The sequence below is a fragment of the Chryseobacterium sp. 22543 genome, assembly GCF_052044565.1.
GTDB lineage: Bacteria > Bacteroidota > Bacteroidia > Flavobacteriales > Weeksellaceae > Chryseobacterium.
On sequence record NZ_JBQENH010000002.1, the window covers coordinates 1 to 57,671 of the forward strand.

The following is a 57,671-nucleotide window of genomic DNA, read 5'->3' on the forward strand; positions in this document are numbered from 1 at the left end:
AGAATGCCGCCCTGTCACGGCGGAGGTCGCGGGTTCGAGTCCCGTCCGGATCGCAAATACAATATAAAATTTGTATAGAATACTGTAAAATATATGTTTTACAGTATTTTTTTTGTTTTATGTGTATTTTAAAAAAATGAGAACGGATCAGGTACAAAAGCTGGATGGAAATAATATCCGTATATCTCGGTGGGTTTATGGGGCTTTTTAATAATCTGTTTTTGGAATTTTGTTTCAAAATGTTAATTTATAATTTAAATAAAAATTAGCATGTAGTACTAAAAATATTAATAATAATTGTTACCTTCGCCCAATAATAAAAGCCACTGAGTGTTGAATTAATGAAAATGATATTTTAGGTTTATTTGTATATGGGGGATATTTTTAAAATCAGGGAGTTAAGGTATATACCCAGATGGTCGGTTTTTTTTATCGACATTTCAGTTATTTTCTTTTCTGTTTTAGTTTCATATTTGTTCTTAAAAAGTCTGGAGGTAAAACTGAACTTTATTGAGTACCAAAATGAAAAAATATTTTCAGTAATTATTGTTAATATTCTGTTTATACTCCTGTTCAAAACATATGCAGGAATCATAAGACATTCTACTTTTTTAGATTTTTGTAAAATTTTGTGGTCTTCGGGTAGTGCTCTTATTGCATTACTGGGACTGAATTTTATATCGGGACTGGCATTGGGTAAACCTCTTTTTTTATATCCGGTTCTGTTTTTATTTTTCTTTATTTCTATTTTTCTGATGTTCTTTTTCAGAATGATAACCAAACAGTTTTTTTCTATATTTATGGATGTTAAGGATATTTCATCTAAGGAAAGGGTTGCTGTTGTAGGAATAAGTGATGCTTCTGTTTCATTAGCGAATGCTATTATTCATCATCCTGATCATCCCTATCAGCTGGCAGGATTTCTTAGTGCCAGATCAGATTCTAAGAAAGCAATGCTGCTAGGTCATAAGATTTATAATAAAAAACAGTTTCTTAAAAGCAATAATCTGAGAGAACAGTTTGATGCTGTTTTAATCAAAGATATGATGACAAAGCGGGAAATGGAAGAATGGACTGCTCTTGCATTGGATAATGGATTGAAAGTATTAAAAGCACCCGTAGCCAGTATAATAAAAGAAGATGATGTTGTAAAAGGCATCCGTCCGCTTAAGATTGAAGATTTGCTTAATCGTCCGGCCATTAAAATAGAAGGGGACGAGGTAAAGAGTTTTCATGTTAATAAAACTATTTTAGTAACCGGAGGCGCCGGGTCTATAGGAAGCGAAATTGTAAGGCAGGTTGCTCAATTGAATTCATCACTTATTGTGGTGGTTGATCAGGCGGAATCTCCTTTATACGAACTGCAGCTTGAATTATTAGAGAGATTCCCGAACCAAAGATTCAAATTTGTATTGGCAGATATTTCAAACTATCCAAGGATGGAAAAACTGTTTGAAGATTATCAGTTTTCAATTGTCTATCATGCGGCTGCGTACAAACATGTTCCCTTAATAGAAGATAATCCGCATGAAGCTATTTTTGTCAATATCGGAGGAACTAAAAATTTAGCTCTTTTATCGAAAAAATATAGTGTAAATCGTTTTGTGATGGTATCTACAGATAAAGCTGTAAACCCAACTAACGTAATGGGAGCTTCTAAAAGAGCCGCTGAACTTTTTGTACAATCTTTACAAAATTCTTCTGAGAATACAACAAAATTTATTACAACACGTTTTGGAAATGTACTAGGTTCCAACGGTTCTGTAATACCGCATTTCAAAAAACAAATTGAAAAAGGAGGTCCGGTTACAATTACTCATCCTGATATTATTCGTTATTTTATGACTATCCCGGAAGCCTGCGAATTGGTACTTCAGGCAGGAACAATGGGAGAAGGGGGTGAGATTTATGTTTTTGATATGGGTAAACCTGTCAAAATCTTGGATTTAGCAGAAAGAATGATTAAATTATCAGGATATACGCCAGGTATTGATATTAAAATTGATTTTATAGGCTTACGACCAGGCGAAAAGTTATATGAAGAACTTTTAACAGATCATTCTACGACTATTCCTACGCATCATGAGAAAATTATGATATCCAGAGATCCGGTGATGGAGTTTGAAGATATAGAAGCTTTGTGTCAACGGATTATTATGTTGGCAGTGAATAAGGATAGTTTACAAATTGTGAAAACATTAAAAGTCATTGTACCAGAATTTATAAGCAATAATTCGGAATTTGAAGTTTTAGATAAAATATCTGAACATTAAGTATATGAGTGAATTATATGAATGAAATTAATAAAAAAAATAGTGGAAAATAATAATTTTCGTTATTTTGTTTTCAAACGGAATGAAAATTGCTAGAAAAAGAAATAATCTAAATATAGGGATTAAAATACGCCTCACATAAGTAAAAACTTCTTATAACATAGTATCTTAAATAAAATTGAAGTTAACTCAAGTAGACTAGAACAAAAAAACATATGAATAAAACTATTATTGCGTATATAATACTGTTATCGGTTACTTTATTATCATGTAGACCGAAGCAAAATATGGTATATATATCAAAACATAATATGGAAGAGGAAGTTGCAAAAGCAAAGTTCCAGGGCTTACATATTCAGGAAGGAGATGTACTTTTAATTCTTGTTTCTGCACTGGATGAAGTTGCAGTAAAACCATTTAATCTTAACACTACAAATAAGGTAGGAAGCACTTCAAATGCCGGAATAAATCAATATGCACAACCAAGTGAGTATTTGGTAAATGAGGAAGGAAACATCTATTTTCCTGTAATAGGGAATGTATATGCTAAAGGAATGTCGCAGATACAACTGAAGAATGACCTTGAGGCTCGTCTTAAGAGATATCTTACAGATCCTATGGTGAGTATTACTCTCAAAAATTTCAATGTGAGTATCTTAGGTGAAGTAAAAAATCCGGGACAGAAAGAAAGTGTTTCTCAAAAGATTAACATTTTTCAGGCATTAGGCCTTGCCGGTGATATGACAGATTTTGGAGACCGTACCAATGTAAAGCTTATCCGTACTGGAGAAGATGGGACTGATCAGATTGCTAATGTTGATCTTACCAGATCTGATATTGTAAGTTCTCCATACTATTATATGAAACAAAATGACATATTATATGTACAGCCGGACAAAAACAAACAGGTTCAGGCCAACTCGAACCCGAACAGAGCGCTTACATTCCAGATTATTGGTGCATTATTAACAGCGGGCACGCTTATTATTGCCTTAACACGAAGATAAAATATGCAGAAGATAGAATTTCAGGAAAAGGAAGATAGTTTGAATCTAAGAAAAGTTATCTCTCAATACCTATATAAATGGCCGTGGTTTATTGCTTCCATTTTACTTTTTGTAATAGGAGCTTACATTTATCTTAGATATAGTGTACCTCAATATCAATCAACAACGGTCCTTAAATTTGATAAAAAACAAAATAATCTTTCCTCGGCATTATCAGATCTGGAGAATCTTGGTATGGGCTTAGGGAATGCTGATGAGCTGAAAAGTGAGGGAGCTGTTGTAACCTCACGACCTATCCTCATGGAGGTTGTGAAAAATCTTAATCTTAATGTTGAATATTTCAATACAGGAGAAATTAAAGATTCACAGCTATTTAACAAAATTCCCGTTGTTGCAAAAGTATTATCATATAATAATAATGAAAATTTTAAATTTTCTGAATATACAATGATGGACTTGAAGGGGGATGAGTTTACGCTTCAGAATGAAAAAAAAGCAACCTTTAAAGGTAAGTTTAATATTCCTCTGAATTTAGATTTTGGAATTGTAATGTTTCAGAGAAATTCTGCTGTTCCTTTTAAATCAAAATATAAAGTAATTTTTTGGAATCCCATTGAGAAAGTAAAAAAATTAGAAAAAACGGTTGAGATTAATTTACCAGATGAAAAAGCCATGCTAATGGAAATAAACCTGATAGGATCTCTTCCTGAAAAATCGGAGGCTATTCTTAATGAGGTGACTAAGCAATATAATCTGGATGGTCAGAAAGATAAAAATTTACAAGCTCAGAATACTCAGGAATTCATCGATAAAAGACTGGAAGTGATTACCAAAGACCTTTCAGGGGTAGAAAACCAAAAAGAAGATTTTGAGAACCGTAATCGCATTGTAGATATTCAGGCACAGGCGGAACTTGCATTACAGAATACAAGTGATAACACCAAAGTTCTCCTTCAGCAGCAGGCTCAGCTAGACCTTCTGAATTCACTTTCAGGAGAGGCTTCAAAAGGCAATAACCAGCTTATGCCATCCAACCTTGGGTTGAATCCTTCATTGGAACAATCTATATCTCAGTATAACTCATTGATTATCAGTAGAAATAAAACCCTTAAACAAGCAACCAATGAAAACCCGGCTGTTATAGAAATGAACAGGGAAATTGCTTCTTTAAAGGAAGTAATCCGTGATAATATCCATGAGCAGAAGCAAACGGTACAGACAGGTATTTCTCAGCTGCAGAACCAGATCAATACTAACAACAGTATGATTCAAAAAGTTCCCGGACAGTCTAAAGTCTATAGGGGAATTGAGCGTCAGCAAAATCTTAAAGAACAGTTGTTTTTATTTCTCCTTCAAAAAAGAGAAGAAAATGCAATCAATCTATCGGTAAATGTACCGAAAGCTAAAATTGTAAACCCTGCATTTACAGAAGATATACCTGTATCCCCTAAAAAAGATATTATCCTTTTAGGAGCAGTGTTACTTGGTATATTATTTCCTTTTGCTGTTTTATACTTCCTTTTCATGCTGGATGATAAGATTTATACCAGAGATGATATTAAAGAACGCTCAGAATTGGGTGTATTGGTAGACATACCTTCACTTAAGGATAATGAAAATCATTTGATACAGAAAAACGACTTTTCCGAGTTGGCTGAAGCTTTCAGAGTTCTTGTTTCAAACCTTAAATTCGTTTTGCCTGTAAAGGAGACTGCTAAAGTAGTTATGGTAACTTCTTCAGTAAAAGGAGAAGGGAAAACCCTGGTATCCGTGAATCTTGCACTTACCATTGCCAATAAGAATTCAAGAGCGCTTCTGATAGGTTCGGATATTCGTAACCCTCAGATTCAGCGATATGACAGTGAGCCAACCAAAAGAAAAGGTCTTACAGAATATTTATATGATAATTCTGTAAACGTGGAAGAACTTATCCATACATCCACTACCAATCCTTCATGTGATGTCATTTATGCCGGAGCAATTCCTCCTAACCCTCAGGAACTGCTTTCTAACGGAAGGTATCAAAAACTTATTGCGGAGATGTCTTCTCAATATGCATATATCATTATAGACTCTGCACCACTTATGCTGGTTTCAGATACTCTTAGCATCGTTGATACAGCAGATGCAACATTATATGTTGTAAGATCAGGAGTATCAAGAAATATTTTGATAGATTTTGCTAATGATCTGGTGAAAGACTCTAAGTTGAAGAATGTGTCTTTTGTCATTAATGATGTTTCAAAACGTGCAGGAGGTTACGGATATAACTATAGCTATGGATATGGCTACAGTCAAACAAATGATAAAAAAAGTTGGTGGAGTAAAATTTTCAAATCATAAAAATGAATAAAATTTTAATTACAGGTGGAGCGGGTTTTATCGGTTCTAACTTAACAGAGTATTTTTTAAATAAAGGCTATTATGTAGTGTGCTTAGACAATTTTGCAACAGGACATCGTCATAATGTTGAACCTTTCCTTGGAAATCCAAACTATCAGCTTATCGAAGGAGATATCCGTGATTTGGAAGTTTGTCAGAAAGCGGTGGAAAATGTAGATTATATTCTGCATCAGGCTGCTCTTGGTTCAGTTCCCAGATCAATTAAGGATCCTATTACAAGTAACGATGTGAATGTTTCAGGATTTTTAAATATGCTGATTGCTGCACGAGATGCCAAAGTAAAGCGTTTTGTTTATGCAGCTTCCTCATCCACATATGGTGATTCTGCATCATTACCTAAAGTAGAAGATGTTATCGGAAGACCATTATCACCATACGCCATTACCAAATATGTAAATGAATTGTATGCAGATGTATTCGGAAAAACTTACGGATTGGAATGCATTGGTTTGAGATATTTTAATGTGTTTGGAAGGAGACAGGATCCCAACGGAGCTTATGCTGCTGTGATTCCATTATTTATAAAACAGTTGATCAATCATGAGTCACCGAAAATTAATGGTACAGGTGATTATTCCCGTGATTTTACATACATTGACAACGTAATTCAGATGAATGAGCTGGCCATGCTTACTGAAAGCCCGGATGCAGTGAATACAGTTTATAATACAGCAGTGGGTGATCGTACAACATTGAATGATCTGATTGGATATCTTAAAAAATATCTTAGCGAATTTGATGGAGAGATTGCCAATATTGATGCTGTTCATGGTCCGAACCGTGTAGGAGATATTCCACACTCACTGGCATCAGTTGAAAAAGCAGAAAAATTATTAGGATATAAACCTAGCCACAATATAGATAAAGGTTTAAAAGAAGCTATTAACTGGTATTGGACAAATTTAAAGTAAACATTTTTTAATTGAATCTTTATGAAGAAAGAACATAAAATTGCCATTATAGGACTAGGATATGTCGGTTTGCCTTTAGCCAGGTTGTTTGCCACACAATATTCGGTTGTAGGTTTTGATATTAATAAGAAAAGGATTGCAGAACTGAACACTGGGGTAGACAGTACTCTGGAAGTGGAAAATGAAGTATTGGAATCTGTATTAATTCAGAATAACCCTTTTAACCAGGGAGCTGCAAAAGGATTATATTGTTCAGCTGATATCAAGGATATTCAGGATGCTGACATTTACGTTATTACTGTTCCTACTCCGGTGGATCAGCATAACCGTCCTGACCTTACTCCGCTGTATAAAGCCTCAGAAACTGTAGGAAAAGTATTGTCCAAAGGTGATATTGTGATTTACGAATCTACAGTATATCCCGGAGCTACTGAAGAAGAATGTATCCCTGTTCTTGAAAAAGTTTCAGGAATGGTATTTAACCAGGACTTCTTTGCAGGATATTCTCCTGAACGTATTAATCCCGGTGACAAAGAGCATACTGTTGAAAAGATCTTAAAAGTTACCTCGGGCTCAACACCTGAAATCGGGGAAATAGTAAATAATTTATATCAGTCCGTAATCATTGCAGGAACTCATTTGGCTCCAACAATCAAGGTTGCAGAAGCTGCCAAGGTAATTGAAAATTCACAAAGGGATATTAATATTGCTTTTGTAAACGAATTGGCAAAAATATTCAATCTTTTAGATATTGATACTCATGCAGTTTTGGAAGCAGCAGGAACCAAATGGAACTTTTTACCCTTCAAACCAGGGTTAGTAGGAGGACACTGTATTGGTGTAGATCCATATTATCTGGCTCAGAAAGCTCAGGAAAAAGGGTATCATCCGGAAATTATATTAGCAGGACGCCGTCTTAATGATTCCATGGGACAGTATGTAGCTTCTCAGCTATTGAAAACCATGATTAAAAACAAGGTAACCATCAATGGTGCCACAGTTTTGAATTTAGGAATAACGTTTAAAGAAAACTGCCCTGATGTACGTAATACAAAAGCGGTAGATGTGATTCATGGGCTTGAAGACTATGCTTTACAGGTTACAACTTTTGATCCATGGGCTAATCCTGATGAAGTAAGACACGAATATGGACTAGAGGTCGTGAATGAAATTCCACAGGAAAAATATGATGCTATTATCCTTACCGTTGCACATAAACAATTCAATGATCTGGATTTAAAAAATCATTTAAAAGAAAATGGAATAATTTATGACGTAAAAGGAATCTTAGAAGAAAGTCATTCAAGGTTATAAATAAATATGAACTAAATAATATTTATTACTATAATAATGAATAGCAATACTTTACTAAAAAGTACATTAATATATACAATTGGTAATTTTGGATCTAAGATTTTATCTTTTCTATTAATTCCTATTTATTCCTACTACCTTTCCAGAAAAGAATTAGGAGAATATGACTTAGTGCTGACAAGTGTCAATTTATTGGTTCCTTTTGTCTCCTTGCAGATGAATGAGGCCATTTATCGCTGGTTTCTGGACAAAGAAAACGAAAAAGAAAATTATATTGATAATATTTTTAAGCAATGTAGTATTCTGTTACTGGTTTCCTTTATCAGCTTTGAACTGTTGCTTTACCTGGCTGGGCTTTTTTATCATATTCCTTACCAGAAAGAATTGTCACTGCTGATTATAAGCTCTTGTTTATTGCCTTTCTTTCAGCAAATATTAAGAGGGTTGGGGTTAACGAGATACTATTCATTTATAGGAATTATAAATAGTTTTTTTATATTTTCTTTTAGTTTACTTTTCCTGCTGACAGATATATTTCAGGATAAGGTACAGGGGATCTTTTATGCACTTTTTATCAGTAATTTTATTGCAATTTTACTGATGCTGTTCAAAGTAAGTTTTCTGTTTAAGAAATATGTTAGTATAAAAATTAACTACTCATTACAAAGGCAGATTCTATTTTACTCCCTTCCATTAATATTAAATTCTATAAGCTGGTGGGTTATTAACGCATCAGACAGATATATTATTTTAAAGTTTTTAACAATAGAAGACAATGGTATCTATGCTGTTTCTGCAAGGCTTCCCGCTATTCTGACGATCTTTAATACCGTCTTTATGCTGGCCTGGCAGGATATGGCAATCTCCGGAAACGATCCCAATAACCCCTTTTTCTCAAAGCTTTTTAATAAATATATCGCTGTAAATATTGGCTTATCAACCATTTTAATAGCAGCTACTCCGTTGATTACGGAAGTTCTGTTTGATTCAAAATTTTATGAATCCTGGAAATATGCCACCCTTCTGTACATAGGATCTTGTTTTTCGTCGATTTCCGGCTTTTTAGGTGCTATTTATTTAAAAACCAAATCAACAAAGGGGATTTTTATTACAAGTATGATAGGGGCATTGGTGAATGTATTTATTTCAGTGGCTTTTATTAAGTATATTGGTCTTTATGCACCTGCTTTAGGTACATTTGTCAGCTTCTTTGTTATGTTTATTATAAGATACAGACAGACAGCTGAGATTTTAAAATTAGATATAGATATTAAATCTTTCATCATACAGCTGCTGGTGGTTTTTAGTATAATTATACTGTTATACATAAATAGTAGTCATTTAATTTCAATATCTTTAACGGTATTGTCGTTATTCCTTTTCGGTTATTTTAATAAAGATATTTTAAAAAAAGTCTTTAATAAATTAAATTCTCTAAAAAAATAAATATGAATTCCAATAAAGAAAATATAAGACAATTAAAAAATATAATATCAACTCAGCTTACTCCACTCATTGATAATGATTTTATTCTGTTAGATATACCTAATCATAGAAATATTGGAGATTCTTTAATTTGGAAAGGGGAATTAGAATTTTTTAAAACATTAGCCCATAAGTGTATTGGGCAGTACAACAGATATACTTTCAAAAAAAGTGATATAAAATCTGAGAAGACAGTTATTCTGCTGCACGGAGGAGGAAACTTTGGTGATATATATGAATCAAGTCAAAGTTTTAAAAGATACATCATTGAAAACTTTCCCAATAACAAGATTATTGTTCTGCCTCAAACGGTACATTACAATAGCGAAGCAAATCTAAAAAGAGATTTTGCTATTTTCAACAATCATCGTGATCTTCACGTATTAGTAAGAGATTTACCTTCATATGATACTTTAAAAGCTACTTTTAATGAAGAAAAATTAAAATTAGCACCGGATATGGCTTTCTTTTTAGATTTTGATGCTGATATTAAGACCAATTCTCCTGAAACGAGAAAGAATTTATATCTGAACAGAACTGATGCAGAAGCAAGTAAAGATTCTTTTCAGAATGTCATTGAAGGGGAATATGATATAAAAGATTGGCCAACTTACAATTCTTCCTCAAAGAGAATGAATACCATCACCAATTATGTAGAAGCTCTGGACGGTAAGCTTTCAAAAATCATTAAGTTTTTGCCTGCCTCTTCTTTAATAATTGATAACGCCTATGGATTCAAAAAGAGAAATGGAATGGATCTGCATATCAACCGCGGAAAGGAGTTTATCAATCAATATCATAAAGTATATACAACCCGTTTGCATGGTTTAATCCTGAGTATCTTATTGGATAAAGAGGTTGTTATCTTAGATAACGTTTATGGGAAAAGTAAAAATTTTTACGATGCATGGCTGAAGAATTTTAATAATGTTAAACTTTATGTAAAGAATGAGTCCTAAAATTTCGGTAATTTTACCTGCATATAATGCTGAACAGTATCTTAGAACAGCGGTAGACAGTATACTTGCACAAAGTTTTAAAGACTTTGAATTGTTGATTATTAATGACGGTTCCATAGATTTCACAAAAGAAATCATATTAAGCTATAAGGATGAAAGGATAAGGTACATTGAAAATGAAAAGAATTTAGGATTAATAGAAACTTTGAATAAAGGGATCTTACTAGCAAAAGGTGAATATATTGCCAGAATGGATGCTGATGATATATGCCATTCATCCCGTTTTCAAATGCAGATAGATTTCATGGAGAAGAATCCGGAATATATTATCTGCAGCTCATCCAGAAAGGAATTTGCCCATTCTATTTCTCATTTTCACCTTAGTGTACTTCCGGTTGATGATACATCAATTAGGATACATTCAATTTTCAGTACACCTTTTACCCATCCGGCAGTGATGTTCAGGGCTGGTATTATTAAAGAGAATAATCTTTTTTTTGAAAAGGATTATAAGTATGCCGAGGATTATCAGTTGTGGATCAAAATTCTGCAATATGGTAAAGGGTACAATTTTAGAATGCCTTTGTTGTATTATAGAGATACACCCAATAGCCAAACCAATGTTGGAGCTGGCCAGATAGAACAGAGAAAGAGAACAATATCTAATATTCAGCAGCTGGCTTTACAGCAGCAGAATATTGTTTTAGATCAAAAAGAATTAGATTTTATTTATATTCTGTCTTTATCGGATAAAATTAGAAATATCAGTTTTGAAGACTTTTCAGTGGATTTTATTCTTTCCTTTTTTAAGAAACTTTCTTTAGAACTAAAATCAAATTATCCGAATAATAAATTCAATGTTAATTGTGTTTTAGGTAAAAGATATCTTAAAATTTTATTATTTAACTTAAAAAGGTTGCCATTTACTCAGTTAATGAAGTTAGGGTTTAGTAAATTAACTTTTTTTGGAATATATGAATTGATAAATGAAAAGATTGGAAATAAATAATACGATAGATAAATTCACGAAATCTGATTACCTTATAGGTACATCAATATGTTTTGTGATTTCAATATTATATATGTTTAATTTAAACCAGATAGTAGTAGGCGGTTTATCTATTCTATTATTTTTGTTTTACTTTAATCGTATACGTAAAAGGGCTACCCTTAATGAAGCATTTACTATTTGTTTAATATTAACTTTACCTTTCAGCTTCAGCCCTTTGGTGGGAAGTAGTTTTTTCAGCCTTTTTATTATTATTCAGTTTTTATTTATCTGTGTATTATTTGCCAGTAACTTTTCTTCAAAAAAGAACCTGCTCATTCAAATTCTGGGGCTGGGGTTATTGTTATTTTGTTTGGGTGTTTATTTTTTTAATCAGTCTAATTATCCGAAAATATTGGTCGAAACATTGATAAAAACACTGTTATTTTTATTAATAATTATAATAGCGTTAATTAAGTTGAAAATGTCCGACTTAACTGTTTCTTCGATGATGAAGTTCTATGTTTTCGCAGCATCCGTGGCAGGTTTAATGGTATTAATCCAATACCTGTCTTTGAAAATCTTGGGAATAAATTATCTGGGTGTTCAGAATCAATTTGGTAAATCCAGAACTGGATTTGCTGGTCTTTTTTATGATTATAGTATTTCATCTATCTATTTATCAAGTGCCTCTTTGATTTTATGTTATGGATTACTGACTAAGAAATATATCATTAATTATAAATGGAGTATCATTTTCTTGCTTTTTACTATAGGAACCAGTGTATTAACTTCCGGAAGATCCGGTATAGCGGCTCTTTTTATAGCCCTTTTCTTTCTGCTTATATATTTGAGGAATATAAAAATAATTGTGATCTCATTAATTGTAGGCTTTCCCCTGGTTAAGACCATATTATATATATATTCTTTAAATAGAACAACTAATTTATCCAATGACTCCGGACGTCTAGATAACTATTTGAACGCCCTGAACTATTTTTATAAAAACTTCTGGTTTGGTTCCAGGTTTTTGGGCTTTAGTGAGACATCAAAATCCATGTTACCCCATAATTTTATTTTAGATTTTCTTGTGCAGTATGGTGTTGTTTTTACTTTACTGCTATTATTATTTCTAATTGTTGTGTGGTTTAAAGGTTTAAAAAAGCAGCCAATTTTGTTTTTTCTTTTTTTATTAATGCTTGTTGGAGGAAACTTTCATGCATCATTTATAAATACACATTATATAGTTATCCCACTTATTCTAATTATCGGAACACTCAATAATAATGAAAGTATATCATATCATAAATAGTTTAAGGTTTGGCGGTGCAGAAAGGTTAGTAGTTGACCTTTGTACTGAATTGTCTGAGGGAAGTTCAGACGAAATACATTTGTTATTATTAGACGATATTGATACCTCTTTAAAAAAAGAAGTAGAAAGTAATGGAAAAATAAAAATTGACGTAATTCCTTCAAAAAGCCTATATGATATTCGGATTCCCTTTTTTATAAATAGAAGAGTCACAGATGCGGATGTTATTCATTTGCATTTATTTCCTACACTATATTGGGGGGTATTGTACAAACTTTTATTTTCCCGAAAACAAAAAGTAGTATTTACTGAACATAGTACCGAAAATAACAGAAGATCTAAGTGGTATTTAAAAAGAATAGAAAAATTTATTTATGCCCAATTAAACTCTATTATCTGTATTTCAGAATCCACAGAAAAAAATCTTATTCAACATTTAGGATCTGAATTTAAAGCAAAGATGAAGGTCATAAATAATGGAGTCAACCTCAATAAGTTTTATAATTCAAAAGCTTATTCCCGTACTGCGTATAATGTGTCAGACAAAGATTTTTTATTAATTCAGGTAGCAAGTTTCAGAGCTGCAAAAGACCAGCCTACCCTGATCAGAGCACTTACATTGTTACCTCCTCATGTAAAAGCGATATTCGTAGGAGAGGGGCCGGAATTAGAAAACTGCAAAGAACTTGTTAAAAATAATGGGTTGGAAAACAGAGCTTTTTTCTTAGGTAATCAGGCCAATATTGCTGAACTCATCAAAATGAGCGATGTAGTAGTTGTATCATCCCATTATGAAGGGTTTGGTATTGTAGCAGTAGAAGGGATGGCTTGTAATAAACCTGTGGTTGCCTCAAATGTGCCGGGTCTTTCAGAAGTCGTTTCAGAGTATGGAATATTATTTGATAGAGGTAAAGCTGAGGATTTAGCTGAAATAATTAAAAATTTACACTCAAATTCATCTTTTTATAACACAACTGCCGAAAAATGTTTTTCTAGATCAAAAAATTTCTCTATTGAAGAAATTGCAAAATATTATCGTGAAATATATTATACATTATGAGAAGCTTATTAATTTTTTTACTTATAGTTAATCTATCATGTGCGCAGGGGAAATTTAGTTATAAAGATGTTCCTGATACTTATATTAAAAAAGCTGAGGTCACTTCAGCCTTCAATAATTTAAAAGCAAAATCTTTTGAAGTTGTAAAACTTCTTCCCAATAATTACAAAAAGGACGGATCAGAAGATTATACGGCATATGTTCAGAAAGCAATTAATGAAAATGCAACGGTTTTACTACCCAATTTTCCCATTTTAATCAATGATAAAGGGCTTCAGCTAAAGGATAATTCTACCTTATTATTTGATGATAAATCCCAATTGAAATTGAAGGCATCCAATAATCAGGGATATGCCATGATTGATATTACAGGAAAGAAAAATGTAAGTGTATATAACCCTGATATTATAGGAGACAGATCTGTTCATCTGGGGAAAACAGGAGAATGGGGTATGGGAATAAATATTAAAGATGCCGTAAATATAAAAATCTATAATCCTGTGATCAAAGACTGTTGGGGAGATGGTATCTATATAGGGGGAAATGGTTTCTCCAATAATATTTCTGTGATAGGAGGTCTTATTGATAATAACCGAAGAAACGGAATTTCTGTTATAAGCGGTGACAATATTTTACTGCAGAATTTAGTAGTTTCAAATACCAATGGAGCTAATCCTAAGACGGGAATAGATATAGAACCTAATACTCCTGATAACAAAAAAGTAAATATTTCATTAAAATCAATCGTAACATATAATAATGAGGTGAGCGGGCTTGCCTTTTATTTAGCTAGGCTAAGAGGAGATAGTGACGCAAATAACGTTAATGTAGTTATTGAAAATTATAAAGATTTTTATTCCAAAAGTGGAATTTCCTATTCTAATCAGAAAAATGATGCTAAAAAGAAATTGATGGGGAATATTGTTTTTTCAGGTATTGACTTAAAATACAACAAAGTACCTTTTAATTTCTTGTATAAGAATTCATCCTTGGATAATATTAATTTGAAGGTAAATGACTTTAAATCAGATCATAAAGATAATAAAGGAATAGTAACTGATTTACAGAAATTTTCACAACAAAAGATAAAATACAATCAATAATTACTTTTACTTTTAAATAAAGAAAGGTAATGTGTAAAATATACATATTCTATAAATATTAATTTTTCCAAAAAAAGTGATAATGGAAAGATTTTTGCTTATGATATTATGCTTAAAAAAGACTTAAAATAAAAATTAAAGTTTTTAATGTTGTTAGAAATGTTAAAAATATAATGAAATTGTTTACGAAACTTGAAAACTGAAAATAATTAAGAATTTTATTTTCTTTAATGATCTTAAGGAGAATAGTAAATTAAAATGTTAATGAAATCAATCATCTAATCAAATTTATGTCATATAGAATATAAATGACATCAAGGTATTCAACTACCAATATATAGCTGGCGAAGATGTGAAGATGATGCACATTTATCTCTGCCACAACGCTATCAAATCTCAAAAAACACGTATGCAAATAGGAGGATTAATGATTTTCCTAGATTGAAATGATGCTATGTCAACCCAAAACTAAGTTCGGTTTGTAACAAATTTTGGATTAACAGGGGTTCATAATAATTTATATTGTTTTTTAAAAAAATCACAAACAAGTGAAATTTAAATAAATGAGTAAAAATAACAACACACAAAAGATTTATGAAAAATTTATTAATTAGTTCTAGGGTTTATAGAAATAATAATAAAAAAATGAAAGAAGTTGAAAACTAAATTAGTACGGATTACAACAGTGCCGCTTTCTTTAAAAATTCTACTGAAAGGGCAGCATCGGTTTATGTCAGAACATTTTGATGTAATAGGTGTTTCATCCCCAGGTAAGGAGCTGGATGAAGTGAAAAAAGATGAAGAAATAGACGTAATAGCGATTGATATGTCTCGTAAGATTACTCCCATTAAAGACATTAAATCTTTATGGAGTACTTATCGATTTTTAAGAAAAGAGAAACCACAAATTGTTCATACTCATACCCCTAAAGCTGGTATTGTAGGGATGTTGGCTGCAAGAATGGCAGGGGTTCCTCATAGACTGCATACAGTGGCAGGCTTACCATTGATGGAGGTAACGGGTATGAAACGTCAGGTTTTAGATCTTGTTGAGAAATTAACTTATGCTTCTGCAACACAGGTGTACCCAAATTCAAAAGGGCTGTCTGATTATATTATCGAGCACAAATATGCAGACAAATACAAGCTTAAGGTAATTGGAAACGGTTCATCAAACGGAATTGATACTTCATTCTTTTCACCCGAACACGTTTCAGAAGATCAGAAAACTTTTCTAAAAAATGAATTAAAAATAGAAAACACAGATTTTGTTTTCGTGTTTGTAGGACGTTTGGTTGGAGACAAAGGAATTAATGAACTGATAAAAGCATTTTCTGCTTTAAATAAACAAGAAAATCAACAGCGTTCAAAATTATTATTGGTAGGTCCTCTGGAACAAGAGCTGGATCCGTTATATCCCGATACATTAAATGAAATAGAAAATAACCCGGATATTGTCTCTGTAGGTTTTCAGAAAGATGTTCGTCCTTATTTTGCGATTTCTGATGTACTGGTTTTTCCTAGCTATCGGGAGGGTTTCCCTAATGTGGTGATGCAGGCCGGAGCAATGGAACTGCCAAGTATAGTTTCTGATATCAATGGATGCAATGAAATCATTGTGGAAAATGAGAATGGAGTAATTGTGCCTGTAAAAGATAGTGAAAGTCTTAGTGAAGAAATGGAGAAAATGATCTCAGACAAAGATTATTATCAGACATTAAAAAAGAATGCACGGCCGATGATTGAAGATCGATTCGAGCAGTCTGTGATCTGGAATGCTATATTAAGTGAATATAAAAAATTGATTAAAGAAAGAGAATTTCGTGCTTAAGATTTAATAAAATACGTAATATTTTAGAGCTATATTTAAAAATGCCTGAATAGTACGGTGAATCTATCATCTTAAGATTTAGATATTGAAATAGTAAGAATGTTGATTTTGTGTGTGTTTTTATAGTCGACTTTCTTAAATGCTCTAAGTATAACCTGTTAAAAAGGTGTTTACAGTAGTTAATATCTGAATTTTTTATATTTGAGAATGTGTATTTTACAAATAGCTTTAAAAGAAAAGGAACAGGTTTCTTGGGAAAAACTAAAAAAAGCTATATATTTGCACCAGTTAAAAACAAATGCTCTTAGATTGTTTACGAAAGTGATTTATATGATCATTTACTAAATAGGAGAGTATCTTAAAGCAGATGGATAGGACTTTCTGATAATCAGAAGTTCGGTCCGGATTGTAAAAGTTTTGTCAATTTACCTTAAAAAAATTGATCCGGTAGTTCAGCTGGTTAGAATGCCGCCCTGTCACGGCGGAGGTCGCGGGTTCGAGTCCCGTCCGGATCGCAAAAAGTCTTCTAGAAATAGAAGACTTTTTTTTGTTTATTACTTTGATAAAAATTGCTATCATCGAAAATGATAAAGCTTTATCTACTCTTATATATTTAGACATAAATAAAAATGGCCGGAAGAAATTCCAGCCATCATTGCTTTAAAGTATTGTTTATAATTTACTTTTTAATAATTTTTACAATAGTTTCAGAATTGTTGATTCTTACCAGATAAGCTCCGGTTAATAGTGAAGTAACATCTGTTTGTTTATTGATAAATTTACCTTCTTTCATCAACTGTCCGGACATATTATAAATCTGATAATAATAGTCCTTATTGTCTTTAGCTTCAACATACAGGATATCTTTTACAGGATTAGGATATAGAACAAGCTTATCGTCTTTTACTTTTTCCTCGATAACCGTTTTACTGAAAGCAGTTCTGGCCTGAAAACCGGTGTTTGGTGTTACAGGAATACCTGGCAGCGGTCCTCTTGGAATATTGATATCTTCCTGCTTCACACATCTGCAGCTCATAGCTGCATAAGGATCAATATCAGCATTTTTCACCATAATTCTGGAAAAATTATCGAAAGACATATAAGTAGCTCTGCCTGTCAGTTCTCCATTTAAATTAGCATACCAGATTCCACCTGATAAAGTACCAATACTATAATAAGGGAATGTAATTGCCGCATCAGGATACATTACACTTCTGCCGCCTTTTGTAAGACTTTTCGGATAATTTCCTACATTATATAAACTGTTATTAAATACAAATCCTACTGTTTTACCATAAGGACTGGCGAGATTGCTATAAATAGGTGATCCATAATAACCAGTCTCTGTATTACCTACAATCTGACCAGATTTTATTGCACCATTAGTATCTTTATACGATGGCGTTTCAAAGTTTTCTTTAAAGCTCCACGGGGTAGTTTTTATGGTAGAAGACCCACTGATCGGATGTTTATATGTAGGACCTGTACCAGTCTCCGGTATTCTCCATCCATTCGGGCAAGGATCAAAAACAGATTTTTTATCACCTAATCCCCATCGTTCAGCATATAACCCATGATAGTTAGTGTCAAACAACCAATCTGAAGCAAGATTATAATTAGCATAATTAGCTCCACGTGACGGATACTTAACTGTTGGTACCATAAACTTTAAAGGGTTTGCTGTAGAATACCCCAGAATTTTTTCTATTCTTACATCTATTTTATCATTGGCACTAATACTGCTTTTATAAGTGTCATAATTTACTATATTACTTGAATTATAGTTCGCCTCAGTAAAATTTGAATAGGTTACAACTCCATTATTAGTAGTACCCAGTGATATATTATACTTAGAACCGCTTATATTAGTAAATATAGGAAGAGGATCTTTTCTACCCCATTGATAGTGTAATCCTTGCGAACGATTAAGTTGATTAACATCATTTGCTACCCCTGGATTATAAGGGCTCGGCATAATGTCAATAGCTCCTAAATTCCTATCCATGATGGATGTTTTCATGATCATTCCTTTCTGAGTATAGTTGATGTAATTATCAGTCGTGATTGGAGTATCATTTACATGGGTAAAAGAATTTACGGATGTATTGGTTACCCAGATGTGCCAGCTCCAGTAAACAGGATTACTCACTGAACCATTGTGTAAAGTAACTACTGCATTTCCAGACTGATTGGCGTTTACCTTCACATTGATATTGGAATCTTTGGAAGATGGATTGTCCAGAGTCAATTGGGTTACCATAGCAGGATTATCTGTCCAAAGGATATTCGCTTTTAAATTATTAAAACTTGCAGCATCCAGAATCTGAGTATTGCCTAAATAATTACTTTGTACAGAAAAAGCTTTACTCACCGGGATTGAAATTACCTGATCTGCTGTAGATTTTGTAATCATATAACTATTAGGGTTATCTAATCCTACTTTGTATGTTTCAGATTCACTAAAGAAAGTGGTTTTGAAGTCGTAGTTATTTTTTACAAATAGCGGATCCTTAATACATCGGCATGCATGTGCATTGTTAGTTGGATAATCATCAGATGGTTTATAGCTGTAAACACCATAAACATCCGGATAATTAGTTTCATCTGGTCTGAAACCATTCACTATCTGATCCGAAGATGGAATTAACCTTAATGCACTGGCTACTGAGGAATACCCAGAAACTGTAGTCATTGTTGAAGTCCACAAATAGGTTTCAAGCTGGTCTGTGAAGGCTGCTTTAGTATGATATCTGGTATCTCCGCCTATTCCTCTTCCTATCCAGCCGGTTCCTGGGAATATACCAATATTGTTACCTTCTACATTCGTCATATCAAAACCATACTGAGGATATATTTTGATACCGGCAAGATATGTTTTCAGATTAGACAATCCCGGGAAAATATTTGATCTGCCAAGATTTAAAGCGGAAAGCGGGCTGTTTACTTTAGGCCCGAAAGGCGTAAAATCCATTCTTACATTTTTTGTTGATGATGCAACCAACACTGAAGGTAACCTCCATCCGTTAGGACATGGGTCAAAAGAAGACTTATTTCTGTAAGGTTGTGAAACAGTATAATCTACTGCCTGTACTCCCAGTGAATTATCAGACCATAAGTTCACTTTACTGAGTTCATCAGTTTGTAACCCTGGTACCTGCCCAAACCAGTTGTAATAGTAAGGCACCGTATTTACAGTACCATAGGTGGAAAGAGGAGAGTTATTAGCACCATTATCATTTACATAGATCAGGCTCAGAGGATTTTTTACTGATACTCTGATATTATCTGTTATGTTGGCTGTAGATTTATTGACAAACTTTATTAATTCATTAAAATTTTTATAATCATTAAAAGGACTGTCGGTAAATCTTACTCTTGATATAGCATCGTCATATACAATTTTTCCTAAGCTTCCGGTTATTTGATAGAAACTGGCATCATTATTTGTCAACGATGGAAAAGGATCTTTTCTTCCCCATTGGTATAATAATCCGCCGCTTCTGTTCCATCCTGCTCCAGTAAGAGAATTCCCCATTGCACCAAGGTTCCTGTCCATCCAGCCCCATTCAGAATTTGGAATAGTCTCTACGGTTCCGTCGCTTAATTGTCTTTTTACATCATCATAGCTTTTATAGGTAGAGCCATTTGTTGGGTCATCTGTTACCCAAACGTGCCATGACCAGAAAACTTCTCCATTTACCTTAAAAGAAATCAATGCATTTCCTTTTTTTACTTTATTGACAGGTACTTTAATTTTTGCATTTTCACCTGAATCTATAATATCCAAAGTATAATTTTCTTTAGATTTTATCAATCCCATATTGTCTTCCCATAAAACATCCGCTGTTACCGGTCCGGAAGGCACATCAATACCTTTCATATAATTCCCGCTTCGCCACATTTCATAGGCTTTTTTTACAGGAATATACAATCCGTCTACCGTATTGCCATCCTGATCTTTACCTGTGAAAATATAGCTGTTGGGGGCTTTGGTCCAGTCTGCTACTGTATAGTCAGCCTGTGCTCCGGCGTTGATTGCAAAGCAGTTGTTCGAGCAGTCTGCTGAATCATATGCCGTGGAATTTCCAAAAATACCTACGTACTTTATGAATTTTTTGATTTCAGCTTCTACTTCCGAAAGTGGTCTCATCGGTCCGTTCCAGTCAGCACGTACTTTTCTGTTTCTGATGGCTCCGATACCATATAATGATGCTTGAGGAGTATTGCTTAAGAAAAAGTTTTCAGATCCGGGTCCTCTCTGTTTGTCATATAAAGGAGGGTAACCGAAATCATTCACTGTATTATAATTGCTTAATGCATTCACAGTAATATACTGTCCGGTAGATTTGTATACCCTGAAACCTGTTATTTTACTTACAACAATAACTACAGGCTCTTGATCTGCAATAATGTCAGTCAGTTTCTCGTTGATGTAATTGTAAAGGTTGTAATACCTGTTAACTAGAGCATTAGGGTTTGTAAAATCCAAATACCCTCTGCCCCAGGGTTCTCCGCCCTCTTCAGGAGGTAAAAACCAGTTACTGAAGTTAATAAAGAAACCCGAACTTGAAAATTTACCGGCAAATACATAAACAGGGTCATGATATGAAAACTCAAAAGGGCTTGTATCACTGCCCTGGTAGATATATTTCTGTGAGCTGACAATCGTACCGAGATTATTAGGATTTTCAATGTTGATGACAGGTGCATTGGTATTCGTGTTATCTAATGTACCGTTTGCATTGACTGATAAAACAATATCATCCAGTTTCTTTGTTAGATGCTGTGATTTTACCCGGTCTTTTACACCGGAAACAGTTCCGTTAGGATTAAATAATACTGTACCGCTTTTTTTCGGGGTGAAAAGTATGGTGTATTCATTTTCATCCAGTTCACAAGCTGTCGCAGTATAATCTCCGAATTTGTAATGGCTCACAGCCTTATTCCATGTGATGTCAGAGAAGTTGTTAGTCTCTGAGCCTAGCTCAACTTTTAAATTGTATGTACTGTTTACAGAAGCGGGCAATTCAAATGTTGCATTAAGATTTTCATCATACTGGTTGCTTGCATACAATGTTTTACACCACATGCTGATCCATTCTCCCTGAGCATTCTGATATTTGACGGAAATTAGAATATCACTCGTGGTGACAGGTTTGTGAAGCTGACCGCTCATGACAACGGCTCCTTTTTCATTCACGTTTTGTGAAATTACGATCAGCGGATCCAGATCAAAATTGTAGGTAGTTACAGGAATATAGCTTCCCAAAATAATGGGGGCATTACGAAAATGCCAGTCCGTATCACCTCGTGGAGAGGCGTAAACGGATGCTGCTGAGCATAATACAGCCCAGATTGATAAGAAAGTTTTTTTTCTCATACACATGTTTTTTTAGATTAATATTTGATCCTATGAATAACTTGTATTCAAATTCTATGGTAATTGCAGATTCCTAATTGTAGAGATAGAAGAATAATAATAAAGCAGATCTACTTTAAAACAATAGTTACTGAAAATCAAATAGTACTGTTTATTACAGTCTTTTAGAACCGATAATTCATTAGAACCGCTTCTTTTCATTACAAAATCAGAATAAGAGAAACCGGATTATATTGGTAAGTCCTTAAACAATCCAGTTTTCTGATATAAATGATTATTACCGGTCTTCAGTGTGTGGTCTTGTAGTGGAGTATAGGCTGGTGTAATAGGATATATTGCAGCCGGGATTGGGGATAAAGATTTTTTTTTCATGTTTGTGTTTTTAGTTTTTTATAAAAATAATGAATAATCAATTATACAATTAGGCAAGTTTACAATCAGGGCAATCAGAAGAAAATATCATAAAATAGATATTATATTAATGAGAATTTTCTATTGATTTTTTTGCGCTTTTTATAATGTTTTAAATAAATATGAGCGTAAAACTGCATTAATTTGTTAATAACCATTATTTTTGCAAATATACGATATTAAAAAAAACACACAATGAGTCAAAAAAATCTGACTAATAAGACCTCAGCTGAGGGTAGAGAAATATGCCCCGTTCAAAGGTTTTTAAAATCCATTTCAGGGAAATTGAAACCGGAAATACTGAGTCTGGCAATCAAGTCAACGTTACGTTTTAGCAGTTTGCTTCGTGAAATCGAAGGATCTAATAAACAATCATTATCTGTCGCATTGAGAGAACTGGAAGAAATGAATTTATTGGAGAGGGTGGTCATCAGGCAGAAACCTTTACACGTAGAATATAATCTTACTAAAAAAGGAAAAGCATTAATCCCCATTTTTCAACAGTTGGAAGGTTTGGTATAAAAACGAAAAATTATTTGCCCTCAGGTAGAGCTGATCGTAAATCAAAAAGCCGGCTCTGAGTGAACCGGCTTACTATTTATTTACATGAAGAATTCAAAGGGTTGTTAAGATAATCTTTCCCTTGTGGCGGCTGTACAAAATAAGGTGTTCCATACGTATTTCCCGGGCGGAAAAAGTCGGTGGAAATTACCTGGGCACCGCTGCTGGATGCTGCCTTAGATCGTGTAAAATCATTAGTTTTTGCTTCGTAGGTTTCAATATCTGATCTGGTTCTGACCATAAAACCCTGCTTTACCAGATTCTGTATCTCTTTCTGTCTTACAATAGCATTATCCCGTAGGATAAATCCTGCGAAAGAATCATCAGGCTCACTGTTTAGGAACATGACTCTTTCTTTTAATGAACCGTCTATGAGGTAAGGGTTATTTTTTGAAGATAAAGTTCCCACACTTCCGGGAAGCAGCATAAAAATGAATTTTCCCTTACTGTCATTCAGCTTAGGCCAGTTATTGTGGGTTACAGCTTCCCTGAGTGTAGAGTATTTACCCTGAACTTCTTTTGGAGTGATGATCTTGTCCTTTCCAAGGTATTTTACAATTTCTCCATCCAGATCATCGTAGGCTTTTTTATCAAAAGGAAGGACTTTTGTACTGTTTTCAAGAATCGGGAAACCTGAATCTTTGGCTTCGATCATCATAAAAACCGGAGTATGATCAGGATGTTGATCAGACCATGTTTTAAGAGCGGTAAGCGCATCTTTCAAAGTCGGATAATGAGTTCTGAAATCAATATCTGCCATATGCAATACTTTAAAACCAGGCTGATCCATCCCTGCTGTATTAAAAGAAGCCAGATCTGTTACTCCTTTTGCCTTTAATGTTTCATACGTGGCAGGATGGCTGAATCTGCCACCTTCCGGATCATAATAGACATCTATTTCCAGGCCTCTAAGATTGGCGTTGAGCTGTTCCGTGAAGTCAGGATGATTATAATTCAGTCCTTCTTTCAAGTCCATTCCATAGGGGTGATACTCTTTAAATTTAGCTTTTTGCTCTTCAGACATCATACTGCTGTATTTCTGCATCATTCCGTTGATGATAGGAGTTACCAGATCCAGCACTTTAGGATCTGCCGGCTGGGCGTATGAATTATGAGTTCCTACAATCTGCAGTTGATTGATTCTTATATTCTGGCATTTATCCTGTGCCTGCAGCAGTGCTGTCATACAAAATGCAGCTCCATACATATACTTTTTCATATGAATTAAAAAAAACTTTTGATTAAAAATTAAAATTGAATCCCAGCTGCCCTCGTATTCCTGAGTAAGAAATATTTTCTACACGGTCTTTTGTACCCATATAATAGCGGTTGGGTTCATTGAAAATATTGTTCAGTTCAATAAACAGGCGGACCTTCTTTGTAAGACTGTAAGAAGTGGAAAGGTCTACCGTAAAGTTTTTATCAAAATACTGATAATGATCTGCACCTGCAGCTGCTCTGATTTCACTTACATAATTTCCTTTATAATTTCCAGCCAGACGGATCATCAGTTTACTGGTTTCATAGAACAGAATGGTATTGAAAATATGCTTGGCCTGATTTGGGATTGTGGTAGACATTGTTCCGGTCTGTTTGCCGTTTTCGTACACTGGCATATTCATTTTGGAAGAGATGTAGGTGTAATTCCCTTCAAAACCAATATTTTTCAAAAATCCGGGTAGGTTTTCAAAACGTTTGGATATTCCGAATTCAAAACCAAACAGTTTGGCTCCTTCCAGGTTTTTGGGAGCTGTAAAAGTATAAGTTCTTCCTGCGAGATCTACCACAGACTGGTCTTTGTAAATAAGATTGGTAATATCTTTATAGAATACTCCGGCTGTTATTAGATCCAGTTTTCCGAAGTAGTTCTCAAACATAAGATCAAAGTTATTTGAAAATGTAGGATCCAGTTTGGTGTTTCCCTGAGTGATGGTGTTGGTAATATCATTGACAATGGTTCCTGGGTTCAGGTCATTAAAATCCGGTCTTGCAAAAGAACGGGTGTAGGCCAGTCTCAGAATCCTGTCGCTGCTGATATTCCACTTCATATTCACCATAGGAAGTACTACATTATAGGTTTTATTGTCTTTAATGTCTTCCGTTTTATTGTCTTTATCAGAGATTACTTTTTTGCCCCAGAAGGTAACGTCATTATATTCATTCCTGAAACCTCCCAATACCTGAAGCTGGTCTGAAATCTTCCAGGTTCCCATCAGATATGCGGCCCATACATTTTCGGTACCTCTGTAGGAACTTGTAATATTCGAATTGCTGTCTTTACCGCTCACCTGCATCAGTCCCAGGCTGTTTTGTGTGGCAGGATTGTACATCTGGTCGATCTGCGCATTGGTAATCTGATCAATGATTACTGCATTATAAGGATTACCCAATGGATTCATAAAACCTCCTTTGTATGGGAAACCTTCACGCTCAAGCTGGCTTAAATAGGTTACCGGAGATCCCGGAATTCCCAATGATGATTTGGGCATCCAAACCAATACGGAGCTGTCAACTATTTTATTCTTGTTGTTGTATTTTGTTCCGAATTTAATCTCAAAATTATCTGCTGCTTTATATTTGATATCAACCTGTCCTCTAAGATCCGTTTCACTGTTATGATTCTGGCTTAGGATAATCTGATTCAATTTAAGTTTATCTGCAGCTATTGCCTGCTGATTATAAGGAAGGGTATATCTTCCTGTATCACCAATACCGTCCGGAGCATCCATCGCCATATATTTTCTTCCGTCAGCAGACAGATTTCCATAGGTCATAGCTTGTGTGAAATTGATAATAGGGTAGCCTCTTTGATCTTTTTCAAGATTATCCGGCGAATCGAACTTAAACTCAGAACGCGCTTTGGATAAAGACCAATCCACCTGCATACGCTGTCCCACTTGATGATTACCTCCAAGCTGAATAGAATAAAGATCCGTAAGATAATCTGCATGACGAGCCTGAAGAAGGACATTTTTACTGTCAAAATTAAAATAGGTTTCCCTTACGGACTGACCATCTTTGTACTGGCTGTATAATGCTTTTGCATATAATTTATTCCTGCTGTCTATCTCATAATCCAAGCCTAAATTGAATCCCAGCGTTCTCCGGTTCGCCAGATAATCACGAAGCTGAAGCTGATTGATGGAATAAGAGGCTGTTTTATCTTTCAGTCCATAGTTGTAAATATTCCTCATCTGATCAATAGCTGTAGAGCGCTCCCAGATCACTGCTGAGGTAATGAATTTCAGCTTATCAGTAATTTTATTTCCATAGACAATAGACGTGTTGTAACTGGGGGATTTTGACATGTTGACATATCCGGAAGCCATACTTACAGCCAAAGTTTCCTTATTGGGTGAGGTTTTCGTGATAAAATCCACATTTCCTCCAATGGCATCCCCGTCAAGATCCGGAGTCAGGGCTTTGGACAAACGGACATTCTGAATAAGTTCCGATGGGAAGATATCCATCTGAATTCCACGGTTGGCATTGTCACCACTGGCACTCGGCATTCTGTTGCCATTCAGAGTGGAAGCAGTCCATTGTATAGGCGTTCCTCGTACCGCTACAAAACGTCCTTCACCCATATCCCTTTCAATAGATACTCCCTGCATACGCTGTACGGCATCTGCAGCATTACGATCCGGTAGTTTCCCGATGGCATCGGCAGACAGTACTTCCGTAATTGTGTTGGAGTTTTTCTTCATGGTAATTGCTCTGGCCTGTGATGCTTTATACACACTGGTAACCACAACTTCCTGAAGGTTGTTTTCTTTAAACCTAGCTCCGAATTTAATCAAGCCAAGGTCTACTTCCTTTTTATCTGTAATGGTGAAAGGAATATAAACATTATCATATCCTTTATATTCCACAACAAGCTTATAACTGCCGTCATAAACATTATTAAGAACAAAAGAACCGTCGGTATCAGAAGTTATCTTCTGTCCGCTGTTTTCAATATAAACCAAAGCATTGGGAAGGTTTCCCTGACCGTCTACTACGGTTCCGTGAACAGTGGTTTGTGCAAAGGCCAAAGGCCCAAGAAGAAAAAATGCTGCTTTTGTTAAAAAAAGTCTTTCTCGTGACATCCTTATAAAGTTTGGTGCAAAGATGTCAGCTCCCTCAAAAGTTTTGGTTCATTTAAATTTCATGCAACTCCTTCTGTTGAGTTCGAGGTGAACTGTGTTGTAAATCAATAAGTTGCTAATATTAAATAATTGTAACTAATGAACAAGCTGAGAAGGAAGACAATCGAATTCCTTTTTAAAATATTTATAAAAAGTAGATTTGGATTTAAAACCACATTGAAATGCGAGATCCGTAACACTGGCTGAAGGATCTTCTGATAGAATCTGTTTAAAATGCTGTATACGGCTTCTGTTGGTATATTCGTGAAAATTGGAATGCAGATGTTTATTAAAAGTGATGCTTAAATCTGCCTTGTTTATTTTCAGTTGACCCGAGAGTTGGTCTAAGGTAAATTCCTCATCCAAATATACATGACTCTCCTGATAGAAAGAAATAATAGCACTTTGCACAGAGTCAAAATCTATTTTTGACAGATCTTTATACTGATAGGTTTCTTTGGGAGCAGAGGAATGTGATATATTTTGCTGTTCCTGCAGTTTGTGCTGGTACGTTAAAATATAAACGTACAAAATCCACCCGAATTGAAAGAGAAACAGAAGGCTGTAGATCTTCTGATAGATCAAAGTATCCCATCCCAGTTGGTAGACCGTCCAGAACATCAATACTCCCAACAATACGTAACCAACCAGATAACGGAAATTGCCGGCTACAGGATGGGTAATATTTTTGCGGTATCTTGTCAGTAAATAAATACATAAAACAAGGCAGGCGATCCAATAATAACTGTAATATACAAAGTAGGATTTATAAGATGTGATGGCCAGATCTGCCCAGGAAAGGTCAAGCATCTTTGCAGAAAGTGCAATGGCATGATGAATAACAACCAATGTTAGCGGAACAATCAGGTATTTAAGCTTGTCTCTCCATTTTGCATGAATTAAATGGGTAGTAATATAAAGAAAAATGAGCCCTTTAAAAACACGAAGGCTTCCCGGAATTTCATACAAAACAGATTCATAACCGAATTTTTGAATGATGAAATATTCATATCCCATATCCAATGTGACCACTCCGATATACAATAGCAGCATATTCAGTACAGATTCTCTGTTTTTGATAAGAGATATAAGCAGAGTAAGGGTGATAAGTGCCTGTAGTACAACTACCATAATGATATATAACATGATAACTGATATTTTGCCAAAATTATAGATAATATGGGCATGGCATCTTTAACAAATTATTAAATATCAACTTATAAAAACAGACAATAATTAAGATATAGATCCTGACAGGTATTTTTTCCGGTTTTGTATATTGAGCGGATATTGTTATTTTAGCTAGTAAGCATAATTCGGATGTCAAAAAAGAAAATTTATTCTTACAGATTCAATGTCCGTTTTAATATAACCCATCACTGATACCATATTATTCATGAAAAAACAATTTCAAAACTGGACTCTCTTTTTTATTGCAGGAATCATTGCAATTATTGGCGGGTTGATTGGTTCTATTATTTTAATGACAGGAGTGTCTGCTGCTGATGGATTATTCGGAATGTATATTCTGTTCAGCCTGCTTCCCATATTGCTTGTGATTATTATAGACCGGCTTCTCGTATGGAAATTCGGAAATAAAAACGTCAATAAAGTTCAGTTTTCAATACTGCTGTTGATCATACTCTTATGGCTTGTAAGGTTTGTGGTGAATCTGATTATATAAATTACTCCTATGAAAAAATTGTTGCTATTCTGTATTATCATGATCTCTGCTGTGTACTCTGCGCAGCCTTTTACCCTGAAATCTACAGGAGAAGCGAAAGAGTTCAGCCTCACACTTTATTACGGAGCGCAAGGCAAAGGAGCTTTTGTGCAGTATTCAGGGAAGAAAGAAATCATTCCTTTACAAGTAAAAAGCTTTAAAGTTGATACTGACGGGAGAAGTGACGGACAGCCGGATATCGAGTATTACGTCTGGAATGAGATGGTTGGAGGGAAAATAAATGGAGTATACAAGTTTGAAATCATGCAACATCAGGCTTCAAACATTAGCTATACAAGAGGAAAGGATAACAGAAAGTTTACGCTGGAAATGGTTGAAGATGAAAAAAAGTACGACGGAAGTGGCAAATATCTTCTGCATGGGGCTTTACTTTCGTTTAATCATTTTTATAATAATAACCTCACCATTACTTATTCTGACAGGAAAAAGACGGCTATAGAACTTCCGGCTCCTGATAAACCTTCTTTTGTCAGACAGAGCATTATAGAGGATTATAACTTTGATGGCTATGATGATATCGCATTCTCTGTTCCTGATGAAGGAATGGGTGTTTACAGGATGTTTGATATTTATCTGTACAATCCTGGAAGCAAACGTTTTGAAAAACTTAAAGAGCCGGATTATTCCCGTTCAAGCTGCTCCTGCCTTTGTGATGTGACTATAGAAAAAGATAAGAAGCTTTTAAAAACAGGATGCAGAGGCGGAGCAAGATGGCATCAGGATGTCTACCGCTTCGGTAAAAACGGGATCTTAGAATGGATTGCCACAAAAGAACAGACGGAAGAATAATGTTTTTGTTCAACGTTTGAAAACACCTTTAAAATCTATATTTTTATAAAACCTTTACGCTATAACTCCTCATTTACAGTGATAAAGCCTCCGTTTTTTTACGGTATTTTTAATAATGTCTTTTGTGTTTCAATTTTAGGTCTGATATTTGTACTGGGTAGCCAAACTAAATGGCCGATTTATTTATGAAAAACATATCTGTGAAAAAATCCTTTCTTTATGCATGTTTGTGCGCAGTTTTTCTTGTTTCCTGTAAAAAAGAAATAGACAAAATAAGCGATACTTTTAAAGATACCGTGTCTGCTTCGGAGACCCCAGAGGTAGAAAAGGATTCTATAAAGAAAGATTCTGTTCCTGTAGTAAAGAAAGAATCTGTTCCACCTGTAATGCAGGAAAATGGTTTTTATAATGCTTTTGTTCTTCCAAAGGATAAAAAAATGCGTGACTCTATCTATGCTGAATACAGTAAGAAATACAGTGTAGAAGAACGTACAGCTATTTTAGCTTTAAACAGACTGGACTCTAAAAGTAAATGGAATGCCGATACACTGGTAGTTCCAGCGAAAATAGATACAACATTAATGGCGTATTCACCATTTCCAATGCAGTTAGATGTATTAAGCGGAGTGAAAAAGTTCGTTATTTTCTCTTATCCTATACAGGCTTTTGCGGTATATTCCAATGGAAGTCTTGTGAAATGGGGACCTACAAGTATGGGGAAAAAAGCTGCACAGACAACAAGAGGGCTTACTTTTGCGAACTGGAAAAAGAAGCTGGCAATTTCCACAGTGAGCACAGAATGGAAGCTTCCCTATAATTTCAATATTCACAATATAGGAGGAATCGGATGGCATGAATATACGCTTCCGGGATATCCTGCCTCACACTCATGTCTTCGATTGCTGAGGAAAGATGCCCAATGGCTGTATTCCTATGCAGATACCTGGATACTGAATCCTGGAGGTGCTACAACTAAGGCCAAAGGTACAGCAGTAATGGTATTCGGAGATTATAAATGGGGTGGAAGAAAACCATGGAGAAAGCTTTTAGAAGATCCTAATGCCAACAATATATCCGTTGAAGAACTTACCAAGCTCCTTGAACCGGAGGTTCCGAAAATGCTGAAAGAACAAAGCAACAGAGAAAAAGTAGCGGATTCTATCAAAACAGCAAAAGCAATGGCTACACCTATTCAGAACGAAAAGCCTGAAGAATCTCCATCTAATTAATTTTCTTTTCAAACTGCAGAGTAGATTCTTCAGCAAACCTTCTCAGCTTAAGCATTTCATCTTTACCTTTATGCTGCCCGAATCTTGCAGCGATATAAGTAAGAAGAATAAAAAATAACATGATAAAAGAAGCGCTCAGTGCCCAAGGGTATTCAGCGCTTTTTATTTGTTTCTCTACGTAATACATAGTGAAGAAAGTCATCCAGAGAATAGAAAAAGTAAAATACAGGAACATGAAGAATGTCCACACCGCAGAGCTGGGACCAAATACTCCGCGTATTGCCGTATGCTCATCTTCCATTTCTACCCTTAGTGCAAGGCAGGGTTTCCAGTAGCTGTCATATTTTGTTTTTATCCAGATGGTAGCAACTTCTCTATTGATATTGCCTGAAAACTCATCTTTATGCTCTTCCATATATTTTTTTAGGTTTTCAGCGTACTCTTCCTTGGTGAGATGAGTAAACATTTTAAATCTTGGCCGGGTTCTTATTCTGTCTAAGGTGCTTTCTTCAGTATTCATATTTTTATTCTTGATATGGAATGGGATCTTCAAGCATGAAGCGTAATATTAGTTCTTTATTTTTTCTTTGGATAACCATGGTAATATTTCTTCCTTCATTAGATTTCATAAGTTCCATAATCTTTTCAAGAGTCATGTCTGAAGTCCGTTCTCCATTGATGCTTATAATTTTGTCATCTTTTTGTAAACCGGCTTCATAAGCGGGAGAATCTTTTCTTACTCCTGCAATGGAAAATATAGGTTTCAAACTGAATTTATATTGAAAGGCGTCCTTGTAAACTTCATTTACTGCTGTAGCTGATTTTTGAGTTTCAATTTTTACCCGGTCTTCCTGCCACTCTAATCCGTCCTGTTTGAAATCCAGACCGCTCATATTAAAATGAAAAGGATCATCAAAGTATCTGTTTTTTCTCAAATATAGCTTTTGGTTGGGATAATCAAAAATTACAGTAAATCTTCGCATAATTTCGCTTCCTACAGAACCTTTTCTGTTTTCCACTAAATTGACATGCTGGATAGAAAATTCATCAGGCATAGCGGTAAGAGGTTTTTCAAACTTAAAATCTCCAAGGTAAAAATTATGGATGCGACTTCTCTTTCCATAAATATCTCCGTTGAAACCACGGCCCAGAAAATCATCGATATTGGGTCTATTATAGACGAAATCCTTAATAAGAGTAGGGAAAAGCCATATAGCATCACTGTTGCCAATATCAATCAGCAATTTTGATTCTTTCTTTTCATTTGTCATTTCTACACCTGCATGCAAATAAGGCTTATTTTTTTCAATGGTGATTGGGAATTCTTCAAACCTTCTGATTTTCTTTTTTAAAAGATCAGTATTTTCATAAACTGTTATTTTCTTTGAAGCATAATCTATATAAATAGGATGATCTTTGAAAAAGTGATATCCAATAACTCCATTTACTGGAATTCCTACGTGAGGTGAAATATTAAATTCTTCATCAATAATAATATATAGAGACATAGAGGTATTAACTATGACATCACCTATTTTACCTATATTACGCTCGGATTTTAAACCATCAATGCTTAAATTTCCCCCAAGACCAGAAAACTTAACTTTTTCAATATTACTTAGTTTGACCTCCTTATTTTCCAGACTGAAAAGAATAGTCTCCGAAACTCCCGTATCCAGCAAAAAGGTAAGGTCCGCACCATTGACATTGATAGGAATAAAGATAAGATTGTTGATAAACTGAAAAGGAATGACCGCTTTTTTTGTATTAATCAACTCAAAAGAGTTCTGGGCATTTATAAAAATGCTTAGAAATAATCCCAGTAAAAGCAATTTAAATTTCATTTACTGAATTTACTGAAATTATCTATATGATAATAAAAAAACATTCCAAAAGCAGGAATGTTTGTGTAAACTACAATGAAGTAGTATTTTTTGTTGAATTTATTTCAAATTGGGTCTTGATTATTTGGAGAAGAATTCCATCAGATCCATATAATTCTTCTGATTAACACCATGTCCGCTCATATATTCTCTGAAAGTGAAATAACAGCTGAGATCATACAGAAGGTCAGCCGCTTTTCGTCCCCATTCAAGTGGAATCACAGCATCATCGGAGCCATGTGAAATGAAAAAACGAAGCTTTTCCAGTTTCTTTTTATCTTTTACAATACCATCCAGAATTTTATCTTCAGGATAACTGCTTAGACAGGCAACATAATTGAATAATTCAGGGTGTTTTAAAGCCAAAGCATAGCACAAAATTCCTCCCTGGCTGAAACCGCACAGATGAGTTTTGCTTTCTGTAAGTCCATAATGGTTGATGATCTTAAGCATGCTTTCCAATACGGCATTTAAAGATTCCTTTGCCTGAGGAACATCAATAAAATTTTCGGGATCGTTGAAATTAATATCATACCAGGAATATCCTTCAAATTGAGTATCATGTGGAGCTCTGAAACTTACAATGATCCAGTCATTGGGAAGTGTTTCCCTGAAGCTGAAAAGATCTTGCTCATTACTGCCGTAGCCATGAAGCATAAAAAGAATAGGGGTATTGGAGGTAATATTTTCCGGCTCTCTTACTAGATAATCTAAATTCATAGAGCAAAGATAATTAAATTACATTCAGAATCTTAACTTTTGTTATTCAGACAATGAACTTTGACAGGATGATGCTTTATGTGTAAGGATTGTTTCTTTGAAGTGTATTTTTGGGCTTTAGGGACAGATTTTTATTTTTGTTGATTTGATATTATTTAGAAATTTTTGTTGGAAAATTTTCATAAAAGTTATTTTTATATTAATAAAAAACTTATATTTGAAACATTAAAAAATCTATTTGGAGAAATGAAGCAATTTTACAATTCAAAAAGTTTACTTAGACTTTCTTTTTTATTCGTTTTATTATTTTCTGTAATTACCATTGTTAATTCTTGTAAAAAAGATGACGATGAAGAATTTAAGGATCATGTGGTTCAGTTTGAAGTGAAGACCACTACAGGAGGAAACATTATAAGTGTTGTAACACAGGTGGGCACGGCTCAGAACACTATATACAATACTCCGCAGTCACCGGTAATTTCACCATGGACAAGTGGGGAATTCTTTGTGAACTCCAGCCAGGCACAGTTGAATCTTGATGCTAACGCGTCAATGCCGGATGATAATTCTGAGTTAACGATCAATCTTTATATAGATGGAGAAGTTGCAAGAACTGTTAAGAAAAAAGGAAAAGGAGTATTAGTTGCTTCTATCGATTACAGTTTCCTGGAACCATAAAATAGTACAATATTTATATACAAAAGACCGCTCTTAGAGTGGTCTTTTATTTTTCAATCAATTGTTGCTGTACTGCAAGATTGATCAATTCTGTTGAGTTCTTTGCATGGAATTTCTGAAGCAGATTCTTACGGTGGGTGTCTACAGTAAGCGGACTTAAGAAAAGCTCTTCGGCAATCATATTACTTGTTTTCCCCTGCGCTACCATCTGAAGGATTTGTTTTTCTCTTTTGGTAAGCCGCGGCATTGGAAGATCATGCTGAGATGGACGGCTGATGATCTGTTTTGTCTCATTGCAGAAAACAATGTCTCCGGAAAGAGCCCCTTTGATGCATATTACAAGTTCATCAATAGAAGTATTCTTGAGAAGATAACCACTTGCTCCGTTTTGTATAGACTGCATGATGATACTCCGCTCAGAACGGTTACTGAACATAATCACTGAGGTATTCGGGGATATTTTCTTTATTTCTCTGCAGAGTTCCGTGCCGTTGCTATCAGGTAGCGTAATATCAAGGAGAATAATATCTACCATTTCTGATTGGATAAAATTGATGGTTTCTGCACCAGTCGTAAAACTTCCTGCTACGTTAAAAACGGGCTGGCTGTTTAGCATCATTCTAAGACCTTCAATGACAATAGGATGGTCGTCTGCGATGATGATATTTATTTTCTCATTCTCCATGGATGTTGAGTTCTATATTAATGGTAGTTCCCTGATCATCAGAATGTATTTCCATTGTTCCTTTCAGGTAATTGACCCTGTTTTTCAGGTTACGAAGTCCCATACTTTTGGTGGTGTTTTCTATATTTTTATCAAAACCTTTTCCGTTGTCTTCAATCGTGATCATAAAATTTTCGCCGGATTGTGAGCATTGAAGTAAGATGCTGCTGGCTTCTGCATGTTTTATGGCATTGGCCAATAATTCCTGTACAATCCTGTAAATATTAAGCTGAATATTTAAAGGCAGTTTTTTACTAATATCTATAGCCTGAAAATCAATTTCGAGGTTTTTTCTGCTGTAAAATTCACACAAATCATGTATGGCTGTTTCCAAACCAAAATTAAGCAATGATTCAGGCATTAAATTTCTGGCTACATGCCGGAGCTCACTCACGGAGTTGTCCAGCTGGCCTAAGATTTTATAAAATTCCTGATCCTTTTCAGGGTGAAGATGAGTGGAAGACCATGTAGAAAAATTGATTTTAACCCCCGCAAGCATTCCGCCCAAACCATCATGAAGATCTCTTGCAATACGCTCTCTTTCTCTTTCTTCCCCATCAAGAATAGCTTTGGTAAGGGATAATTCTTCCTTTTGTTTAATGTCTTCTATTTTCTGCTTGTTTATTTTTTTATTTTTTCTGAAAATGATAAAAAGAAAGCCCAGAAGGCTTAGTGCCAGCAATAAAACAAGACCCATTCCCCATAAATAAGAGTTCTTCTTACTTACCTCAAGATCCTTTTGATTTTTTTCAGCATTTAAATTCGCTATTTTTCTTTCCTTTTCAGCGGTATTGAACTTGGATTCGAGTTTGTTGATTTCAAGCTTTACATTCTCGGTATTCAGGCTGTCATTAAGTTTAGAATATTTTTGTTCCCATAGAAGTGCTTCTTTGGTATTTCCTGTTTCCTCATTGAGTAAAGAAAGTTGCTTATAAAAAGTTTTTCTGTTGTTAAGATCAATAGCTAAGGACTTTTCCGTTAAAACATCCTCTAAAGTAATCTTAGCTTCCTTATATCTTTTAAGTTTCTTTAAAATATCATACTTGTTGAAATAAAACATCTGAGCCAGAAGATTCTGATTGAATTTTTTTGCATAAAAAATCCCTTTTTCTATCACCGGGAGTGCTTCTTCATTTTTTTGCCGCGTAATATAGAAAAGTGTTTTACTGTAATAATAGAATGCATTGGATGAAGACTCCGGATAAGGACGGATGAGTTGTTCTGCTTTATGTAAGAACTTTTCAGCTTCATCTCCATTGGCCTGATAGCAGAAATTGTTGGCAGAGTTGAGGTACGTGAAAAATAATTCAGCAGACCGCGGATATTGTTTCTCAAGAATTTTCAATGCTTTATTATTGTAATCTTCCGCCTTTTTAAACTGTGCATTATATGTAAGGATCACCGCAAGCTGAGTGTATAAAAAACCTAAATTCCTGCTGTTTTCATATTTTTCAACCAGAGGAATACTTTTTTCAAGCATGATTTTGACTAAAGGAATATATCCCTCTTTATCTTTTTGGGTAACTCCATAGCTGTACCAGGCCAGTGCCTGAAAAAAATCGGATTCTTCACTTTTAAATTTAGATAAAGATTTGATAGCCTGCTGATAAGAAATACCCGCTTTCCTTTTGTTCCTGTCCATGTTATACTGCCCCTCGTAATAATAATATTTTGCTGAAAAGTAAGGGTTGCTTCGAGCCAGTATTTTTCCATTTGCAAGATATTTTTTACTCAAAACAGAATCACTGTTTCTATAATAATTTGATAAAAGGAAAGAAGCCGTTGCTTTTGAAGTATCGGAAAAATTTCCCCTTGCAATGCTTTGTAAGCTGTCTATATAAGATTTCTCATTAAGTGGAATGATTTGCTGGGATTGCAATGTAAAAAATAAGAATAGGCTTAATAGGGCAAGTAATCTCTTCATTATGGATCAATTCTGAAAAATATTTTTTTAAACGCTCAATTTAATTAAAAATTTTAGCATAAAAAATACCTGAATTTAGGTAGAAAAAATTACTGATTTTTCAGGATTGATAGACATAAGTGATGCTCATAGCTTTGCAATCAAATCATGAATCATAGAATATTTAATATAGTAACTAAAATTTAAACAAAAAGATTATGAAAAAAATGAGAATGAATCAGCTGTTAAGAGGTGCATTTGTTGCAGTAATAGCAGTAATGCTTATTGGATTTACAGCTTCATGCAGTAATGATGATGATGACAACAATGTGAATGGAGCAGGGAAAAGTCATAAAGTGGTTTTTAAAGCAATCGCTTCATCAGGAAGTAATATTGATGTAGCGGTGTACGGAATTGACGGTAACCCTACTACAGCATCAAGTCTTAGCGGATCAACATGGAGCAGCCCTGAAGTAACATCAGAATCAGGAGCATACAGTGCCAATGTTGCAGTAAACGCTATCGGGCTAGACGGTTCTGCTACCTTGAAGGTTCAGATCTGGGTAGACGGAGAACTGAAGAAAGAAGGAACTTCCAGCGGACAGTATTTATCAGCTTCTACAAGCTATACATTTTAATATCAAATTTTTAGGACATAAAACAGGCGCTGAGATTCATCTCAGCGCCTGTTTTTATTTTTATATGGTATTTAAGATTAGCCTACCTTAACAATAAAGTAGCTTTTCTTACCTTTTTGGAGCAATAGGAATTTACCGTCAATAAGATCAGCTTCATTGGCTGTAAAAGTGTCATTCACTTTTTGCTTGTTGACAGAGATCGCATTTCCTTTAATTTCTCTTTGAGCTTCACTCTTAGACTTTAAGAATCCTGATTTTTCAGAAAGAAGATCGATAATATTCACTCCTAAAACATCAGTTTTTGCAATTTCTTTCTGAGGAACTCCATCAAAAACTTCAAGGAATATTTCCTCATCAAGGCTTACCAGATCTTCAGCTGTGGAACGCCCGAAAAGAATTTCAGAAGCTTTCAGTGCTTTTTCATATTCTTCTCTTCCATGTACCCAAACAGTAACCTCTTCAGCCAGTCTCTTTTGTAGTTTTCTTTCGTGTGCCGCTGTTTTATGTTCTTCAATTAAAGCTTCAATTTCTTCTTTTCCTAAGAAAGTATAGAACTTGATGAATCTTTCAGCATCATCATCAGTAGCATTCAGCCAGAACTGGTAGAATTTGTAAGGAGACGTTTTCTTTTTATCCAGCCAATAGTTTTCTCCACTTTCAGACTTCCCGAATTTAGAACCATCCGCTTTAGTAATCAAAGGAACCGTTAATGCAAATGCTTCACCCTGAGCTTTTCTACGGATCAATTCTGTTCCTGTAGTGATATTTCCCCACTGGTCAGAACCTCCCATCTGTAGCTTTACATTGTTGTTTTGGTATAGGTGAAGGAAATCATATCCCTGAATTAGCTGGTACGTAAATTCTGTAAAACTCATTCCGTCAACACCTGCATCTCCTGAAAGTCTTTTCTTTACAGAATCTTTAGCCATCATATAGTTGACTGTGATGTTCTTTCCTACATTTTTAGCAAAATCAAGGAAAGAAATATTCTTCATCCAGTCATAGTTGTTCACCAATTCAGCTTTATTGGGTCCATTTCCATCAAAATTTAAGAATTTTGAAAGCTGGTTCTTTAAACAATCAACGTAGTGTAAAAGAGTTTCTTCATCCAGAAGATTTCTTTCGGCCGATTTCCCGGAAGGGTCACCAATCATACCTGTAGCGCCTCCTACCAAAGCAATCGGTTTGTGGCCATGCTGCTGGAAGTGAGCTAAAATTTTTATCTGGATAAGACTTCCGATATGTAAAGAATCGGCAGTAGGATCAAAACCAATATATGCAGTAGTTACCTCTTTATTCAGTTGTTCATCGGTTCCTGGCATCATATCGGCAAATAGACCACGCCATTTCAGTTCTTCTATAAAGGAATTCATTGATTGTTAACTTTAAAATTTTAAGAAGCAAAGATAGTAAATTCAGAAGGAAGAGAAAAAAGGAGAAACAGCAAATAAGCAAATTGATAAAAACCTGAAAATGCTTTGGTGGTAACTTTGGAAGCAAAGGTCGATTCACTGTTTTCCCTTTTGCAATTATGCCCCAAATACGCTATATTTGTTATTAATGAACGACGAACAGCTATTCCTGCTCATACAAAAGGCCAAGGATAAAGACCAGAAGGCCCAGACTAAACTCATCAATGTTTTTTGGGTGGATGTTTTCTCTTTTGTAATGAAAAAGGTAAGGGATGAAAACGATGCAGATGAAATTACCGTAAATGTTTTTTCAAAAGTATTGTCGAAACTGGATATGTTTGATCCTCATTTTCAGTTTAAAACCTGGATATTGACCATTGCCCAGAATACCGTTATCGATTTCTGGAGGAAAAAGAACCGTGAGAATGAAGATGCTGTTGAAAATCTTGATGAGGTTAAAAACCAATATGCAAAATCTCCGGAAGAACTTCTGATTTCTGAAGAAGAACAGAAGAAAATCATCAAAACCATAGAATCCCTGGATGCCAACTATCAGGATATTATCAAGTTGAGGTTTTTTGAAGAAAAAAGCATCAAAGAAATTGCTGAAGAGCTGGGGATTTCCGTTGCCAATACCAAAGTACGGGTAATGCGTGCTAAAAAAGTCTTAGCTGAGCTCTTGAAGAATAATGAGTTTGATGATAATTAAGTTCAATAATACTATTCAATAGAAGCGGGCTTTAGCCCGTTTACTGAAAAAAAATAATTTCAAAATCGGCTTTAGCCAAAATATAAATCTTATAATTTAGTTTAAAAATAAACTTCTTCTTTTGTTTTAGGAAGAATTATTTTTTGTTGTTTTTCCTGATTTCTGTTTTGAAGATTGATCTTGAGTCCTTTTTTAATATAAGTTTCCTTTAAGGATTTACCATATTCAGCTGTATTTTCAACTTCTTTTGAATAGTTCAGCTGCCCCGTTGAAAGGTTGAAATCTATATCTTTCCAGTAATCTCCCGGCCTTCCTGAAGTGGAGGATGTTCCTATTAATTCAAAATGCCCGTTTTGAAATCTATATTTATCTGTGACATCCCACTTCCAGCTGCTTCCGCCATTTTGAGAAATAACCAGAATTCCTTTTTCTATTTTAGTTTCTCTATAAGGATCACCCATCATACCTCCACCATTGCTTTCCATAACAGCGTTTCTCGATTTTTCCAGGACAGTCCATGCTCCTCCAACTTTCTTCAGGATCTGAATTTCGCGGATGTTTCCCATGTCAGTTGTATCCTTTGTATTGTAAATAATTACTTTTTCAGGAATTTTATCACCATCAAGATCTCCGTCTACCGTTTCAAGAAGAGTAGAACCTGCTGGCTGAAATTGTTTTTGAGCAAGACAGAATGTTCCGGCTGCCATACATAAAATAAAGACTATTTTTCTCATAAGGAATTTTGAAAACTTAAATGTACAATGAAATTTTGAATTATCAGTTTCATCAATATCTCTGGTTGATGGTTTCCATTAAAAAATCCTTAACTTTGAACTTCAATTTTAGAAATGGAAAATTCAGTTCAAGACACTACCGTTCAAAAACCAAAATGGATCCGCGTAAAACTTCCTACCGGAAAGAATTACAGAGAGCTGAGAACTTTGGTTGATAAATATAAATTAAATACCATTTGCCAAAGCGGAAGCTGCCCGAACATGGGAGAATGTTGGGGTGAAGGTACAGCAACTTTCATGATTTTAGGAAATATCTGTACGAGAAGCTGTGGATTCTGTGGCGTAAAAACAGGAAAACCGCTTGATGTAAATTGGGATGAACCTGAAAAAGTAGCAAGATCTATCAAATTAATGAAGATCAAACATGCCGTTCTTACTTCTGTAGACCGCGATGATCTGAAAGATATGGGATCTATTCTTTGGGGAGAAACAGTGAATGCTGTAAGAAGAATCTCTCCGGGAACAACGATGGAAACTCTGATTCCGGATTTCCAGGGTATTACAAAACATCTGGACAGACTGGTAGAAGTAGCTCCGGAAGTAATCTCTCACAACATGGAAACGGTAAAACGTCTGACCAGAGAGGTGAGAATCCAGGCAAAATATGAAAGAAGCCTTGAAGTATTAAGATATCTGAAAGAAGCCGGACAAAGAAGAACCAAAACAGGGGTAATGCTTGGATTAGGTGAAACTAAAGATGAGGTTTTCCAAACGATAGAGGATATCAGAAATGCGAATGTAGATGTTATTACTCTTGGACAGTATTTGCAACCGACTAAAAAGCATCTTCCTGTAAAAAAATTCATCACTCCTGAAGAATTTGATGAGTTCGGAGATTTTGCAAGAAGTTTAGGTTTCAGACACGTTGAAAGCTCTCCTCTTGTAAGAAGTTCTTACCACGCAGAAAAACATATTCATTAAAATATAAACCGTTCAGCAATGAACGGTTTTTGTTTTTTTAGGTAGCAGAGATTAGATTGTAGGGATTAGGGATTAGGGAGTGAAAGGGCTTCCATTTGTAATAACGATTTTCATAATTCCCTTCCTCCGGAGGGGTGGCGAAAATTCAAAGAATTTTTGACGGGGTGGTTTAGTTGTTACCTTCAATGGCTTACATTGCATCATTTACGTCCTACTTATTACAAGACGTTTCCTTTGTAATCACCCCAATCCGGCCATTGATTTCAATCGGTTTAAAATGTTTCTTTTTAAATTCGGAAGGTGTTTCGCCTGTATGTTGTTTGAATAGTTTATTAAAGTAAGAAAGACTTTCAAAACCTACCTGAAAGCAAACTTCAGTCACAGAATAATCTTTCAACAGGAATATTTTAGCCTGATTGATTCTATAGTTATTAACAAAATCGGTAAAGGTCATGTTGGTCTGCTTTTTAAAATAACGGCAGAACGCAGGCGTGCTTAGACTTACAATTTTTGCAATTTCATTGACATTAGGTTTCTTGTCGTAATTTTCGTGGATATAGTCGTAAATGGTTCCCATCCGGATTTTATCATTCAGAAACCACTTGATTCTGGTATCTTCCTTGTTGAGTTCCTTTACTTCTGTTGAATCAGCGAGGATCTGTAGAATTTCAATTAATCCTACCAGAGATTCAAAAGAGTTTTTATCTTTAATGATCTGTAGTTTTTCAACTACTGTATTTTTTGTTTCCCCGGAAAATGATAATCCAAGATATGACCGTTCTAAAAGAATTTTGATATTCTCAAATTCAGGAACAGGAAAAATAATATCCTGAAGGAAGTTTTCCCGCATCTGCAGCACAACTTGTTGGCATTCAGTCTGAATACCATAGTCAAAATTAAGATGGGGAACATTAGATCCAATCAATAAAAGATCACTGTCAGTAAAGGCCGAAATATCTCTTCCTACATGCCGGATTCCGTTCACGGCTTCTACATAGACCAATTCGATTTCCGGATGATAATGCCAGAAAAAACAGTTTTTCAGGGAAGGGGCAAATAGTTTAAAAGATTTCCCTTTTTCAAATTCAATAATTTCTTTCTGGATTTTCATCTTGTTCTCATTTGATTGTTTCTGAATATAAAATTAAATAAAAAGGTTAATATGGAGCAAATTTTTATCATTCGAAGAGGTGTGAAATTCAAACTTTCTTTCGATTTTTGCACTTTCAAAATGAAGATGCTCAGGTATTTTTAATTTGAAAGAAAATAATTCAGAAAAAAGATTTAGATACAATGAAGATTGATAAAAGAATAATCCCCCTGGCCATCGGTGGTTTGGGGATAGGGACTACAGAATTTACCGTAATGGGGCTGTTGCCGGATATTGCAAAAACATTACAGATTACGATCCCGCAGGCCGGACATTTAATTTCTGCTTATGCTATGGGAGTGGTCATCGGAGCTCCGATTCTGATCGGGTACTCGGTGAAATTTCCCCCTAAGAAAGTTTTGATCGCTTTTATGATCCTTTTTACCCTATTTAATGGACTTTCTGCAATTGCTCCAGGATATAACAGTATGCTGGTTATCCGTTTTCTGTCTGGACTTCCTCATGGAGCATTCTTCGGAGTAGGAACGGTAGTCGCTTCAAGAATGGCAGGAAAAGGGAAAGAAGCATTTTATATATCGATGATGTTTACGGGGCTCACGGTCGCCAACCTGGCCATGGTTCCTCTGGTCACCTACATCGGACATACATTCCATTGGAGACTGTACTTTGCTATTGTAGCAGTTATTGGTCTTTTTGCCATATTATTTTTGAAACTGTGGCTTCCTGCAATGGAATCCAATCAAAATACCCATTTCATGGAAGAGCTGAAATTCCTTAAAAATAAACAATCCTGGCTGGTCCTTGCCATTACAGCGATTGGATTTGGAGGTCTTTTCACATGGTTAAGTTATATTACACCTTTAATGACTGTTGTTGCAGGAATCAAAAGCAGCCAAATGGCCTATGTCATGGTTCTTGCCGGAGCCGGAATGGTAGTTGGAAACCTGGTAGGAGGGATCGTTTCAGATAAATTGGGACCTGAAAAAACATGTGCCCTTCTGATCTTCCTGATGATGATTTCTCTGGGAGGAGTATTTTTCCTTGCTGAGCATCAGAATATCGCTCTTATACTGACCTTTATGTGTGGCGCTTTATCAATGTCTATTGCATCGCCTATCAATATTATGATGATGAAAGCTGCTCCAAAAAGCGAAATGATGGCCGCTGCTTTTATGCAGGCAGGTTTTAATATTGCCAATGCAATGGGAGCTTTTTTTGGGGGAATTCCTCTGGAATACGGTTATTCATTCAACTATCCATCACTGGTAGGAGTAGGAATGACTTTTATTGGGGTGATTATAAGTGTAAGGTATATGTATCTGTACGGTTCAAAGGCTCAAAATGAAGAGGAAGTTGCCGCAGAATGTGTATCTTGTGATAAATAAGATTATTCTTTCTTATGAAATAAAAAAAGAGCCTGTTTCTGATTGAAACAGACTCTTTTGTATAAAATGAGTTTTATGCCTCTACCTCATCTCCATTTTTGCACCAGTAGAGGGCATTGTATAAATTTTCTTTGGGAAAAGATTTAAACTCTCCCGGCATCAGAACACTGAAAATACTGGTAAAATCACGTATACCTTCTTTGTCAGTCACAATGGCCGACCGGTTCCAGTTGGTAAGATTTTTCAATCCTAACAACAGATCTTCAAGCCATGCTCCCATGGTAAAATTATCCAGATCGGTATCCAAATACAATAAGTAATTCAACTCACCGAATTGCTCTACCTTCTCTTTTACGCGCGGAATTACCAGTCTTTCAAAATCCTCTTTCGTTACTTCTCCCGTTGCATTAAATGCTGCAACATTTTCCGGGGCTTCTGGAATAATTGTTATCATAATAAATATTTTATGGTGGTTTGAGTTTTAAAGAACAACAATAATTACACCATAATTTGATGAAAAATTGTTAAAAAAGGTATAAATATTGTTACTTTCAATATAAAATATTAATATGGATCTCAAATCAAATGAACCTTTCTGGCTTTTAAAAAACGGACTGTTAGCTTCTTATCCTTCTTTAAAATCAAATGAAGAATGTGATGTTCTTGTTTTGGGAGGTGGTATTACAGGAAGTCTGATTGCCCATCAGATGATAGAAAACGGATATAATACAATCCTTATTGATAAAAGAGAGCTTTGCAATGGAAGCACTTCTGCTACGACTTCAATGCTGCAGTACGAAATAGATGTTCCTCTTTATGAACTGATAGAAAAAATAGGCATAAAAGGAGCTGTTTTAAGTTATAAAGCCTGTAGTGATGCTATTGATACATTGGAAAAACTTTCAAAAATGATTAAATCCAATGCAGGTTTTAAAAGAAAGAAATCTCTGTATTTTGCTTCAAAAAAGAAAGATGCAGAATGGCTGAAGAAAGAATATGAAGTGAGAAAAGAAAACGGATTTGAAGTGCAGTGGCTTGATGCAGAACAGATTCTTGAAAAATTTGAATTTAAAAATACTTACGGCGGTATTTTATCCAGGCAGGGAGCAAGTATTGACGCTTTTCAGTTTGCTCATGAACTTTTCATGCATAATGTAAAGAAAGGATTGAAGATATTTGATAAAACTGAAATGATAAAAGTGGAGGAGTATAAAGGTTTTAACCTGGTTACGGTAAACAGTGGATATCAGATCAAAGCAAAAAAAATCATTTACTGCATTGGTTATGAAAGTAAAAATTTACTGAAAGAAAACTTTGTGAATCTGAAAAGTACTTATGCTGTGGTTTCTGAAATAGACAAAGACAAGTTTAAAAATATAAGCAGTACATTGGTCTGGAATACTGATGATCCTTACCTCTACATGCGGACTACCGATGACGGAAGAATTCTTATCGGTGGGGGAGACGAAGACTTTTATGACGCTGAAAAACGGGACACTCTCCTTAATAAAAAAGAAAAAGAGATTCTTAAAAATCTGAAGAAAATAAAGCCTGATTACCATTTTTACCCTGATTTTGTATGGGCAGGAACTTTTGGAGAAACTAAAGATGGTCTGCCTTATATCGGAGGACATAAAAAACTGAGAAACTCCTATTTTGTATTAGGTTTTGGAGGAAACGGAATCACTTTTTCAGTAACGGGAATGGAGATGGCTTCTCTATTTATGAAAAATAAAAAACATCCGCTGTCAAGATATTTTAAGTTTGGGAGGTGATACTGGAGTTTTTGAACCACAAAAGTCACAAAAGTCTTTAAGCACTTAAGTTATTTTAAGCTACTGCTAAATGTTTAAGGAGTGCACTTAAGTTTCTGAAAACCTTCGATTTTTAATCTATCCATAAAAACTGTTTAGATTCCTACGGAATGACACAATTGGAACAGCTGTTTATTTATGCAGGTTGTCATTCCGTAGGAATCCTGGTTAAATTACTTGAAAAAATGTAATAAATAGATACTCCAACAAATACTCCAATTGCAGACGCTTAATTCCCATCCTCTGGAGGGTGGCGAAAATTCAAAGAATTTTTGACGGGGTGGTTTACATGTATTTAATAACATAAAAAAGCGGGTAAAACCCGCTTTTAAACTACAAACTATACCCGTTCTTTTTTGCCAGTTCAACAATAGAACTCTCAATTGCTTTTCCCAGGTCATCAGAATCATCAGTGCCTCGTTTTTTCATTTCTCCGTCAATAAAGGTCTGGCGCTTTTTGGAAAGCTCTTCAATTTCTTTCTGAATTTTATCACGAGCGGCAGACTTTGCCGTGATCGTTTTTTGAATTTCTTCCTTGCTTTTTCCTTTCAGCTCGGCAGGAAGTTCACTTTCTTTTACATTGGCAATAAATCCGGCATCCTTTTCGGCCTTATCCACCAAATCCCAGTGATCATTTTTGTAAGCATTCTTTTTAGATTTGGCAACGGCCCTTTCCACTAAGTTGGATGCTGACTGTGATTCAGCGTTTTTATCCTGCGTGATCTGCTTTAGTCTGTATTCCGAACCGTGGTTTCCATAATAGATGTAAGTATCGTTCAGCTTTGCATTGCATTCGGAAATTTTGATATCGTAAGGCGTTTCAATATAGATTACTTTTCTGTCACTGTCGATATTGAAATATTTTCCACCTCCCAAAGACGCGCCGTTTTGCCAGAATGTCTGGATTCCTTCTTCCCGGCTTCCGCAGAAAATAGTGTTGGTGTAAATGTTTTTATCCTTTGCTTTTGAAACAACATCCTTATAATTTATTTTTCCCTGATTGAATGCTTCATTCCCTGCAATATAAATCAGTTTCATACTTTTATCATTGCTGTCCCAGTTCAGGTTGGCAGAAGCATCACGGATAACAGCACCGCAATATTCACTGCCGCCATTGGTTTTTAAGGCAAATAGTTTTTCGGAAATAAGATCAAGATCCTGAGTAAGAGGAGCAATCTGGCGGATATAATTTTCATCGCGGATTCCGTCGTTGCCATATTCATACAGGGCAATTTCAATCTGGGGCGTTTTTCCGTTGTACTTTAAAGTGGTCAAAGTATTCACAATATTCCACAGTCTGGATTTTGCCTGATCAATCAATCCGTCCATACTATTGGAAGTGTCCAGTAAAAGAGCGACCTGAATTTTATTGTCCTTTACAATTGAGCTGGACGGAATCAATGTTACTGGTACATTACTTTGTATAGAGCGGTTCTCCGGAATATTGCCAGAGCTTAAAAAAGCTGTACCCGCTGCAAGTGCTAAGATTTTTAAAGTTGTCATATTATTATTTATTATTGGTTATCTGCTGTAATATTGGATCTGCATCTCTTTAGGATATTTTACTTCATAAGAGAATGTAATCTTCTCAGAATTGCCTGAACCTATGTTTTTGTTCCACAGGATACTTCCCGTTTTATCATCAAGGTTTCCTCCACCCAAATCCAATGTTTTGACCAGAATCTTAGAATTTTCACTGATTGGGAGCTGGTCAAGAACTTCCAGTTCAATATTTTCTTTCGTATTATTTCTGATACTTATCTGGTAAGACTCTGTTTCCCATTTGTTAGAATTCATTGCCTTTTGAGAAGTTTTATCTTCAAGCTTAATTCTTTTTACTGTAATTCTTTCATCTGTTCCCAGAGAAATCGGGAATTCGTCTTTCACATAATTGCTGGTAATATTGGTTTTCCCGATATAATTATCATCAAAGTAAATATTGGCTTCTCCATTGATGAGGTTAAGATTCTGCCAGTTCTTTATAAAAGCCATCAGGAATACCTGATTATTAAGTTTAGGAACGGTGTGGTATTTATAAGTGGCATCAATTTGTTTTTTATCCAGAATGACATACTGTTCTTTTTCCTGGCTTACTATGGTCTGATTGTAATTAAGCTCATAGATCACATTCATCTGGCTGTCAGAAACTGAAGCTACAGGAATCTGACTTGGCTTTGCAGCAATATCTTCTCTCATTTGATAGACATTAGCTGCTGAAGTTTCCTTTTTAGATTTATAAGCTGCCACTTCCATCTGAGAATTGTATGGTGTATATTCAGCTACGTACAGCGGAGATAAAATAGGTCTGTCCTGGTTGTATGAAGGTCTGTAAGTAGAGACAAACAGCTTTACATTTTTCCAGTCCTGTCCGGTCTTCTGATAAATTTTACCTTTATAAACCATTTCAAGAGGTTTCTTGACAGACTCAGCACGCAAATCATAAGAAGGAATCCATCCGGCATCAGAAACAATATAGCTTATCCCAAGATTCAGATTGGTTTCGTTATCTGCAAGAATTTCAAGCAATAGCTCTCTGCGGTTGGTATTTTTATGCGTTTGCTCCTCGGCAGACTGCTTGTTGAGTTTTGCGATACTTTCATCCAGAACCGTTTTCTGTTCGTCCAGAAGAAATACCTGGCTATCGATTTCCAGCATTCGTTTTCTATAAAATTCCGTAAGCTTAATAAGCTGTTCCTGCGGAGTAGATTTATCATTGGTGGAGACTTTTAAATTGTCATTAATGATCCGTTGCTCTCCCATCAGGTTTTTGATTTGAATATTCAGCAGGCTCACCTGTCTTTGAAGCTTTTTTGTCTCTGTTTCAAGTTTCTTTTCATTGTCTGATAATTCATCATTCTTCAAAAAATTATTTTGAGGCGTTATGGAAAGGAGTGTAGTATTTTTTTCAAGATTGATTTTATACGTATTTTCATCCAGATTATTGGGAAGATTGACAATTCTTATGGTATTTCTACCTTTCTGAAGACTCACATTGGTACTTCCGAAAACTTTTGCTCCCTGAAGAAATACAGTGGCCTGCTTTACTTCAATTTCTTTTTTTATTTCCTGTGCTTTACTAAAGGCAGCCAAAAATATGATTAATAGTAAAAAATAGCGTTTCATCGTTTATTATTTTGAATTTCTAGAAGTAAAATTATCTCTATTTAAGGCTGAAAATTGGGAAACTTGGTGAAGGGGTAATTTGACTTGGTGAGTATGCCATAGAGAAAAAAGAGGTTGTTTCAAAATTGTCATTCTGACGAAGGAAGAATCTCTTTTACAATAAATTCGATTCCGTTCGAAACGACAGAAAACAAAAAAAGCTACCCTTTGGGGCAGCCTTATTTAATTTATTATTTTAAAGAATCTCGTATCTTGTCTTGATACTGTATTTCAGCTTGATGTTTTCAATATTATCAAAAGAATAGTCTACCGGAGCATCAGACATTTCCATCTGTACACTGTTTACTCTGCCTTTATAAGCTGCCGGCATGATCATATCGCTGGTATAGTCTTCTATTTCTACGATTTCAAGAGCATTTCCGGTTTTTTTGCCCATACTTTCCAGTAAATAATCTGCTTTTTCTTTAGCGGCTTTCAAAGCATTGATCTTTACTGCTTTTCTGAAATCTGCAATTTTAGTACTCTTTACCTCTGCGATGTTCAGGCTGCTTACCCATTTTTGATTCAGGTCTTCAAAAATTTTACTCAGACTTGATTTTGTGTCGGCTTTAAACTGATAACTTTTAGTAAACTTGGCTGTTTTAGAATAAATATTCTGGTACATTGATTTGAACTTGATGTCCTCGTTCTTTACTCCTGCATTTTTTAAAGTTTCAAATAACTTCTTCTCATTATCTGCCAGATCATTTTTGTTATCTGCTTTTATTCCGATGCTGAAGATGATTTCATCCGGTTCTACTTCCATTTCGGCAACACCTGTAACTTCAATTGCGTTTTTCTTTACTTCTTGTGTCTGAGCGTTTACAAAGCTTCCAAGAGTTAAAATTCCGATTAATAAAAAATGTTTCAATTTCATAATTTCCTGTTTTTAAATTTTTAATTACTGATGTAAAATTACGCCGATCAGAAACCGGAATTCGGGAGACTTGGTGAAATGGAGCTTTCACTTGGTGAGACTTCAGAAATGAATTACTTCTCTTTATTTTTCTTCAGATCATATTTTACGTTGAGGTTCATAATATACTGTATACCCACTTCAGGATCAGAGTTGTTAATAACCTTATCAAAGCCGGTATAATCTGTTCCGTCATAGTAAAAGGTCTTTGATTTTCTTTCTTCTTTTTTTACATATCTGCTGTCATATCCATAGGTGACGCTGGCGCTTTCAAGAGCGGTATAATTTTGATATTGATTTTTGGGAAAAATATAAGTAAAACCTGAACTGGCTGTAGGTTTGCCGATAATTTCCTTTTTAAATAAACCAAAGTAGTTTTCCTTCTTTTTATCGAAAACAGCATATGCTTCTTTGAGAAGATCTTCCTGGATTTTATCAATATCATTGTTGATGTAATCCACTTTAATAATATCATAGATCTGAAAATCCGAAGCTTCAGAGATCAGTTTTTCAATCATTGAATGTTTGTTTACCGTAATAATGATATTTTTCTTGGTTTCGAACCCATCCATTTTCTGAATGGTTACCTGAGTGTCTTTATTAATGTCATAATCATAGATTTTTGTCTGCGAGATAAAATCCACAAAAATATCATCGTTTTTGATGCCCATTGATGATATCCTTTTTATAAAACCATTGATTCTCCTGTTGATATTTTCGATGGCAATTTTAGGTGTGGCAGCTTCTTCATTCAAACCCAGAGTAAGTTTATATTGGTCTGCAGTCTTATTCATCAATACTTTTACACTAACAACCAAGGTGGAATCATTGGCGAAATAACTATTAGTATTGTTGAAGTCAGGGAGGTTTTTTAGGGCGGAATAATCGTTGTTATTTTTGTCTCTGTAAATTTGGTTTCCTCCCACCTGCGCTTTTGAAAAGCTTAAAAAAGAAGTCATGATGAGAAAAAATGCTACTGTTTGTTTTTTCATGATTTTTAAATTTGAATTATTTTGCCCCAAACTTAGTCTTACGGTCACGGTGTCAATGACTAAACTTGGTGAAAGGGTATTTTCGCTTGGTGAATAGTTTTTGAGTACACTATATATATGTATATCTTTGTTTTATGAAAATGTTTACACTTCTTACAATCTTTTTACTGATGCTTTGGGGAAATACTATGTCTTCCCAGAACACTAATAATAGCAGTGCTGCTGTGGAAGAAGTGCAGGTAGAGACGAAGAAGCTGAAAAAAGCAATGGATACTAAAAATGAACCTGCCCAGGCAGATTCATATTATAATATTGGCGAAACATTTTTTAATAGTGGAAATTTTCCGAAAAGTGAAGAGTATTACACCAAAGCGAAAAATCTGTATGAAAAACTCAATGACAAGCCAAATATTGAAAAAGCAACCCGCAGATTGGCCCAGTCACAGGAAAAACAGAATAAAATAACGCCTGCTATCAGTAACTATGGCAGAGCGGCACAAATGAATTATAGTGAAAAAAGTAAGGCCGTCAATTCTAATGACGTTACAAGACTTTCTTCTCCTACGCCGGAGCTTAGGGCAGAAGCTATTCAGAATAATATCAACCTGAGTAAAAAAGAAAACGAACAGGGTGATCTTGCGGAAAGCTACAGTCAGTTAGCTGATGTCAATCTTAAACAGAAAGATGTTTCCAGTGCGGAAGAAAATCTTAATACAGCGTATAAAATCTCTAAAAAAGAAGCTCCGCAGCAAGCATTGGCCATCAATCAGAAACTTGCAGATCTTTATGTTGAAAACAAGAACTTTGAAAAAGCTATTGAAGCCAAAAAGAAGGTGTTGAAAGAAGATTTTGTAAAAGAAAACTCGCAGGAAAAAGTCAATCAGATTCAGGAACTTGCGGATATTTATATTAAGAAAAATGATCCTAAAGAAGCGGTAGATCTTTTGAAAAATGCCTATGGAATTGCTTTGGATAAAGGCCATACATTAGAAGCGCAGAAGAGCGTAAAAAAGCTGGACAGTCTGTACGCTATTTCAGGAAATATTGATGCCTCCGTTCAATTGTACAGAGACTTTTTAGGAAAACTTCCAAACCTGGTTTCCAAGGACAGAAGCCTGGTAGACAATAAAATTCTGGAAGATACCGAGCAGCGGATTTCTCAGCTGGAAAAAGAAAGAGAATTGAAAGATGAGCTTATCCGCAAGAAAAATGTATTCAATTATAGTCTGATCGGAGCTTTAATTCTATTGACGGGATTGATTATTTTTATTTTCAGAACACTGAAAAAAGTTCAGACAAAAAATAAAAAGATTGCTCTTCAGTCGTTGCGCAGAGAGATGAACCCGCATTTTATCTTTAACAGTTTGAATAGTGTTAACCACTTTATTGCAACCAATAATGAACTGGAAGCCAACCAGTATCTGACAAAATTCTCCAAGCTGATGCGTGGCGTGATGGAAAATTCTACCGAAGATTTTATTCCTTTCCAACAGGAGCTTGACCTTCTCCAGAATTATCTTGCTTTAGAAAAAACACGTTTTGCAGATAAGTTTGATTATGAAATTGAAGTAGATGAAAGTTTGAATATGCAAAACCTCCAGATTCCGGGAATGCTGATACAGCCGTTTCTGGAAAATGCAATATGGCACGGACTCCGTTACAGAACAGAAAAAGGATTTTTAAAATTAAACTTTGAAAAGAGTGAATCGCATCTGAAGATTCTTATCGAAGACAACGGAATAGGCATTGAAGAAAGCAAAAAGCAGAAAACCCAGCATCAAAAAACAAGAGAGGGCAGAGGAATGAAAAATACACTGGAAAGAATTCAGCTTCTGAATGATTTGTACAAAAAAGATATTACCTGCTCTGTAAAGGACAAGGAAAATGATACCGGAGTTTTAGTCACTATAAAAATTAATATGCACTAATCTGAATTCAGGTTAGTGTATTTTGTTTGTGAATCAGTCATTTACTTACTATATTTTTTTAATTTAATAGGATGTTACTTTTTATCAAAGTGCCAGAAACACTCGAAAATTGCACTTTTCTAATACCTTTTACCTTCTATCTGCCACCCGCCACCCAAAAAACCTGTAACCATTTTGAGAAAGTTATTGTCTTAATAGATAAAAACTTAACCCAAAATGGAAACTAACCGTCAAACAGCCAGACTCGCAGGTTTTTTTTATCTTATTGTTATCGTAACCGGACTTTTCAGCCTAATGTACGTTCCGTCTAAGCTGATCGTCTGGGAGAATCCTGCATTGACTTTTCAAAATATTTCTTCTTCAGCACAGTTATTCAGATTAAGTATAGCAAGCAGCATTACCTGTTATATCGCTTTTACTTTACTTCCTTTGGTCTTGTATAAACTATTGAAAGCTGTAGATGATCGTTATGCAAAACTGATGGTTATTCTTGCTCTTATCAGTATTCCTATTTCCTTTATCAATCTCCAAAGCAAATTTTCTGTTCTTACTATTATTGAAGGCGCTGACTATCTGAAAATATTTGATCTACAGCAGCTGCAGGCCCAGATGATGCTCTTGCTGAGCAGTTATAACAAGGGACTTTTAATTGCGCAGATCTTTTGGGGATTGTGGCTTTTTCCTTTTGGATATTTGGTATATAAGTCCGGTTTTTTACCAAAAGTTTTAGGAATCTTCTTAATGTTGGGCTGCTTTGGATATGTGATCAACGTTTTTGGAAGAACTGCAATTCCTCATTTTTCAGACAATTCAATATCTGGTTATGTCACATTACCGGCAACAGTAGGAGAGATAGGAATCTGTCTGTGGTTGCTGTTGGTTGGGATACGAAATAAAAAAGTGAATTAAAAAATCATAATCATGAACAATTCTACAAAATTTGAAGATGTGCAGATCAATGTGAAAATCATATTGGCCGGTCTTTGGACTTCGGTTACTCTGTGCTATCTGTACGGTGATTATTTCGAGCTTTATACTCCGGGGAAAACCCGTGGTCTGGTGGAGGGAACCAATTTATTAGATTCCCCATCTAAATTACTTCTTGCTTCAGTCATTTTGGCTATTCCCGCGATAATGGTGTTTCTTTCTCTGATATTAAAACCGGTAGTGAACAGAATGCTCAACATCATCTTTGGTACATTTTTTACTCTGGTAATGCTGTTTATTGGTATTATTTCTTTCTCGGATTGGTATTTGTTTTATGTTTTTCTTGCCATGGTAGAATGCATTATTACGATATTGATCGTAAAGCACGCATGGTGCTGGAAGAAAGTATAACCTTTATCCACACATGGTTTGGGTAAGATTGTAAGGTTAATTAAATATTCCTAATTTGCATCTGGAATCTATTACCTGCCACCTAATATCTTACGTAATGAAAATAAAAGCCGTAATTGTAGACGATGAACTTATAGCAAGAGAAGTTTTACGAAGTTATCTTACCAAATACTGTCCGCAGGTGGAAATTCTTGGTGAAGCTGAAAATATTAAAGAAGCCGTGCCATTGATTGCTGAAAAGCAGCCTCAGTTGGTATTTCTGGATGTAGAAATGCCTTTCGGAAATGCCTTTGATGTATTGGAAGCTACCAAGGAATTTTCCTATGAAACCATTTTCATTACTGCATTTTCACAATATTCATTACAGGCTTTAAACAAATCAGCAAGTTATTATATTTTAAAACCTATTGATATTCAGGAGCTGATTCTTGCGGTGAATAAAGTAGTAGAAAGCCTTGAGAAAAAAGAAGAGCTCAACCGGAATAAGATTCTGCTTGAAAACCTGAAATTAAAACCTGAAAAACAGCAGTTAATTCTTCCAACCCTGCAAGGATTCGATGTTGTAAAGACTGAAGATATTATGAGACTTCAGGCTGATGGAAACTTTACGCAGGTCTATCTCACTGACGGCTCCAAAAAAATGGTGTGTCGCTTTTTAAAACATTTTGATGACTTGCTGGAAAGCCCGTTTGTGAGAGTTCATCGTTCCCATATTATCAATACAGGGTTTGTGAAATCCTACCATAAAAGCGGAACCGTAATGCTGTCTGATGATACTGAAATTGAGGTTTCAGGAAGCTTTAAAGATAATTTTCTGAAAGTATTTTCATAGAATTTATTGTTCCTTAACAGCTTTAAGGCATTATTTTTGACGTTTTTATAAGAACCACACAAAATATTCCGATCATGAAAACCATTCATAAAATTATACTTCCCGTTTCGTTGGGAGCATTGGGGCTTGTTATTTTCAACTCATATTCTGTAAGGATTCCCAGAGGTGCCTCTGCGGTAAAGAATTTTGATCTTAATAAATACCTTGGTAGATGGTATGAGATTGCCCGTTTTGATTACAGGTTCGAAAAAAATATGGATAATGTCACTGCAGAATATACAGAGAATCCGGATGGAACAGTTCAGGTTAGAAATAAAGGGTACGATTACGTTAAAAAAGTATGGAATGAATCTATAGGGGAAGCAAAATTTGTAAAAGATCCGAAAGAAGCCCGTCTGAAAGTTTCATTTTTTAAACCAATCTGGGCCGGTTATAACGTTATAGATATTGATGAAGACTATCAATATGCTCTGGTGGCAGGAAGCAGCTTAAAATATTTATGGATGCTTTCCCGTACTCCTAACATTCCTGAAAGCATCCGCCAGCGTTTCCTTCAGAAAGCAAGAAAAATTGGCTATAATACCGATGAGCTGATCTGGGTAAAACATAATCAGTAAAAATAAAAGGGCAAAATGATGTGCAAATTTGCCCTTTCATTTTTTAGTTTTTAATATATTCTTTCCATTCCTCAAAGCGGTGATCAATAACCTGTTTCATCAGATCATAGTTTTCGTAGGTATCCTCAATGTGGTAGAAGGTTTCGTATTCGTAATCGTTTTCCTCAGCTTTAGCATCAAAAATATTAACGTAATCATCAGCAAATGAACTGTATCTGTTTCCGAAATCTGTTTCATCGGCATAGTAATCCTTTGCAAAAAGATTTCCCAGCTCATTCAGGTCATATTCAGAAAATTTCCCGTCGCAGGACTCCATAATAAATTCTGCACCTGTGATTTCTCTGCGTTTTAATTTTTCAATTTCCTCTTCACCATCTTCTTTCAGTTTATCAGAAATCAGATCATTCTGAATGCACCAGTTCAGGAACATTCCTGTATGTGTTGCTCCGTTTTTCTGAGGAAGCTCCTCAGGAAAATCACCACCATAATGCCATGAAGCATCATCATATTTCGACATAATTCTTATTGTAGTTTTAAATAAATTTTGTCAAAAATAGAAAAAATCAATTTATATTGCTGCAGCCACAGAATTTTCCGTCATTTGCATAGAATTTTTTTCAACAAAAAAACATATGGAAAAAGCTGTTCTGATTACCATTGGTGATGAAATCCTTTCTGGAAACACGGTAGATACCAATTCTAATTTTATTGCTGCTGAACTTAAAAACATAGGAATAAAAGTTACTCAGATTCTTACAATCTCAGACGAAATTGAAACCATTAAAGAGGCTTTGAATGTTGCTTTTGAAGCAGGCGACTTAGTGATTACAACAGGAGGACTCGGGCCTACCAGAGACGACAAAACCAAAAAGGCACTTGCAGAGTATTTCAATGATGAAATTGCCCTGGATGAGGTGACATTCAATCATCTTAAAGGGTATATGGAGAGAAGGGGAAGGGCAGATATTCTCGAAAGAAATAAGGAACAGGCTTTTGTCCCAACCAAATCTATTGTGTTTCAGAATCATTACGGAACAGCGCCCTGCATGATGATGGAGCTGGAAGGTAAACTGTGCTACAGCCTTCCTGGTGTTCCTTACGAGGTAAAACCGCTTATCAAAGATCAGATTATTCCCTATTTACAGGAAAGATTCAGCCTTCATTATATCCATACCAGGATTGTTTCCGTAGTGGGAATTCCCGAGAGTATCCTTGCAGATACCATTGAAGACTGGGAACTGGCACTTCCGGAAAATATTGCACTGTCTTACCTTCCGGTGGGAACGCGTGTAAAGCTTCGTCTGACAGCTTCCGGTGATAATGAGGAACAGCTGAAACAGATAACGGAAGAAGAAATTCAGAAACTACTTCCTTTGGTAGAAGGTCACGTAATCGCTGTATCGGAGGATAAAATCGAAAATATTCTGGCAGAAATGCTTACCGAAAGAAATCTGACGATTTCCACAGCAGAAAGCTGTACCGGAGGTGAACTGGCAAAAATGATCACTTCAGTTTCCGGCAGTTCAAAATATTTCCTTGGCGGAATGGTGGCTTATGCTACAGAGAAAAAGATTAAAATTTTAAATGTTTCTAAAGCAACCGTAGACCAGTTTACTGTGGTAAGTGAAGAGGTAGCTCAGGAAATGGCAAAAGGCTGTCAGGAATTATTTGAAACCCATATTTCTCTTTCTACGACAGGTGTGGCAGGCCCGGGAAAAGGAGAAGACGGTAAAGATATCGGAACGGTTTATTATACGATAAGGATTAATGACAAAGCAGAAACATTTACATTATACATGCCTCATCTGGAAAGAGTAGACTTCATGAATTTCGTTTCCCAAAAGGTGATTCAGGATCTTGTAAGCTTACTTATAAACAGTTAGATACATTTCTGCTTTTTAATTTTTTTTTAATTAATTTTAGTAGAGTTTTTCACACTTTTTGAGACCCATTCAATAAATTTCAAAATTGTGGAAGATTCCAAACAGATTTTTCAGACCAACAGCAGGAAACGCTGGAAAAGTGTACAGTGGGGAAGCCGTATTTTTATCTTTGTAGGAATACTGCTTTTGCTTGCTTTGGGGCTGATGATGACCCTGGACAGAAGTCCTAAAATTCCTTTTAAAGAAGATTATAAAGCTGTAATTACGGCCAATAAACCCTATCTTCAGGAGAATAAAATTTCCAAAGAATATAAAGGTTTCAGAAGCTTTATCTCGGAAAAAACAATCCATACCAACCTCGATAAAATTCAGAAAGCGAGAGCAGAAAGATATAAAAATCAGAACAGAAACTGGGCTCAGTTTC

Annotated in this window: 47 protein-coding genes and 1 tRNA gene (1 of these 48 running past the window's edge); 30 read left to right on the plus strand and 18 right to left on the minus strand. The window is 35.1% G+C overall.

Translation table 11 applies throughout. The features are described 5' to 3' along the window. Positions 1–371 precede the first annotated feature (371 nt). The 13 genes from ACTJIP_RS05895 (at position 372) to ACTJIP_RS05955 (ending at position 17,161) form a co-directional block, all read left to right on the plus strand. On the plus strand, positions 372–2,273 hold the full coding sequence (locus ACTJIP_RS05895) for a polysaccharide biosynthesis protein (protein WP_077415681.1): 1,902 nt from the start codon (positions 372–374) through the stop codon (positions 2,271–2,273). Between the two features lie 311 nt (positions 2,274–2,584). Then, positions 2,585–3,280 carry a polysaccharide biosynthesis/export family protein gene (locus ACTJIP_RS05900; protein WP_232539068.1) on the plus strand — a complete coding sequence of 232 codons (696 nt, stop codon included), beginning with the start codon at positions 2,585–2,587 and terminating at the stop codon, positions 3,278–3,280. 3 nt (positions 3,281–3,283) lie between these two features. Further along, complete coding sequence (locus ACTJIP_RS05905; RefSeq protein ID WP_440704235.1) at positions 3,284–5,623, plus strand: GumC family protein; 2,340 nt, start codon at positions 3,284–3,286, stop codon at positions 5,621–5,623. A gap of 2 nt (positions 5,624–5,625) precedes the next feature. After that, positions 5,626–6,594 (plus strand): SDR family oxidoreductase, encoded by a 969-nt coding sequence (locus tag ACTJIP_RS05910; RefSeq protein WP_077415675.1) that lies wholly within the window; start codon positions 5,626–5,628, stop codon positions 6,592–6,594. 21 nt (positions 6,595–6,615) lie between these two features. Then, positions 6,616–7,908: a nucleotide sugar dehydrogenase gene (locus ACTJIP_RS05915; RefSeq protein WP_077415673.1), complete on the plus strand. Its 1,293-nt coding sequence runs from the start codon at positions 6,616–6,618 to the stop codon at positions 7,906–7,908. Between the two features lie 36 nt (positions 7,909–7,944). After that, positions 7,945–9,354 (plus strand): lipopolysaccharide biosynthesis protein, encoded by a 1,410-nt coding sequence (locus tag ACTJIP_RS05920; RefSeq protein WP_440704236.1) that lies wholly within the window; start codon positions 7,945–7,947, stop codon positions 9,352–9,354. 2 nt (positions 9,355–9,356) lie between these two features. Beyond that, positions 9,357–10,352: a polysaccharide pyruvyl transferase family protein gene (locus ACTJIP_RS05925; RefSeq protein WP_440704237.1), complete on the plus strand. Its 996-nt coding sequence runs from the start codon at positions 9,357–9,359 to the stop codon at positions 10,350–10,352. Continuing rightward, on the plus strand, positions 10,342–11,361 hold the full coding sequence (locus tag ACTJIP_RS05930; protein WP_077415667.1) for a glycosyltransferase family 2 protein: 1,020 nt from the start codon (positions 10,342–10,344) through the stop codon (positions 11,359–11,361). Before ACTJIP_RS05925 ends, ACTJIP_RS05930 begins: the two co-directional genes overlap by 11 nt. Further along, positions 11,339–12,652, plus strand: a complete 1,314-nt coding sequence (locus ACTJIP_RS05935) for an O-antigen ligase family protein (RefSeq protein WP_077415665.1) — start codon at positions 11,339–11,341, stop codon at positions 12,650–12,652. The genes ACTJIP_RS05930 and ACTJIP_RS05935 overlap by 23 nt, the downstream gene beginning before the upstream one ends. Continuing rightward, positions 12,627–13,712 carry a glycosyltransferase gene (locus tag ACTJIP_RS05940; protein WP_219072328.1) on the plus strand — a complete coding sequence of 362 codons (1,086 nt, stop codon included), beginning with the start codon at positions 12,627–12,629 and terminating at the stop codon, positions 13,710–13,712. Before ACTJIP_RS05935 ends, ACTJIP_RS05940 begins: the two co-directional genes overlap by 26 nt. Next, complete coding sequence (locus tag ACTJIP_RS05945) at positions 13,709–14,815, plus strand: right-handed parallel beta-helix repeat-containing protein (RefSeq protein WP_077415661.1); 1,107 nt, start codon at positions 13,709–13,711, stop codon at positions 14,813–14,815. Before ACTJIP_RS05940 ends, ACTJIP_RS05945 begins: the two co-directional genes overlap by 4 nt. Positions 14,816–15,545: 730 nt before the next feature. Further along, the gene (locus ACTJIP_RS05950; RefSeq protein WP_440704555.1) at positions 15,546–16,646 is read left to right on the plus strand and encodes a glycosyltransferase family 4 protein; all 1,101 of its coding nucleotides are present in this window, start codon (positions 15,546–15,548) and stop codon (positions 16,644–16,646) included. Between the two features lie 441 nt (positions 16,647–17,087). Next, positions 17,088–17,161: transfer RNA gene (locus tag ACTJIP_RS05955), tRNA-Asp, on the plus strand. A 164-nt stretch (positions 17,162–17,325) separates the two neighbouring features. Here the strand turns inward: ACTJIP_RS05955 and ACTJIP_RS05960 are convergent. Next, a complete protein-coding gene (locus ACTJIP_RS05960) occupies positions 17,326–22,026 on the minus strand; it encodes a T9SS type A sorting domain-containing protein (RefSeq protein WP_440704238.1) in 4,701 nt (1,566 codons plus the stop codon). Positions 22,027–22,632: 606 nt separating this feature from the next. Here ACTJIP_RS05960 and ACTJIP_RS05965 point away from each other — a divergent pair. Then, positions 22,633–22,959 carry a winged helix-turn-helix transcriptional regulator gene (locus tag ACTJIP_RS05965; protein ID WP_139348498.1) on the plus strand — a complete coding sequence of 109 codons (327 nt, stop codon included), beginning with the start codon at positions 22,633–22,635 and terminating at the stop codon, positions 22,957–22,959. A 76-nt stretch (positions 22,960–23,035) separates the two neighbouring features. Here the strand turns inward: ACTJIP_RS05965 and ACTJIP_RS05970 are convergent, their stop codons facing one another. From ACTJIP_RS05970 to ACTJIP_RS05980, 3 genes are all read right to left on the minus strand, one after another. Next, positions 23,036–24,217, minus strand: a complete 1,182-nt coding sequence (locus tag ACTJIP_RS05970) for a phosphatidylinositol-specific phospholipase C domain-containing protein (protein ID WP_440704239.1) — start codon at positions 24,215–24,217, stop codon at positions 23,036–23,038. A gap of 22 nt (positions 24,218–24,239) precedes the next feature. After that, positions 24,240–27,086 carry a TonB-dependent receptor gene (locus tag ACTJIP_RS05975; RefSeq protein WP_440704240.1) on the minus strand — a complete coding sequence of 949 codons (2,847 nt, stop codon included), beginning with the start codon at positions 27,084–27,086 and terminating at the stop codon, positions 24,240–24,242. A gap of 135 nt (positions 27,087–27,221) precedes the next feature. Further along, entirely contained in the window at positions 27,222–28,271 is a 1,050-nt protein-coding gene (locus ACTJIP_RS05980) for an AraC family transcriptional regulator (protein ID WP_077415651.1), read from the minus strand. Positions 28,272–28,521: 250 nt separating this feature from the next. Between ACTJIP_RS05980 and ACTJIP_RS05985 the strand changes: the two genes are divergently transcribed. From ACTJIP_RS05985 to ACTJIP_RS05995, 3 genes are all read left to right on the plus strand, one after another. Beyond that, positions 28,522–28,809 carry a hypothetical protein gene (locus ACTJIP_RS05985; protein WP_077415649.1) on the plus strand — a complete coding sequence of 96 codons (288 nt, stop codon included), beginning with the start codon at positions 28,522–28,524 and terminating at the stop codon, positions 28,807–28,809. A 9-nt stretch (positions 28,810–28,818) separates the two neighbouring features. After that, positions 28,819–29,658 carry an XAC2610-related protein gene (locus ACTJIP_RS05990; RefSeq protein ID WP_440704241.1) on the plus strand — a complete coding sequence of 280 codons (840 nt, stop codon included), beginning with the start codon at positions 28,819–28,821 and terminating at the stop codon, positions 29,656–29,658. A gap of 185 nt (positions 29,659–29,843) precedes the next feature. Next, entirely contained in the window at positions 29,844–30,887 is a 1,044-nt protein-coding gene (locus ACTJIP_RS05995; RefSeq protein WP_175627221.1) for a L,D-transpeptidase, read from the plus strand. On the opposite strand, the gene ACTJIP_RS06000 is transcribed toward ACTJIP_RS05995, so the two are convergent. The 3 genes from ACTJIP_RS06000 to ACTJIP_RS06010 form a co-directional block, all read right to left on the minus strand. Then, positions 30,880–31,407 (minus strand): hypothetical protein, encoded by a 528-nt coding sequence (locus ACTJIP_RS06000; RefSeq protein WP_077415645.1) that lies wholly within the window; start codon positions 31,405–31,407, stop codon positions 30,880–30,882. The two genes, ACTJIP_RS05995 and ACTJIP_RS06000, sit on opposite strands and share 8 nt — an antisense overlap. 4 nt (positions 31,408–31,411) lie before the next feature. Further along, positions 31,412–32,731: a PDZ domain-containing protein gene (locus ACTJIP_RS06005; RefSeq protein WP_077415643.1), complete on the minus strand. Its 1,320-nt coding sequence runs from the start codon at positions 32,729–32,731 to the stop codon at positions 31,412–31,414. A gap of 120 nt (positions 32,732–32,851) precedes the next feature. Beyond that, a complete protein-coding gene (locus ACTJIP_RS06010) occupies positions 32,852–33,490 on the minus strand; it encodes an alpha/beta hydrolase (protein WP_077415641.1) in 639 nt (212 codons plus the stop codon). A 246-nt stretch (positions 33,491–33,736) separates the two neighbouring features. Between ACTJIP_RS06010 and ACTJIP_RS06015 the strand changes: the two genes are divergently transcribed. After that, positions 33,737–34,168, plus strand: a complete 432-nt coding sequence (locus ACTJIP_RS06015; RefSeq protein WP_228408737.1) for a hypothetical protein — start codon at positions 33,737–33,739, stop codon at positions 34,166–34,168. 46 nt (positions 34,169–34,214) lie between these two features. Here the strand turns inward: ACTJIP_RS06015 and ACTJIP_RS06020 are convergent, their stop codons facing one another. Both ACTJIP_RS06020 and ACTJIP_RS06025 read right to left on the minus strand, forming a co-directional pair. Then, positions 34,215–34,853 (minus strand): response regulator transcription factor, encoded by a 639-nt coding sequence (locus tag ACTJIP_RS06020; protein WP_077415637.1) that lies wholly within the window; start codon positions 34,851–34,853, stop codon positions 34,215–34,217. Next, on the minus strand, positions 34,843–36,816 hold the full coding sequence (locus ACTJIP_RS06025; protein ID WP_440704242.1) for a tetratricopeptide repeat-containing sensor histidine kinase: 1,974 nt from the start codon (positions 36,814–36,816) through the stop codon (positions 34,843–34,845). Before ACTJIP_RS06025 ends, ACTJIP_RS06020 begins: the two co-directional genes overlap by 11 nt. 197 nt (positions 36,817–37,013) lie before the next feature. Between ACTJIP_RS06025 and ACTJIP_RS06030 the strand changes: the two genes are divergently transcribed. Further along, positions 37,014–37,433 (plus strand): hypothetical protein, encoded by a 420-nt coding sequence (locus ACTJIP_RS06030; protein WP_077415633.1) that lies wholly within the window; start codon positions 37,014–37,016, stop codon positions 37,431–37,433. A 77-nt stretch (positions 37,434–37,510) separates the two neighbouring features. Here ACTJIP_RS06030 and tyrS read toward each other — a convergent pair whose 3' ends face one another. Continuing rightward, entirely contained in the window at positions 37,511–38,806 is a 1,296-nt protein-coding gene (gene tyrS / locus ACTJIP_RS06035) for a tyrosine--tRNA ligase (RefSeq protein ID WP_077415631.1), read from the minus strand. Positions 38,807–38,993: 187 nt separating this feature from the next. On the opposite strand from tyrS, the gene ACTJIP_RS06040 reads away from it, so the two are divergent. Next, positions 38,994–39,554, plus strand: a complete 561-nt coding sequence (locus ACTJIP_RS06040; RefSeq protein ID WP_047420407.1) for an RNA polymerase sigma factor — start codon at positions 38,994–38,996, stop codon at positions 39,552–39,554. A gap of 101 nt (positions 39,555–39,655) precedes the next feature. Here ACTJIP_RS06040 and ACTJIP_RS06045 read toward each other — a convergent pair whose 3' ends face one another. Further along, positions 39,656–40,288 (minus strand): hypothetical protein, encoded by a 633-nt coding sequence (locus ACTJIP_RS06045; protein ID WP_077415629.1) that lies wholly within the window; start codon positions 40,286–40,288, stop codon positions 39,656–39,658. Positions 40,289–40,402: 114 nt separating this feature from the next. On the opposite strand from ACTJIP_RS06045, the gene lipA reads away from it, so the two are divergent. After that, a complete protein-coding gene (lipA, locus tag ACTJIP_RS06050) occupies positions 40,403–41,269 on the plus strand; it encodes a lipoyl synthase (protein WP_002981042.1) in 867 nt (288 codons plus the stop codon). 211 nt (positions 41,270–41,480) lie between these two features. On the opposite strand, the gene ACTJIP_RS06055 is transcribed toward lipA, so the two are convergent. Then, a complete protein-coding gene (locus tag ACTJIP_RS06055) occupies positions 41,481–42,380 on the minus strand; it encodes an AraC family transcriptional regulator (protein WP_440704243.1) in 900 nt (299 codons plus the stop codon). 182 nt (positions 42,381–42,562) lie between these two features. Between ACTJIP_RS06055 and ACTJIP_RS06060 the strand changes: the two genes are divergently transcribed. Continuing rightward, positions 42,563–43,765 (plus strand): MFS transporter, encoded by a 1,203-nt coding sequence (locus tag ACTJIP_RS06060; RefSeq protein ID WP_139348497.1) that lies wholly within the window; start codon positions 42,563–42,565, stop codon positions 43,763–43,765. Between the two features lie 73 nt (positions 43,766–43,838). Here the strand turns inward: ACTJIP_RS06060 and ACTJIP_RS06065 are convergent, their stop codons facing one another. Then, positions 43,839–44,219, minus strand: a complete 381-nt coding sequence (locus ACTJIP_RS06065; RefSeq protein ID WP_047377160.1) for an STAS/SEC14 domain-containing protein — start codon at positions 44,217–44,219, stop codon at positions 43,839–43,841. Between the two features lie 115 nt (positions 44,220–44,334). Here ACTJIP_RS06065 and ACTJIP_RS06070 point away from each other — a divergent pair, with 115 nt between their 5' ends. After that, complete coding sequence (locus ACTJIP_RS06070) at positions 44,335–45,540, plus strand: NAD(P)/FAD-dependent oxidoreductase (protein WP_440704244.1); 1,206 nt, start codon at positions 44,335–44,337, stop codon at positions 45,538–45,540. A 372-nt stretch (positions 45,541–45,912) separates the two neighbouring features. Here the strand turns inward: ACTJIP_RS06070 and ACTJIP_RS06075 are convergent, their stop codons facing one another. The 4 genes from ACTJIP_RS06075 to ACTJIP_RS06090 form a co-directional block, all read right to left on the minus strand. Beyond that, on the minus strand, positions 45,913–47,082 hold the full coding sequence (locus ACTJIP_RS06075) for a VWA domain-containing protein (protein WP_077415624.1): 1,170 nt from the start codon (positions 47,080–47,082) through the stop codon (positions 45,913–45,915). 18 nt (positions 47,083–47,100) lie between these two features. After that, positions 47,101–48,702, minus strand: coding sequence for a DUF4139 domain-containing protein (locus tag ACTJIP_RS06080; protein ID WP_077415622.1), 1,602 nt, complete (start codon positions 48,700–48,702; stop codon positions 47,101–47,103). Positions 48,703–48,937: 235 nt separating this feature from the next. After that, complete coding sequence (locus tag ACTJIP_RS06085) at positions 48,938–49,618, minus strand: SIMPL domain-containing protein (protein WP_077415620.1); 681 nt, start codon at positions 49,616–49,618, stop codon at positions 48,938–48,940. Positions 49,619–49,731: 113 nt separating this feature from the next. After that, on the minus strand, positions 49,732–50,649 hold the full coding sequence (locus ACTJIP_RS06090) for an SIMPL domain-containing protein (protein WP_219072335.1): 918 nt from the start codon (positions 50,647–50,649) through the stop codon (positions 49,732–49,734). Between the two features lie 134 nt (positions 50,650–50,783). On the opposite strand from ACTJIP_RS06090, the gene ACTJIP_RS06095 reads away from it, so the two are divergent. From ACTJIP_RS06095 to ACTJIP_RS06115, 5 genes are all read left to right on the plus strand, one after another. Continuing rightward, complete coding sequence (locus tag ACTJIP_RS06095; RefSeq protein ID WP_180565328.1) at positions 50,784–52,577, plus strand: tetratricopeptide repeat-containing sensor histidine kinase; 1,794 nt, start codon at positions 50,784–50,786, stop codon at positions 52,575–52,577. A 216-nt stretch (positions 52,578–52,793) separates the two neighbouring features. Further along, entirely contained in the window at positions 52,794–53,486 is a 693-nt protein-coding gene (locus ACTJIP_RS06100; protein WP_440704245.1) for a DUF4386 domain-containing protein, read from the plus strand. A gap of 12 nt (positions 53,487–53,498) precedes the next feature. Beyond that, the gene (locus ACTJIP_RS06105; protein ID WP_440704246.1) at positions 53,499–53,915 is read left to right on the plus strand and encodes a DUF6326 family protein; all 417 of its coding nucleotides are present in this window, start codon (positions 53,499–53,501) and stop codon (positions 53,913–53,915) included. A 97-nt stretch (positions 53,916–54,012) separates the two neighbouring features. Then, positions 54,013–54,747 carry a LytR/AlgR family response regulator transcription factor gene (locus ACTJIP_RS06110; RefSeq protein ID WP_047381057.1) on the plus strand — a complete coding sequence of 245 codons (735 nt, stop codon included), beginning with the start codon at positions 54,013–54,015 and terminating at the stop codon, positions 54,745–54,747. 74 nt (positions 54,748–54,821) lie between these two features. Beyond that, the gene (locus tag ACTJIP_RS06115; RefSeq protein WP_219072336.1) at positions 54,822–55,364 is read left to right on the plus strand and encodes a lipocalin family protein; all 543 of its coding nucleotides are present in this window, start codon (positions 54,822–54,824) and stop codon (positions 55,362–55,364) included. Positions 55,365–55,407: 43 nt separating this feature from the next. On the opposite strand, the gene ACTJIP_RS06120 is transcribed toward ACTJIP_RS06115, so the two are convergent. Further along, on the minus strand, positions 55,408–55,881 hold the full coding sequence (locus tag ACTJIP_RS06120) for a DUF7832 domain-containing protein (RefSeq protein WP_440704247.1): 474 nt from the start codon (positions 55,879–55,881) through the stop codon (positions 55,408–55,410). A gap of 115 nt (positions 55,882–55,996) precedes the next feature. Here ACTJIP_RS06120 and ACTJIP_RS06125 point away from each other — a divergent pair, with 115 nt between their 5' ends. Both ACTJIP_RS06125 and ACTJIP_RS06130 read left to right on the plus strand, forming a co-directional pair. Further along, complete coding sequence (locus ACTJIP_RS06125; RefSeq protein ID WP_077415606.1) at positions 55,997–57,247, plus strand: CinA family nicotinamide mononucleotide deamidase-related protein; 1,251 nt, start codon at positions 55,997–55,999, stop codon at positions 57,245–57,247. An 87-nt stretch (positions 57,248–57,334) separates the two neighbouring features. Further along, positions 57,335–57,671 carry the beginning of a polysaccharide deacetylase family protein gene (locus ACTJIP_RS06130; RefSeq protein WP_440704248.1) on the plus strand. 3,062 nt of this gene lie beyond the right edge of the window, so 337 of the gene's 3,399 nt are visible here — the first part of the coding sequence; it begins with the start codon at positions 57,335–57,337; its stop codon lies off the right edge, out of view.

Excerpts from the sequence above, each read along its gene's own strand:
- ACTJIP_RS05895 (WP_077415681.1), top strand. The coding sequence starts at position 372 with ATGGGGGATATTTTTAAAATCAGGGAGTTAAGGTATATACCCAGATGG.
- ACTJIP_RS05900 (WP_232539068.1), top strand. The coding sequence starts at position 2,585 with ATGGAAGAGGAAGTTGCAAAAGCAAAGTTCCAGGGCTTACATATTCAG.
- ACTJIP_RS05905 (WP_440704235.1), top strand. The coding sequence starts at position 3,284 with ATGCAGAAGATAGAATTTCAGGAAAAGGAAGATAGTTTGAATCTAAGA.
- ACTJIP_RS05910 (WP_077415675.1), top strand. The coding sequence starts at position 5,626 with ATGAATAAAATTTTAATTACAGGTGGAGCGGGTTTTATCGGTTCTAAC.
- ACTJIP_RS05915 (WP_077415673.1), top strand. The coding sequence starts at position 6,616 with ATGAAGAAAGAACATAAAATTGCCATTATAGGACTAGGATATGTCGGT.
- ACTJIP_RS05920 (WP_440704236.1), top strand. The coding sequence starts at position 7,945 with ATGAATAGCAATACTTTACTAAAAAGTACATTAATATATACAATTGGT.
- ACTJIP_RS05925 (WP_440704237.1), top strand. The coding sequence starts at position 9,357 with ATGAATTCCAATAAAGAAAATATAAGACAATTAAAAAATATAATATCA.
- ACTJIP_RS05930 (WP_077415667.1), top strand. The coding sequence starts at position 10,342 with ATGAGTCCTAAAATTTCGGTAATTTTACCTGCATATAATGCTGAACAG.
- ACTJIP_RS05935 (WP_077415665.1), top strand. The coding sequence starts at position 11,339 with ATGAAAAGATTGGAAATAAATAATACGATAGATAAATTCACGAAATCT.
- ACTJIP_RS05940 (WP_219072328.1), top strand. The coding sequence starts at position 12,627 with ATGAAAGTATATCATATCATAAATAGTTTAAGGTTTGGCGGTGCAGAA.
- ACTJIP_RS05945 (WP_077415661.1), top strand. The coding sequence starts at position 13,709 with ATGAGAAGCTTATTAATTTTTTTACTTATAGTTAATCTATCATGTGCG.
- ACTJIP_RS05950 (WP_440704555.1), top strand. The coding sequence starts at position 15,546 with ATGTCAGAACATTTTGATGTAATAGGTGTTTCATCCCCAGGTAAGGAG.
- ACTJIP_RS05960 (WP_440704238.1), bottom strand. The coding sequence starts at position 22,026 with ATGAGAAAAAAAACTTTCTTATCAATCTGGGCTGTATTATGCTCAGCA.
- ACTJIP_RS05965 (WP_139348498.1), top strand. The coding sequence starts at position 22,633 with ATGAGTCAAAAAAATCTGACTAATAAGACCTCAGCTGAGGGTAGAGAA.
- ACTJIP_RS05970 (WP_440704239.1), bottom strand. The coding sequence starts at position 24,217 with ATGAAAAAGTATATGTATGGAGCTGCATTTTGTATGACAGCACTGCTG.
- ACTJIP_RS05975 (WP_440704240.1), bottom strand. The coding sequence starts at position 27,086 with ATGTCACGAGAAAGACTTTTTTTAACAAAAGCAGCATTTTTTCTTCTT.
- ACTJIP_RS05980 (WP_077415651.1), bottom strand. The coding sequence starts at position 28,271 with ATGTTATATATCATTATGGTAGTTGTACTACAGGCACTTATCACCCTT.
- ACTJIP_RS05985 (WP_077415649.1), top strand. The coding sequence starts at position 28,522 with ATGAAAAAACAATTTCAAAACTGGACTCTCTTTTTTATTGCAGGAATC.
- ACTJIP_RS05990 (WP_440704241.1), top strand. The coding sequence starts at position 28,819 with ATGAAAAAATTGTTGCTATTCTGTATTATCATGATCTCTGCTGTGTAC.
- ACTJIP_RS05995 (WP_175627221.1), top strand. The coding sequence starts at position 29,844 with ATGAAAAACATATCTGTGAAAAAATCCTTTCTTTATGCATGTTTGTGC.
- ACTJIP_RS06000 (WP_077415645.1), bottom strand. The coding sequence starts at position 31,407 with ATGAATACTGAAGAAAGCACCTTAGACAGAATAAGAACCCGGCCAAGA.
- ACTJIP_RS06005 (WP_077415643.1), bottom strand. The coding sequence starts at position 32,731 with ATGAAATTTAAATTGCTTTTACTGGGATTATTTCTAAGCATTTTTATA.
- ACTJIP_RS06010 (WP_077415641.1), bottom strand. The coding sequence starts at position 33,490 with ATGAATTTAGATTATCTAGTAAGAGAGCCGGAAAATATTACCTCCAAT.
- ACTJIP_RS06015 (WP_228408737.1), top strand. The coding sequence starts at position 33,737 with ATGAAGCAATTTTACAATTCAAAAAGTTTACTTAGACTTTCTTTTTTA.
- ACTJIP_RS06020 (WP_077415637.1), bottom strand. The coding sequence starts at position 34,853 with ATGGAGAATGAGAAAATAAATATCATCATCGCAGACGACCATCCTATT.
- ACTJIP_RS06025 (WP_440704242.1), bottom strand. The coding sequence starts at position 36,816 with ATGAAGAGATTACTTGCCCTATTAAGCCTATTCTTATTTTTTACATTG.
- ACTJIP_RS06030 (WP_077415633.1), top strand. The coding sequence starts at position 37,014 with ATGAAAAAAATGAGAATGAATCAGCTGTTAAGAGGTGCATTTGTTGCA.
- tyrS (WP_077415631.1), bottom strand. The coding sequence starts at position 38,806 with ATGAATTCCTTTATAGAAGAACTGAAATGGCGTGGTCTATTTGCCGAT.
- ACTJIP_RS06040 (WP_047420407.1), top strand. The coding sequence starts at position 38,994 with ATGAACGACGAACAGCTATTCCTGCTCATACAAAAGGCCAAGGATAAA.
- ACTJIP_RS06045 (WP_077415629.1), bottom strand. The coding sequence starts at position 40,288 with ATGAGAAAAATAGTCTTTATTTTATGTATGGCAGCCGGAACATTCTGT.
- lipA (WP_002981042.1), top strand. The coding sequence starts at position 40,403 with ATGGAAAATTCAGTTCAAGACACTACCGTTCAAAAACCAAAATGGATC.
- ACTJIP_RS06055 (WP_440704243.1), bottom strand. The coding sequence starts at position 42,380 with ATGAAAATCCAGAAAGAAATTATTGAATTTGAAAAAGGGAAATCTTTT.
- ACTJIP_RS06060 (WP_139348497.1), top strand. The coding sequence starts at position 42,563 with ATGAAGATTGATAAAAGAATAATCCCCCTGGCCATCGGTGGTTTGGGG.
- ACTJIP_RS06065 (WP_047377160.1), bottom strand. The coding sequence starts at position 44,219 with ATGATAACAATTATTCCAGAAGCCCCGGAAAATGTTGCAGCATTTAAT.
- ACTJIP_RS06070 (WP_440704244.1), top strand. The coding sequence starts at position 44,335 with ATGGATCTCAAATCAAATGAACCTTTCTGGCTTTTAAAAAACGGACTG.
- ACTJIP_RS06075 (WP_077415624.1), bottom strand. The coding sequence starts at position 47,082 with ATGACAACTTTAAAAATCTTAGCACTTGCAGCGGGTACAGCTTTTTTA.
- ACTJIP_RS06080 (WP_077415622.1), bottom strand. The coding sequence starts at position 48,702 with ATGAAACGCTATTTTTTACTATTAATCATATTTTTGGCTGCCTTTAGT.
- ACTJIP_RS06085 (WP_077415620.1), bottom strand. The coding sequence starts at position 49,618 with ATGAAATTGAAACATTTTTTATTAATCGGAATTTTAACTCTTGGAAGC.
- ACTJIP_RS06090 (WP_219072335.1), bottom strand. The coding sequence starts at position 50,649 with ATGAAAAAACAAACAGTAGCATTTTTTCTCATCATGACTTCTTTTTTA.
- ACTJIP_RS06095 (WP_180565328.1), top strand. The coding sequence starts at position 50,784 with ATGAAAATGTTTACACTTCTTACAATCTTTTTACTGATGCTTTGGGGA.
- ACTJIP_RS06100 (WP_440704245.1), top strand. The coding sequence starts at position 52,794 with ATGGAAACTAACCGTCAAACAGCCAGACTCGCAGGTTTTTTTTATCTT.
- ACTJIP_RS06105 (WP_440704246.1), top strand. The coding sequence starts at position 53,499 with ATGAACAATTCTACAAAATTTGAAGATGTGCAGATCAATGTGAAAATC.
- ACTJIP_RS06110 (WP_047381057.1), top strand. The coding sequence starts at position 54,013 with ATGAAAATAAAAGCCGTAATTGTAGACGATGAACTTATAGCAAGAGAA.
- ACTJIP_RS06115 (WP_219072336.1), top strand. The coding sequence starts at position 54,822 with ATGAAAACCATTCATAAAATTATACTTCCCGTTTCGTTGGGAGCATTG.
- ACTJIP_RS06120 (WP_440704247.1), bottom strand. The coding sequence starts at position 55,881 with ATGTCGAAATATGATGATGCTTCATGGCATTATGGTGGTGATTTTCCT.
- ACTJIP_RS06125 (WP_077415606.1), top strand. The coding sequence starts at position 55,997 with ATGGAAAAAGCTGTTCTGATTACCATTGGTGATGAAATCCTTTCTGGA.